This window comes from Deltaproteobacteria bacterium, assembly GCA_016931625.1.
Lineage (GTDB): Bacteria > Myxococcota > XYA12-FULL-58-9 > XYA12-FULL-58-9 > JAFGEK01 > JAFGEK01.
On the sequence record JAFGEK010000054.1, the window covers coordinates 1 to 48,447 of the forward strand.

Here is a 48,447-nt window from a genome sequence, read left to right on the forward strand (position 1 = left end):
ATTGGTGGGCGCAATAATCCAGTATAGTTAAAAAGATAGGTTGTTGCCGTAGCAATAATTACAGAAACAATCGTAGAAACAAGAATAACTCTAGCTATCATGGCCAATAAGCTATAACTATGCGGATCACGACGCAAGCCGCAAACGTAAGAAGTTATATAAAATCTTTAAAAAAATACAGCTAATTGCACTTTTTTACCTATCAAATAGGGGGTGTCCCTAACTCTATACCACTTTTTTTAACAAAAAGCGCCGAGTACTTCGTAAGCAAAAGTATAGTTTAAGCAGTAATTGACGGCACTCGCACGCTTATAAGTGTGAAGGTGTCAAGAGGAGGCTAATCTTGCTATCGAATACTATCCTATATCGTCGGCCTTTATGGCATCGTGCATCTGGCATTACTGCTTTGTTTATTGTCTTAGTTTTTATTCAAACTATGCGTATTTGTTTGGCAAATGCACAAACAAGCGCCAATTGTAGTTGCCCTAATGGCGGCACTCTTAGCGTGCAGACAGTTTATGTCCCTTATACTCTTGAGAATGGGCATGCAGGCGATACACTGCTGCACTCTGGCGCAACAGGAAGTATGGGTAGTGGTAATATAGTTCCACACATGCTGCGACTAATAGGCTTTAGCTATACGCATAGCATGCTAATTACTGCTGATGGGGCTAACGGCTTAAAACAAGAGGTTAGTCACTTTACCGCCCATGGTACCAAATTAGCGAGCTTATTTAGCAAAAAAGACCTTCGCCTTGATGCTGATAAACTTGCACATTTACCACCCGGCTTAGTTAAGCAAAACTTTGATAGCATCATTCGCGATTATGGACTAAATCTCTCTAACGCGCAGGTACTCATTGCTAGTGATCGCAACGCTGCCCAAAGTGCTGTGCAAGCTGCCCGTAAGTTGAGTGGGTCATATCGCATTCAAGCTTATACCGATCTCTCTTACATAAATCACGTTGGCCCTGGCACCCATTGTTCTGGCTTTGTCTACTGGGCTTGGCAACGTGGTGGCGGTGGAAGTATTTCACCAGTGCAATATTATCCTTCGTTTCGCGCAAATGCCGGCGATGTTTTATACCAGGGTGTTTATAATGCGATAATGTCAGAGGGGGTGCCAATATTACCTGATGCCTGGACCGCTAAACGAGTAGCTAACCAAATCGTTAACTGTTTTCTTGATCGTGCTTGCAATGCTACCGATGATGGTTGGCGGGCAGATCCACGAATAGGTTATACGGTAGCTCCCGATGATTTGCTGCCGCGTGCTGGTAATAGTGCTTATGCCTCGGTTGAACGTGTAGTTACTTCTGGAGGTTATTATGATGATCGTGACGTCTGCCAACTACCAGGAGGTGATTGGTATGAAGCTTCATGCACACCTACTCCTCCACCATCAGGTGGCAATGGCCACCGACCAGTTGCCTCAACACTAAATGTTAATAGTGATACCTCAGGCAATATCGTTTTCTCCTATACTTTATCTGATGCTGAAGGTGATCTCCTTAAAATAATCCCAGAGTATTCAGCTGACGGTGGTACCACCTGGAGCAATGCTACTGCTGGACCAGGAGGTGAACCCAAAACTGATCTACACTCTAGCGAAAGCGGAGTAACTCATACTTTTGTATGGGCATCGCATCTTCAAGGCATTGGGATAATGACGACCGCTACAAATGTAGCTTTCCGTATAACTCCATCTGATGGCCTTTTAGGAAAATCTGCAATCAGCAATACTTTCACTGTCGATAATACTGATAGACGCGTAGAATGCAGACCTGTTTATCAAACTAGTGGCTATTGTGGTGATTTTAAATGTGATCCTACTATATGCGAAACCATAATCAGCTGTAATCGCGACTGCGGCTATTGCGGTGATGGTATTTGCGGTGTTGATGAAACCGCTGACCCAGGGGGTAATTGCGCTAAAGATTGTGGAAAATGTGGTGATGGTATTTGTATGGCAAACGAAACCACCAATAATTGTGTGGCTGATTGCAGTAAAGGTTGTGGTGATAATATTTGTCGTCCTGAAGCTGGTGAGAATGAAGAAACCTGTCCGACAGACTGCAGTAATTGTGGTAATGGTGTACAAAACGAAGGTGAGACTTGTGCTAACTGCCCACAAGATGTGGCTAATACTCCGGTAATTATTGCGACACCATCAAAAGTAGTTGTCAATCAACCAATTTCTTTCACAACTGATACAACACTTATATCAGGTGTTCCTACTTGGGATTTTGGTGATGCAACTAATCAGTCAGGTGTTTCGGTAACGCATAATTACCGTGCCACCGGAAGCTATCATGTTGTACTTTCAGCCACTGAAAATAATTGTCAGGTCACTAAGACTTCTCTACCCTTTGTAATTGTAGTTACAAAAGGTGATGATTGCGGTGGCTTTTGCGGAGATGATGTTTGTTGCGACTATGATTATGAAGAAACACCACTCAATTGTCCGCAAGATTGTGTTTGTGGCAGCCACCAAGGCTATTGTGGTGATGGTGTATGTTGCAATATTGATGGCGAAGATTATTCAACCTGCCCGAGCGATTGCCCCATAGTATGTGATGTTTGTGGGAATGATTTCTGCGGTGAGTGTGAAAACGCCGAGAACTGTTCACAGGATTGTATAAATCAAATCATCTGTGGTGACCATGTATGTGATAGCAGTGAGGGCTGTGAAAATTGTCCTAGTGATTGCGGTAAATGTATAGAACCCTGTGGTGATGGCTATTGCACACCAGGCATAGAAGATTGTGGTACATGCACCCAAGATTGTGCATGCCGCAACGGTACTAAGTGTTCTAATCGGCAATGTATAACTTATTGCGGCAATAACACCTGCGATGAAAAAGAAACCTACAAAACCTGTCCGCAAGATTGTGCAGCACCACAAGATGAGTGCAGTAAAGATGATGACTGTGGGTCAGGAAAAGTTTGCGAGTTGAGTACCGGCTGCGATCATCCTCTAATATGTGTGTCAGGTTGCCATAACAAATCACAATGCCCAGATGGAAGCGAGTGTAAGCAACTTAATTGCATAACTTGTCCATGTGCTGGCATATGCACACCTGTTTCTCTTTCTTGCGGCGCTATGGGCGGAGACTTTTGCAGCAACACCGGCAAATGCCCGCAAGGGTATGATAATCTCGGCGCTTCATATGACTGCAGTCCTTGCTGCAAACAAGGTGATTCTTGCGGAGCCATGGGAGGAAATTACTGTAGTAACGACGGCAAGTGCCCAAGGGGATATGATGTTCTTGGTGTCACATATGACTGTACTCCTTGTTGCAAACAAGGACCATCGTGCGGCGCCATGGGCGGAGACTATTGCGGCAACGACCTTAAATGCCCAAAGGGATATATCAGTCTTGGCTCCTCATATGACTGTAATCCCTGTTGCAAGCAAGGCACCCTATAAACAAAGAGAGGCTATTATGCTGATAATTATTAACAGCTTAAAAAAAAGTTTTAAATCCACTCATCATAATGCAATTGTTGCTACATTAGCGCTAGTAATCGCAAATATATTCGGTTGTAGCAAAAATAATGATGTATCGGTTATGGAGCAGCGACCCTTAATCGCAAATATACAAACCGATCGTACTGAAGCTTGTATAGGTGATGACGTATTAGTAACGGTAATTGCGTTAGAACCCGACCCTCGCTTAGAAGTATATGTAGATGGTGCACTAGGCAATCCACGTGTGGTTACTGTTAGTAGTATAGGTGTACAAAAAGTTGGGGTAACCGTAAGTTTGGGCCCTAATGTTCGTGATTTTTCTAGTGTTGAATTTAAAGGAATTGATTGTGGCGAGCAATCAACACTTGATTTAAGTTATCGTTTTTCTACTGATCGCGCTGACACTGTTATCTTTAATGCCAGCGTTAACAAAATTGAACCCTCAGAAATATTATATTTATGGGATTTTGGTGAGGGCACGACAATAACGACAACAAGTGGTATGGTAGAAAAAAGCTATGCAATGCGTGATCAAAACAAGGCTATGACAACTTTCATAGCCTCAGTAACTGCAACAATAGCCACAGGGCAAAGTTTGCAAAAGCGTATTTCGGTAGCTTTAAAAAATTTAAGTTTCGCTGCAAGCGAAGATGCCATCGTTGTATTACCTGTCGAGCATGAACGCTTTGCTACCCAACAAGGCAATATTTTTTCAAGTCTAGTACAAATGAAAAATACGTTATCTTCGAGCGTTACTTTTAGCAATCTTGTTGCAATGGGGCGCAGTTGTGATGGTGAGCAGATGCCTCAAGTTACATTAGATCTTGCTAATAGCTTTGCAAGTCCACCATTAAAACTACTCGCTGGGCAAGTATGGTCTTCACAAATTTCACTTACACAATCTAACTTAGGAGATAACGTTTGTACGGCAAGATTGATTCTTAGTGGCGCTAGCGAAAGTGGCCAAAAAGTAAGAGCGGGATTTGCGCTTGATCTTAAAGTGCCGCAACTTAGTAGTCAGGTAACCGATACCCAAATCATTAGCAAGATTGAAGCTGCGCGCGAAATCCTAGGTCGCAAGAGAGTTACTATTGAAGAGCTTAACCGTCTTGAAGCTGAAGGTTTGCTGTAACCTAACTGATAGCTTGGGGGTATACCTAATAAAAAACGGGCCCATTTGGGCCCGTTTATACTTATCTAATCACTTTAATTGGGTTTAGCTTGGTATTAGTAATCCATACCACCCATACCACCCATACCGCCCATGCCACCCATACCAGCAGGAGCGCCAGCGCCCTTCTCATCTTTCTTGGGCTTCTCGGCAATCATACAGTCAGTTGTTAACATTAAAGAAGCAACTGATGCAGCATTTTGCAGGGCTATACGCACAACCTTAGTCGGATCAACAACACCCATGGCTAACATATCGCCATATTCTTCACTTTGAGCATTATACCCAAAATTGGCCTCTTTGGCTTCACGTACTTTTTGCAGCACAATAGAAGCATCAACACCGCCATTGTTAGAAATTTGGCGTAGCGGCTCTTCGATTGCACGCTTGATAATATTGATACCAAATTGTTGGTCATTACCTTCAACCTTGAGAGACTCAAGAGTTGGCAATGCTCGCAACAAAGCAACACCACCGCCAGGAACGATGCCTTCTTCAACAGCGGCACGGGTTGCATGTAATGCATCTTCAACGCGAGCTTTCTTCTCTTTCATTTCAGCTTCAGTAGCAGCGCCAACGCGAACTACCGCTACGCCACCTACTAATTTAGCAAGACGCTCTTGCAATTTCTCGCGGTCGTAATCGCTACTGGTCTCATCGATTTGAGTACGAATTTGAGCCACGCGACCTTCAATATCTTTCTTCTGGCCACGACCATCAACAATAGTGGTATTGTCTTTATCAACAACAATACGCTTGGCTTGGCCGAGATCTTTAACTGTAACATTCTCAAGCTTAATACCAAGATCATCGCTGATCATTTGACCACCGGTAAGAATGGCAATGTCTTGCAACATTGCTTTGCGGCGATCACCAAAGCCAGGAGCCTTACAAGCAGCAACATGCAAAGTGCCACGCAATTTATTAACTACAAGAGTAGCCAGCGCTTCACCTTCAATGTCTTCAGCAATGATAAATAATGGTTTGCTGGCACGAGCTACTGACTCAAGTAGTGGCAACAAATCCTTCATATTCGAGATTTTCTTCTCGTAAATAAGGATGTATGGATCATCGAGCACAACTTCCATGCGCTCTGCATCAGTTACGAAGTATGGCGAAAGATAGCCACGGTCGAATTGCATACCTTCGACAACTTCGAGCTCAGTTTCCATGCTCTTGGCTTCTTCAACCGTGATAACACCTTCTTTACCTACTTTTTCCATGGCTTCGGCTAAAATCTTGCCGATAGTCTCGTCACCGTTGGCGCTGATGGTGCCAACTTGAGCGATTTCTTTAGGATCTTTAGTGGCCTTAGAAATTTTCTTAAGATTCTCAGTGACAGTTGCAACTGCTTTATCAATACCACGCTTGAGATCCATTGGATTAGCGCCAGCCGCAAGAAGCTTAACGCCTTCACGATAGATAGCTTGCGCTAAAACAGTAGCAGTGGTGGTGCCGTCACCAGCGATATCAGAGGTCTTGCTAGCGACCTCTTTAACCATCTGCGCGCCCATGTTTTGAAAACGATTTTCAAGCTCGATTTCTTTAGCAACAGTGACACCATCTTTGGTCACCGTAGGTGAACCGAAGCTTTTTTCAATGATAACGTTACGACCCTTAGGACCAAGAGTTACTTTAACTGCTTCGGCTAAGGTGTTCATACCCGCGAGAATTGCTTCGCGAGCATTCTGATTAAATACGATTTCTTTAGCTGCCATGCTTATAATCCTTAAGTAGTTTTGCGGTTTTTTTAAAAATTAACCTTCGATGATCCCTAAAACCTCTTCCTCACGCAGGATGAGACTCTCGATACCATCAAGCTTAATTTCACTGCCAGAATATTTGCCAAACAGAACCCGATCACCCACCTTAACTTCAAGTGGAGTGACTTTACCATCATCACCGCGTTTGCCGTTACCAACAGCGAGAACTTCACCTTGTTGTGGTTTCTCTTTAGCGGTATCAGGAATTATTAGCCCACCTGCGGTACGCTCTTCACCTTCAATGCGTTTTATAAGAAGGCGATCATGAAGTGGACGAAATTTTTGTGCCATATAGTTTTCCTCCAGTTGTTAGTACGCTTGTCGCAAGCGCACCATCGTAAAAAAACTTGTTAATTGTGACTTTTAGATAACTTGCTCTACCTAAAATTTTTGTTTTTGCATCCACAATATCGGATGCTAATTAACTAACGACGCGGGCAATATAGTTTCACTATGGGCGTTGTCAAGATAGAGAAAAATATTTTTGTTAATTTGTACCACATTGAAAAATCGCATGTTTTCTTAATTAGTTAGCAAATACGGTTATACAGCTGCTAAAATATATGTTTAGCGAATGAAAGTAATTAGGGGGTATCCCTAAACATAAATGAAAAAATGCATACCTATAAAAACGAGAAGTCCATATATAACATTTGCAAACTTGGCTTTACCTCTCTACTATTGTCAATTTAAACAAGTAGGTGCCGGAGTCTAAATGCAAAAAACTCTTAAATTTCTATTAATTTGCGGATTTATTATAGGATTTCGGAGTATACCATTAGCTAGTGCAGCAGAAGTAACTGATGTTGCTGATGCAGCTCATAAATTACTCATTGGCAATAGCGAACAACAAATTCCAATAAGTATTTACCTTGATGATTCAATTGAATTTCTGATGGAAAACGGCATAATCAGCCGTGAAGTCATTGATCTTGAAGGACGAACTAGCGGCTGTAGCGCATCAAATCCATTCGGGTGCCAACCAGTTGATGAGTTGCGTTATACACGCAACACTTATACCTATAAATTGCACACTCAAATCGGCATTTATCAAGATCTCGCGATTACCTTAGGTTGGAGTTACATTATTGGTCAAACTACAAAATTTGGTTATGCGCCTGGGGTTACAGCGGCCACTAGTACTGTTAATAGTTCTGATACCAACATTGGCAGCAATTTTAATCACAAATATAAATCAAGTCATAAAGGTAGTGGCGCCCTTGAATTTGGGTTTCGCTATGCCCCGCTATCTGATGAACTTGATCAAAGCAAACCAATGTGGGTTTTAGCCTGCAATTGGGCAGCACCATGGTCGACTAAAACTAATACCATCAGCCGTGACCCCTCTACTAATGATCCAGGTCCGGTGGGTGATGGCATGCATTATTTAACTTTTAGTACCGCCTTATCAAAACGATTGGGCAATTTTGGCGAATTGAGTACCCGCCCAAATGCTAATCGCCGTGGTTATCTCGACCCTTACATAGAAATCGCCTATGTTTGGCCAATAGCTGGTAAAAATGCTCTGCCAGCTATTTCAAGCAGTAAGTTTGCAAAATCGCCTTCACAACAAATTAAATTTCATACTGGTTTTGAAATCATACCTTATGAAGATCTACGCAATAAACGCAAGCTTGCCATTGATTTAGGTTTAAAGAGTACTTACTTCACTAGGGGTCGTAATTATAGTTTGCTTACTGATCCATTAAAACGACTGACCTATACTGAACAATATTTATTTATTAGCGGTGTGGTTGGCATTTATGCACAAATTGCCTCTTTTGTAAGGCTAAAACTTAATGTGACTCTGGGATACCAAACACCGCATCTGCTAACTGGAGAACGCGAAGGACAAGACCGCAATAATGATGGTCGCATAACCACCCAAAATGAAGACCCTAATAGCCCAGATATTGCCAATCCTTACTTTTGTGGACCAGCGCAAGCTGCTACATGTGCTAACGGTGGTTTAGCCTATGATCAAATCGGTATGCGTTTTAAAGATGCGAATCATGTGGTATTTGGTGCTTCGACTTCGCTACTTTTAACTTTCTGACACTTTAAAAATATTTAGGACAATCAAATGCTGAATATCGGGATAATCGGCGGTAGTGGTCTATATCAGATTGAAGATGTAGCCAATGTACGTCAACTTAATCTTGAAACGCCATTTGGGAACACTTCTGATTCGTTAACTGTTGGAGAATTAAACGGCGCACAATTGATTTTCATTCCTCGCCATGGTCGTGGACACTCTTTGACCCCAAGCGAAGTTCCCTACCGTGCTAATATTTTTGCGCTGAAAAGCCTTGGAGTTAATTGGTTAATTTCAGTATCGGCAGTGGGTTCACTGCGTGAAGAATTGCCTCCAGGTACAATAGTACTACCGAATCAATATATCGATCGTACTTTAAACAGACAGCGAACCTTTTTTAGCAAGGGATTAGTTGCTCATGTATCCGTAGCTGACCCAACATGTCAAAATCTGCGTAAAGCAATAGTGAATGCGGCTAATAATGTTGGATCATCAATAAAAAGCGGTGCTACTTATGTTTGTATTGAGGGTCCGGCTTTTTCAACACGCGCTGAATCTAATCTGTATCGCTCATGGGGTGCTGACATAATAGGTATGACTAGCATACCTGAAATATATCTAGCGCGAGAAGCCGAAATACATTACGCCACTATTGCTATAGTTACTGACTATGATTGTTGGAAAGTCGGTACCGAAGCTGTGCAAGCTGATATAGTAATAGAAAACTTTAAAAAAAATGTAGATAACGTTAAGAAAATCCTATCTACAATAGTACCAGAAATTGAGGCTATAGATTCTATTAAAGAAGAATGTCGCTGTACTCAGGCTTTAGCGGGCGCCATTCTCACCGACCACACTCAAATCGATCCCCAAATAGGCGAAACCTTAGCGCCATTAGTTAAGAACTACCTATAATCTCTAAATAAAACAGCTTAATGAATTGTTATCGGACCAAATGGGAAATTCGAAATAGGTAATTCGCGCTGTGATGCAGGGAAACGCCATCGCTTCATAACTGTTGAAAAACAACTAGGTAGCGATGTGTTTAAAACGTTCGCAGGACCTTTCATTACTGGCCGCGCAACCGAACCATCAGGACGAATCACCCAATTAAGAGTAAAAACCACTTTACCTGGTTGGATTTCATTATTTGCGCGAGCATCTTTTAAGCATGGAGCAACCGTAGCGGCACTGCGCTTAACTGCAGACATAACATCTTGTTTGGTAAGCGATTCTTTAGCTGCTGGTTTGTTACTTGGTGTATCGATATCAGCTAGTGGATCTCTACTACCGGATTTAGGATTAGCTCGCGGTGTGGGGCGCGGCGAATCTTCATCATCATCTGCTCGTGTGGTTGTCTCATGTTTGCCAGCTCCACGAGGTTCGCGATTTTTATTGCGTCCTAGAACATTTTTGCGCCTGCCCTCACCTTTTGTGGATGCTTTGCCGTTTGCCTTGTCAGATGATGCTTCGGAATCATCATCATCTGCTGCTGGTTTCTTGGTATTATCTACGTTAGCCGCAACCGCTTTTGAACCTGCAGATTTTGTGTTGTCAGAAACTGCATTTGTTGCATTTGACTGAATAGGAGCCTGCACAATAACCTGTTTTGGCATATGCATTTGTTGCCATACTAAAAATCCAAGCAACCCAAGAATAGCCAAGCCAAAAAAACTAAATAGCGGAATCATCCACTTAGCGTGACTTGTATGCTTGGGTGTTACCGGTACGGACCACGAAGGCATTGGAGCGCCACCAAATGAGTCAACCCGTGGTGCAACAGCAGCAACGCTAGCTCTGCTACTGCTATTGCTCTTCGACGAAAATAACTCATTAGCCCCAAAGGAAGGCATATCCATTTCATATGGATTATTAGAAGCAGAAGCTACAGGCGCAGGGCTTGGTGGATTATTGGCAGCAACTAACTCTTCTTGAACTAAAGACGATAAAGCACTAGCCGCTGACGGTTTCCAACTAATTTCTTCATCAGAAGTTTCACCGCCAAAGGTAACACCTGAAGAAGGAACCATAATAGTGCCAGTACTGCTTGCCGTAGCTGTGTTGGCCGCAGCACTTGAGAAATTCGCACGAGCTTGAGATTTTGTATGCGGACGCTGGGTAATTAAATAAGTTAACTCAGGAATTTCGGTTAATGGAAGCCAATCAGCCATACCAGCTTTCCAGGCCAAACTTTCTTCATCAAGTTCTTCAGCATCCCAACGTTGCTCGACTTCAGCAAGATCAATCGGGCCGATTTGCGAATCATCGATGGCAATATACCATTCTTTCTCACCTGGAGATTGTTGCACTTGCGAAGGAGCCCGTACATTTGGAGATAGTGCACCTAGATCGAAATCACTACCTTCGCTTTGATAATTCTGTGAATTATCGTAAGATTGCGATGAAGCTGAAAAGTTAGCATTAGCTGAAAATCTCTGGCTATTATCAGTTGCTGCATAGGGAGAAGTTGACATACCAGAACTATTTGCAGCAGATTCAGCCGCAAGATCTGGCATTGATGGGGAGGTATCAAATGATGAGGCAGAGCTACCAAATCCAGCATTTTGAAAGCTTGAACTGCCAAAATCGTTACTTGTTGTACCACCAACAATTCCTGCATCCATACCAGCAGAGTCGGATCCAGCCCCTTCATTTGCCGATGTACCCGCAGCAGAAAAAACTGAACCAAACGGGTTGCTAGTATTACTGCTCGAATTAAAAGCAGGGTTTGATTCAGCACTAGCAGGCGTATTTGCAGTAGTTGCCGACATTTTTTGGGACGCAGCCGTAGAATGATCAGTGGCAGCGGGCTTATTATTAGGCGCTGGTGTCTCTTCACGAGCAGCAGGCTTCACAATAATGATATGGCTGCATTTTTTACATTTTACTTTAACACCACGAGCTCCGACCTTTTCGTCGGCGATCATGTATTGGGCATTACAGCTATCGCAGGAAAACTTCATTGTCGCTCTAGTCTTTTCGGGCAAATAAACATGCTTATATACAAATTATCGTACGGATCGTGTTACGTCAAATTACTAGAGGGTGGTTTTTTATTATTTAGCTGCCGCAGCCTTATTTTCGACAAGCGCGGCACCTATAACTTTACGAAGTTCAAGGTATGGCCGCGAGACCGAAAATAATAAAAGTTCTTTAATACGATCGCGAGTAGAGAGCGTTGCAGCACGACTAGCGCCTTCACCAATCCCACGAGCGGCCGCATATAAATCACCAGCTACAATAAATCCGGCTCTGGTAGCAGTATATTCAGATGCATCTAAGTATGTTTCAAGCGGAACTCCTTTAACGATTTCTGGATATGCTGCTTGAGCAACCGGTTGCATACGTTTAAGGATTGGGGCTGGCATCCGCTCAAAAAGTTGGGCCCAGCGGCCAACTTCTCTGGGATCGCTGTTATGCGGCAAAGAGCGGTTATATATTAAACACATACCCAATAATACTTCTCGTAATTGATCAGGTAAGAAAATACCGGCAAGAAATAGCTCCGGTCGAGCAAAAGCTAAATTTCTGCCAATATGAAATAATACGACCCGCTGTACAGCATCACGAAATACGTCATTATTTTCACCAGCTACTAAAGCTGGCGGTTGTGAATTTTCTAAATGCAATGGCTCGTTAGAAACAGGTCGTTTGAAAACATCAAAAACTGGTACACCAAGTACCTTCGCTGCATAGCGGGCTAAATTAGCAAAATATAAATCACTCTGACGTACGTCGATTTGATCTTTTTTGCGTAAACCTAAATCTTTAGCAGGTACAGTCACAAATTGCGCAGCACTGCGATAAATCCATGAAGCTAGTATACCAACTGGATTTTGTGTTTCTGGATGTAATAGAGACTTCCATTGATCTTCAATTAAACCTCGTGCTGCTTTAGGGGGAACGCCTTGAGCTAAGTAATCATGTACTTTACGTTCTTCTTCATCAGCTTCTTTTAAAAATACTAAAGCATGAGATAGACAGTACACCGCATCAAAATCACGTTCTGCATGATACAATTTGCGCAAGTTACGAATCGGTCCTACCGGATTTTCAATAGTAGGTAAAACCTCATGTTGCATATTGATCGCTTTGCTGCGGCTTTCTGGCTTCTGCGCATAAAGCTCGGCTAAAATCGCCAGATCTTCTTTCTTGCCAGGGTTAAGTTTTTGCAAAACTTCATAAGCCATTATCGCGCCATCGACATTTTTCAATACGCGATGATAAAGTTCCCCAAGGTTATGCCATAGAACTAAACGAACTTGCACTGAAAGTTCTTTGGCACGTGAAATCATAGCACGATAATTTGCCTCAAGCAGTGCCCACTCTTGACGCATAGATAATATCCGCTCGATAGCTTCAAACGCCTTAATATTGGTAGCTTGTGCATCAAGCGCAGCGTTATATTTTTGTACTGCCATTGGTTCATGACGCAATTCAGTTTCATAAATAAAACCAAGACGGAAATTTATCTCAGACTGTTTATTACTATCGTTAACAACACCTAGCCCTTGTTCTAACGCCTCTGCAGCTTTTTGCGCTTGTTGGGTGGCTAAATATATTTCGGCCAAACGTTCATATAGCTCAACACGTGGCTGATTTAAACGTCGCGCACGTTCAAGTGCCTCAATGGCACGCGACGTATCCATTAAATGCTGCGAAGCAATATCTCCTAGCTCCATTAACACCACAACACGCTCTGGTGCTGGTGCAACGTCAGCTAGTCTTGATAAGCGCTCACAAGCACTCTCCCAGTTTTGAATTTCTTTATCTAGTTTCGCTAGTGCAAAAAGCGATGGCCCATGGTCAGGGTCAATTTCAAGGGCGCGTTCAAATTGTTTATAAGCACGATCAGGTTGATTTTGCTTAAGGCAAATATCACCTATCTGCCACTGCACGTCGACTACTTCGCTTTCGGTTAATGAATCGCGATGATAATTAATAATCGATTGAAATACTTTTTGTGCTTCTTCCCATTGCTCTTTAACCAACAGCGAATGCCCAAGACCTTCAAGAGCCGGTAAGTATGTGGGGTCTGCTTCATAAGCTTGGCGATAATAAGTAAGAGCTATATCAGAATCACCCAAACGCTCACTAATATAACCAAGACGATGCGATTTTTGGCAATAATCCTTAGCATCTTGGCTCTTATCAAGTGACTGTACTACCATCGAATACAGCTCGCCTGCTTCTTGCCAATTTTCACTTCGAAAATAAATTTCAGCTAAAGCTTTTGCAGCGTCAATATGACCAGGGGTGGTCTCTAAAGCACGCTGAAAATAATGTACTGAGTTTTGTTCATCGTTGCGAATGTCATTAAAGAAATGAGCTGCTTCTACAAAAAGTTCTGTTTTGGTTTCGGTATCGCCAGCCGTTTCTGCTTCGGTAATCAGATAGTTGGCATAGCTGTCCCAATCTTCAATATTTTTAGCGATTTCTTTTAATGCACTTAAAGCTGGCGCGTAAGTCTGATCGATAGCAAGAGCACGCTCATAAACAGCTTTAGCAGCCGCATTATCCATGAGCATCTCTTCATTAATACGACCTATACGAGTTAAAACAGGCAAAGCTTCTGGTTCGCCACCAAGAATATCAGCTTCAGCTTGCAACATTTCAAGAGACTGAAACCAGTTGCCACTGCGTTCATATAGTTGCCCGAGAGCATGCAAAGCTGCGGTGCTTTGCGGATTAATTTCACGTGCGACGTTATAAATTTGTTCAGCCTTATCAACTCGAGCCAGATCTCGGTAATAAATCTCACCCATTTCAAGATAAAGCTCAGTGATTTCGTTTTGATCACTTAACAGTTTAATATGATGCTCAACGATTTCAATTAGACGATTGAATTCGCCTAATGTACGCAAGAGACGCTCAAGACTTTTTATTGAAGGAATATGGGTCGCATCAATCTGTAAAACTCTTTCGAAGCATTGACCTGCATCACGCGAAGAATCAAATTGGTTTTCGTAAATTGATGCGGTTTTGCTTAATAAACGTATTTTCTCTTCAGTATCTTGTACTGCTTGTAATTGTACTTCAAAAACACCAATAAGCTCACTCCAGCGTTCAAGCCCGGTATACAGTCGATCAAGAGCAGCAAGAGCTCCTTGATGAGCACCATCAAAATCAAGTACGCCACGATACCACTGAATAGCAGTCTCAGGATCACCAAGTTCAGATTCACACAACGAACCAACACGCATACGCAGATCCACGCTTTCAGCCGGATCCACGCTGAGTTCAACTTTACGTGTTAGCGTATGCGCTAATTCACCCCAACGATTTTCTTTTGCAAAAATTCGAGCCAACTCATCGAGCACTGCGATATCAGAACCATCAATTTCTAAAGCACGACTTAATGCACTAATCGCTTCATCGATCTCATTTATACGGTCTTCCCAAACACGAGCAATCTCAGTTAAAATACTCTTGCGTTGAACATCTTCACTTACAACTAGTAATTTTTGTTCAAGGGCTTGTATTTGTTTATCATAACGCTCTTGGGTGGCGCCTAGCTGTGCTAAAGTATCAAGCGCTTCAAGATCATTAGGCTGTATAATTAATATCTTATTTAGAGTTTCTTCAGCTAAAGGTACGTCTTGTAAGTGCTCCGCGTAAATACGGGCAATGCGACGCAAGGATGCAATCTTGACATCAGTATCAATGATGTTATCGATCTCGTCTTCTAATACAGCGACAAGTTCTTCTGCACCGCCGGTTTCGATACCAATACGTTCTAGAATTTGTGCTGCTTCAAGATCTAACGGATTTTCTTTGTAAACACGGCAACCACTAATAAAGGCAAGTTCACGCTCACCAAGCTTTTGCTCTTGAACATCACGAATTTCGGTAATTAACAGCAAACGCAAATCAGGTGCTGCATGGGGAACAAAAGATTCGTTTAAAACGACCAGCTTTCGCCAATCGTTAGTTACCCGATAAATCTCAGCTAAAGCTGTAAAAGCATCAAAATGCGAGGGTTGTACTTCTAAAATTGCTTCATAATCTATGCGAGCATCATTAGGTTTCTTAAGTTGATCACGTTTAATTGTCGCAGCTTCAAGGTAGCGTCCAATTTTAGCATCATTCTCGGTCTCAAGAGCGCCAGCTTTCTCAAATACGATTACTGCTTCATCAAATGCTTCAATAACAATTAGCATTTTTGCTAAGCGATCAAGCTGTTCGACTGTATGCGGCTCGGTTGCTCTAACTTCACGAGCTAGACGAATAGCTTCTTCACGACGATCAAGATGTTCACCTAAAGCACTAGCAAGATTAAGACGAACCTCTTTAGCTTCTGCTGGATCAACAAGCGGAATCAGCCGACGTGCAACATCGACGAATTCTTCCCACATTGCGCGTTCGCGATATAAACCCGATAGTGCCCGTAAAGCATCAATATTTTTAGTGTCATGCGATAATACTTCACGCCAACTTTTTAAAGCATCTTCACTGCGACCAAGTTTTTCACCTAAAATTACCCCTAAACGACGATGAATTTCACTCTTCTTGGTCGGATCTTTAACGAAAGTAAGTTGTCGACGGTAATGCTCGGCTAGCTCATCCCACATATCTTCGCTAGCAAGTAAAACATCAAGAGCCTGGTTAGCCGCTTGATGATTAATCTCAATTTCAACAACTTTAAGCCAATGCTCTATAGCACTGTGATTATCGCTTAGCTCCTCTGCGAAAAGTTGACCTGCTGCTACATGAATACGCAGTTGTTCTTCTTTATCTTTTAATACTTCTGCTTGTCGCGCTAAATTCTTAGCGAGTGAATCCCAATCTTGCACTTCGGCATAAAGCCGCTGCATTGATTTAAGAGTTAGTGGATGATCAGGATCAATCTCTAATATTTGCTTATGACACCGCAATGCTGCTTCGGCATCCATAAGCTTATCGCCCCAAACCCAAGCCAAGCGCTCTAGAAATTGACTTTTCTGTTTGGGTTCATCTGCCATATCAATACGTCGCTCAAGAATATCCGCCAACGCTGCCCACATTTGGTTCTTCTCAAGCAAACTATCTAAATGGCTTAGAGCTGTTTCATCACTTGGTTCGTATTGTAATGCTTGCTGCAAATAAGCGATGGCTCGGGCTGGATCATTAAGTCGCTCACCAGAAATCGCGCCTAAACGATGTAACAGATGCTGACGTAACTTAGGATCAGCAACGGTATCAAGGTCACGACTAAGCGTTGCAATGATTTCTTGCCAATAACCATATTTTTCAGCAATGGCTTCTAATTTTTCAAGCAAGCTAAAGTCAGCACGATTCTCGTTAAATGCATAGGCAATGGCCCGAAATGCCATATCGCCAGTTTTTAAGCGTTCGTCAAAAGTAAGCGAGAGTTCAAGATATATTTCTTGACGTTGTTCGGTTTCGGCGGTCTGTTGCAGCCGTGCTTGTAATATTTCGACATAACGTGGCCAGGCACCTCGCGATTTGTACACTTTTTCAAGTAGGGCAAGAGCCTCCATAACTCCTTGCCCAGCCCTTGCTTGCAAATATTGCACTGTCGAGGCATGCTCAGATGATTCATTTAATACTTCGCCAAAAATCGTTATGGCATCTTCGCGATTATCAAACTGTTCATCGGCAATACGACCACGGCGATACATCAATTCTAAACGCCGCTCACGCCACTCTTTACTGCGTTTGTCGCTTAAGCGCTGAATTTCACCTTTGTAAAAATCATCAAGATCAGCCCAATTTAATAATTGCGCTAATAGACGTTCAATCTGCTCAAAGGCGTAAGTATCATCAGGAGTAATGCTAAGAACCGCCTTGTAAGTTTCAACCGCAGCACTGGCATCTTGTAGCTTTTGTGTTTGAATTGAAGCAATTTCGGCAAGAAACTCGCGTTTGCGCTCAAGACCCGCACAAAGCAATAAACGCCGCTGCAAAATTTCAACTAATTCAGACCAAGCTTCAGTAGCTCGGAAAATACTTTCAAGGCCAGCAAGCGCCTTTTCATCGCGAGACTCTATATTGAGAATAGCTTGATATTCTCCGACTGCCCCTGCCGTATCATTTAATTTTTCGTGTAAAATTGCTGCAGCCCGACGATGAAACTGCAGTGCTAGTTTGGCATCTGCTTTTTGTGCCTCTTCAATATAGGCATCAGCTAGCGGACGCATCTCGTTAATTTCGCCGGCGAGCTTTTCGATCCACATGCGCACGCCCATATCACCGGGATCAAGAGACAAAGAGCGTCGCGCCATTGCAAAAGCGTAATTTTTCTGACTCAAGCGATTTTCATAAATATCACCAATGCGTCGCAGCAAGCCTTTGCGCTGGGAAAGATCATCAATACCATCAACTCGTTGTTCTAAAACCCAAGCAAGTTTGCCATGGTCTTGTTTAGCAATGTAAATAGGTTCTAATACTTGAGCAATTTCGGTTTTATTTTCTGCATGCTCAATTAAAGCTTCAAGACCAGCGATTGCCGCGGGATGTTCTCGTTTCTTTAATAATACGGCGCGATAGTTTTTAAATGCTTCAGTAGGTTGATCCAATTCAATAGCGACCTGAGCACGCTTGAGATAATCATCGACTATTTCAGGACTAGCAGCGCCTACCTCGATTAGCTTATCAAGTATTTGTGCCCTCTCTTCATGCTGCCCCATACTTCCTAAAACACCTTCAAGTGCACGTAGACCCCGTAAATCACGCGGATCAACTTCATTTAAGGCACGGTACATATCAGCAGCATGAGATTTATCAGATAATACCTGATCATAAAGTTGTCCTAATTCAAGATAGATTGCCTTTTTACGATCACGCTGATCTGGTGGTAATTTTTGCGTGATCGCTGATAAAACATCAGCAAGGTCCAAAGGACGCTCCTGGGTACGTAAAATTCTCTCCAATGCCTCTAGCGAAGGCAAATCATCAGGAAGCGACCCACCGCCTGCAGCTCGATAATGCTCAATAGCTTCTTCACCGCGACCAACTTTATCAAGAACTTGTGCAAGTTTACGCCTAATAGGTCGTTGACTTTCTGGATCTGCGACAACACCTAAAGCTGCAGTATAAGTAGTAACTAAACGATCATAAGCGTTTGTCTTATCGATGAGTTTTTCATATTTACTACGCAATTCAGGGTTAAGCGGCGCATCAGTAAATGCACGCTCTAAATCAGTAACAGCGCCAGCAATATCATTAAGCTTTTCAGCCTTAATAGTTGCCATTTCAATTAGAGCATCAACTCGCTCTTCTGGTTTTGCAAAAGTATCAAGACGGCTAGCCTGTAAAGTAATCAGCTCTTGCCAACGACTGGCTTCTCTGTAGCCAGTTATAAGCATTGCTACGGTTTGATCAGCTAAAACAGGATCAGTAGCAACAGCTGGATAAATTTCTGCTAACAACTGTATTGCAGCTTGATGTGCTGGTTCTTGGGTAACTACACTTTGTATAGCGCTAATTGCTGATGCTATATCACCTAGCTCTTTTGCTGATAACTCTGAAAACGAAATTACCCGGGTACGTCTCTCAGGCCCATCAGGCAACAAATTGATTTCACGATGTATAGCTTGTGCCGCTTCTTTGGGCATGCCTGCTTTTTGATACATCGCAGCCAAACGTTGCCAAACTAAACGTTGTCCTGGTGCTAATTCAGCCACACGATTAAGTTCAGCGATGGCTGAATGGGTATCACCAAGCTTTTCGCCCAAAACTTCAGCAAGTTGCCCTACCAATGCCGCACGCGAGGTATCATCTACGGCAGCATCAATTTTAGTGCGTAGATGCTCTGCTAATGCCAAAGGATCCGGCGATGATTCATAAAGACGGTCCAACTCAGCCATTGCTTCAGGGTCATTCTGATGAGTGGCGAGAAGGTTCTTCCAAGCAATAATGGCATCTGCGTAGCTATTCATGGTTTTGTCAAATAGGCGGGCAAGCGTCCGCCAAAATTGGCTGCGCGCAGCAGCCGGCAACGCTTCGGCGACCTGTTCGCTCGCCTCGCGAATTTTAGATACCGGCAAGCCAGTCTTAAATAGACTAGTCAAGCCATCACAAGCAGACTTAGCTGCCAAATCACTTGAGCCCTCAGCTGCACCGAGAGCACGTAAAAAATCAACTGTGGCACCAACAGTATCACCTTCACGGGCTGATAGCGATCCTGCTCGCAAAAGCACGTGAATTCGCTGTTCTCCTTCTAGAACGCTAGTTGCTGCGCGATATGCACGGACTAATGCTTTAATATCGCCCAAGCTTACACTTAGTCGTTCTAGCTGGGATTGTACTTCATTATTGGCCGGATTGGCTTGAAATGAACGCAATAGTGCCAAAAAAGCATCTGCTGGTCTTTTTAACTTTGCTTCATAGGTATTAGCTAAATCTGCCAGCAAAACACCACATTCAGTAGGGTCTGTTGCCTTTTGTATTTGAATTTCTAACATCTGAGCAACAAGATCAAAACGACCTGCGGCTTGAAAATGCGGTGCCAAACGTTTAGCCGCACTTAGTACTTGCGATGAGTGATTTAGTAAACGCTCACTAGCTGCTAAAGCTTCTTTATGACCGGGTTGAGCATCAATAACATCAAGGTAGCGTTCAAGAGCTAAATCAACCTGTTTTTGTTTTTCATAAAGACCTGCTAACTCAAGAACCAAAGGAACTCGCTCGGTATCTGCAGGTAAATGTTTGATTTTATGAGATAGCATCTCAGCTACTTCGGCCACTCGATTATCACGTCGGTACAGCAATAATAGCCCATCAATAGCTGTTATATCACTCGGTGATATTTTTAAAATTTGGCGATATACGTCAGCTGCACGCATATGGTCGTGAACATTATCAATCAACTCTGTTGCCAAACGTTGCAGCAACTTAACTCGTTCTGTATCAGTATTTGCCGCACGAGCTTGTTCTTCGTACAAAGCGACGCGATCACCAGATGCTGCTGCTGCTTCAAGCAAACGTTCAACAGCTAAGGTAGCGCGTGCATCATTGTTATCAAGAGCAAGAATACGACGATGAACTCTCAACGCTTGTAATGGTGCTGCGTGTGCCCCTTCATAAATTGCTGCTAACGAATGTAATGCTTGTATCTTATCTTCTGTGGTTTCTATTTTTTCATAACCCGACTCTAATATCTGCACTAATGAAGCTAATAAATTATTACGAGCCGCCATTTCTTCAAGACGTTCTCGCAATTTTGCATCAGGTTTATAACGATATAACTCACCAAGTGTCTCGATGGCTTGGGTCGGATTATTTAAAGGGCCGGCAAATAAATCACCTAGTTCAGCAAGAGTAGCAAGCCGGTCATCTTGATTGATACCAGAAAGCTTAGCTTTTAAAGTACGGGCGAGTGCGGGATAATCTTTGGCCTGACGATACACACCTTCAAGAGCAATTGCAGCAGCTTGATTCTGCGGATCAAGATTTAAAATAGCCTCGTAATGCGGACGAGCTTGTTCACGCTTATCAAGTTCTTCTTCGAGTATGCGGCAACAAGCATAATGAGCCGCCACTTTATCAGCAGCTTGGGTAGCTCGTTCTGCCCACTGCGATAGTACTTGCAGGGCTTCTTTCCATAGTTTTCGTTCACGAAAATATTCAGCAATAGCGTTAGCCGCTACTTTATTGCCGGGATCAAGCTGCAAAACTCGACTATAGATACGCGCCGCGGCATCAGCATTATCAAGTCGCACTGCATGATGCAGTGCAGCTTTTAAATAGAGATCAATCGCTATTTGCGGCTCACGCGTATATGCGGCCATCATTTCAAGTTTTAATGACAATTCATCATAGCGATTAGCTGTACCGTAAATTTCTTCAAGCAAGCGCAAAGCAACTTGATGTCCAGGTACGCAAGCAAGTGAGCGATCAAGGCTTGCTAATGCGGCATCTTCTTGTTTGCCATAAATTAGCTGAATTTCAGCAACGCTAACCCAAGCTGATGCGGCAGATTCTTTATCAGAAGATTCAAGCTGTTTAGCTCGTTGACTAATTTCATCTACGCGCCTTGACCAATTAGAACGAAAAGCATCAAGCTCGGTTTGTACTTGTTTGGCCCGGTCATCATCACCACGTTCACCTAAAACAATTTCAATAGCTACTCGAGCATGGCGATGTAATTTGGGACGGTCGAGTAATAATTCAGCGACAGTTATTAAGCGATCAAGAAGATCTGATGTTGGACCGGTTATTGCTAATTCTTTTAGTAGACTTTCTTGAGTTTGCTCTAAACGACCTTGAGCTTGGTAAATAGTTGCACTTACACGATAAATTTCAGCATAGTTATTATCGCTACGTTCAGCTTGGCGTAAGGTTGATAATGCTTTATCAAGACGTTCTAAGCGATCGCGATAAATAATCGCAGCTTCAACTAAGCCAACAGCTTTTTCATGTGGATCAGCAGTATTTGCTAATTCTTTTTCAAAAATTTCTAACGCGGATTCATGCTTTCCATAAGCAAGATAAATTTCACGCAGCATACGCAAGGAATCTATATCGGCTGCATTTAATTCAATGGCTCGCTTTAAATACATCTCAGCACGCTGCACTGAAGATATTTCTTCAAGACATATTTTTGCGGCTTTACGAAATAAATTGATTGAAATGTTTGGCGCTGCTCGCAGTGCGTTATCTTCGTAGACACGCACGAGTTCTTCCCAACGACCTTGAGAAGTATAAACCTCTTCAACGGTGTCAAGCGCAGCTTCATCCGCTGGCGTAACCGCTAATTGGTCAAGATACGGTTGCAGATCGGTCATTTTGTACCGATATCCTTAAATACTGTAGCAACAATCTTACCCCAAGGCTTACCCCAAGGCTCACCCCATAGTGTCAATGCCAAAAATGTTACTTTATAAAAACTTTTAATTTGCACCAACCAAGATATTAGCATCCTTTAAGACCTCGTTTTACAACCCATCCTAGTTAATACACATTTAATGTTTCGGACCCATTAAATCACAGATCCGTAGAGTACACGTTATCGCGACCTTGCTTACTGTGCAAAAAATCGAATACTCTTCTTACGGAAACGATCGTGAAATAGCCTCAAAAATCGGTAAATACACCAAAACCAAGATCTATTAGCTGCTAAATCGGTCGTGTGAAATTAAGATTGTATTTGTTAAGCGCTAATTGCTTTGCCGCTTGGTGTAGTGCACTATTGCAAAAATGTCGGTCTGGTTTCGTCTATTTTTTGGCCTCATCGCAGCAACACTTGGATATGGCTGTGACCTGGTACCCCTTAAAATTCTCGCTATTAACGACTTTCATGGGCAAATTTCACAAGGAAAAATTGTGCAGGATCGACCGGTGGGAGGAGCTGCGGTTTTATCCGCTTATCTTAAAGCAGCAATGGCAAATAAAAAACAACAAACAATAATAATTTCAGCAGGTGATCTTGTTGGCGCCTCTCCAGCTAGTTCAGCGTTACTCCAAGACGAGCCTGCAATAACCTTTTTCAACTCTTTTGCTAATGAATTCTGTCAATTTCCCAGTCAATTAACGACAACCAATACCCCATCAACTTTACAATTGTTTTACGGTAATCATTTTGTGAGTGTATTTGATCAGCGTTGTAATTTATTGGCCGTTCCAGGAAATCATGAATTTGATGACGGTCAAAGCGAACTTTTGCGTCTTTTTGCCGGTGGTAACCACAAAAATGGCCCCTTTTTAGAAAACCCTTGGCGTGGGGCTCGCTTTCCTATGATTGCAGCTAATATTCATCTAACTGATGGCCGCTCGTTATTTAAGCCATTCGTTATAAAAAACGTCGCCGGAGAGAAAATCGCCTTCATTGGTGCGGTTACCAGAGATACACCTAATATAGTTACCTCTGAAAGTGTGGCCGGCTTAAAGTTTAGTAGCGAAAGCAAAGCAATTAATGCCCAGGTACAAAAACTGCAAGAAATGGATATTCACGCTATAGTTGCAGTGATTCATGAAGGTGGCACTGGATCTGCAGCATATGAAAGCCAAACCCAAAATAAACCTGCGCATCTTTCACGTTTTTTTGTAAATTTAGTCAATCAATTAGATGCTGATGTTGATGTGGTCATTTCAGCGCATTCTCATAATTTTACTAATACCTTATTAAAAAATGCTGGCGGTCATGAGGTTTTAGTGACTCAAGCTTTCTCTTCAGGCAAAGCCTTTGCAGACATCGATATTGCAATCGACCCAAACTCACACGATATTGTAAAAAAAACCGCGCGCATTGTAACTACTTGGGGTGATGCTGGGCCTGGTCTTACTCCAGATGTAAAAATGGCTGAATTTGTTAAAATTGCTGAAGCTAAAGTCGCCCCAATTGCCAATAAAATTATTGCTACCACAAACAAAAAAATATCTCGCAAAGCCAATCAAGCAGGTGAATCGATACTTGGCGACATGATAGCAGAAGCTCATCGTCAAGCCATGCAAGCTAATTTTGGCATCACCAACGTAGGCGGTTTACGGTCTGATATTCCAAACGCTTGTAATACAAAACCTTGCAATATCACCTGGAATGATTGCTTCACTGCACAACCGTTCTCAAATACGGTAACCACTATGACTCTTACCGGCCAACAAATATATGACTTACTCGAACAACAATGGCTTAATCAGAGTTCTCCAAGATTGCTGCAGATAGCAGGCTTTAGCTATTCTTGGAGTCAGCAGGCCGCAAAAGGAAAAAAGGTTGTGCCAAATTCTATCAAGGCCTTGGATGGTACACCAATAAACAAATCTGCAACTTATTCAGTTGCAGTAAATAGTTTTCTTGGTGCAGGAAGTGACGCTTTTACGGTATTCAAAAAAGGAAAAATCATTAAAATAGGTATATTAGATCTTGATGCTTTAATTAAATTTTTAGCCAACCAGCCTCAACCCATTAAACCTAAAAATGCAAAAAGAATAATTAAAATTCCTTAAATATTTATTTTTATAGCTTTTTTTATTTTTTTGACTAAAATATTAATAAAAAAGAAATGATCTTTAAAATATGCTAAGAATTTAATCTATTAACATCACTTTTCAGATTTATGATATTTCATTTTTATCGTAAATTTATCAGTTACACTAAAATAAGTTATAAAAATAACATTAAGTGCCTTTGGTGCAAAATAGCGGCGTCGCAGAGCCAAAAGAACACGGTGCCTAGATGCTGCAATCTGAATTAGAGCGTGAGTATCGCTTTCTTGAAGAACGAGTAAATCGAGTACTACGTGCCACCCGCCGCATAAATAAACTTCTTGTTTATGACCATAATCCTAAAGATTTATTACTTAACCTTTGCAACATATTAGTTGAAACAGGTGCATATCATGCAGCCTGGATAATAGTTAGCAACGACAATAGCCAACCACTACAATGGGCGCAATCAGGTTGGAATGAAACTTTCACCCCTATACACCAGTTTTTATCTTCTGGGAAATGGCCCCTTTGTTACGACTGCACTACAAATTCAAATAGCGAGTTTTCCTTTAATTCTAATATTGCCTGCCATGACTGTCCGCTGTCACAAAAAAATACAGGACATCAAGCAGTAATTGTTAGGTTAATGTATAGAGAAAAATTTTTAGGCTTACTATCTGTTTCTATACCTGAAAATAATCCTTTTTCTGATCGTGAAGCTACATTATACAATGAAGTTACTGATGACATAGTTTCTATTCTTTGGAGTATTAAATTAGAAAATAAACAAAAAGAGGCTGAAACTAGACTGCGGATTTTTGCCGAAGCACTTGCGGCATCATCTGATGGAATAGGTGTGGCTACACCTGAGGGAAAGCATTGGTATCAGAATCAAGCGTTAACTGACCTATTAGGTGATATCGGAGAATCTCCGCCACAAACGGTATATCTCGAACCGCAAGTTGGGCATGAAGTTTTTGCAGCTATAATGGCCGGAAATACCTGGACTGGTGAAGTACGCATGAAAGGCCGTACCATTGATGTGGTTAATGTTTGGTTACGTGCTTATCCATTAAAAGACGAACATGGCAAAATTATTGCATTAGTTGGTGTACATTCTGACATAACCGAACGCAAACTTTTGCAAGCACGCGTGGCGCAAACAGACCGCTTGGCAACTATGGGTATGTTAGCCGCAGGTGTCGCACATGAAATAAATAACCCTTTAACCTATGTAATATTTAATCTTGAAACTATTAATCGAGATATACATAAACTAATCGCATGCTGCAAAAAATATATGCCCCATATTCACTCGCAATTTTCACTAGATGACTCGAATTTAAATCAAGATTTGAGTATTGACTTAGAAAGCTTTCATTCACGCCTTAAAGATGCCCTAACTGGTTCTCATCGTATCGCTGATATTGTTAAAAGTCTTCGCATCTTTTCGCGAGCTAAAAAATATAACCTTAATCCAATATCTATATCTGATATTTTAGATACTGCCGCGAATATGACCACTAATGAAATGAAATACCGATGCAAATTAATTAAGTCGTATCAAGAAGTTCCTCAGTTAATTGCTGATGAAGGCAAACTATCTCAAGTATTTATAAATTTATTAATTAATGCAGCGCAGGCGATCGAAGAAGGTAATGCAGCAAACAATGAAATACAAATAAGCACTTGGCATACAAACGAAAAGATTTTTGTTGAAATAAAAGATACTGGAAAAGGCATTAATCTTGAAGAGCAAAAACTACTATTTGTTCCATTCTATACTACAAAACCAATTGGTGAAGGCACAGGTTTAGGGCTAACTATTGCCCAACATATACTTAATGAAATTAATGGAACTATTGAAGTACATAGTACTCCAGGAAAAGGCTCCCAGTTTATTGTAAGTATTCCAATAAACAACGCAACTATTTATATGGAACAAGAACAACAACAAACGATAGTATTACCTAAAATACTTGGACGAATATTGGTAATTGACGACGAAGCTCCTATTCGTGGCATTATTAAGCGATTACTAAAAGACCATATTGTCATTGAAGCTGATTCTGGTTTACAAGGTCAACATATACTAGAAAGCGACCAAAATTTTGATATTATTATCTGCGACCTAATGATGCCTGCGGTATCCGGCGTTGAAATCCATGGCTGGCTTTCTTCACATTACCCAAAGCTTGCAGAAAAAATTGTTTTTATAACGGGTGGTGCTTATTTATCAGAAGCACAAAAATATCTAAGCCAATTATCCAACCTGAGGATTGAAAAACCTTTTGATGCCATAACCTTTAAACTGGTAATCGAAAAGCAGCTAAGTATGTCTCATAATCAAAATTAGCGGCAATAAATACTTGTACATTTTTTGGGATCGCTTTACATCAAACTACATGCTTTATCCAAAATCGCATTTACTCTATGAACGAGCTTGTAAAGTTATCCCTGGCGGCGTAAATTCACCGGTGCGATCTTTTAATGGCGTTGGTGGCAAACCTGTTTTTATGGTACGCGGTGAAGGAGCTTATCTATTCGATGCAGATAATAATCAATATATTGATTATGTTTGTTCATGGGGCCCCTTAATTCTTGGACATGCACCATCTGTTGTAATAGCTGCTATCGACGAAGCCACACAAAATGGTACAAGTTTAGGTTGGGCTACTGAACGTGAAATTGAACTTGCCGAACGTATGGTAAAAATTCTACCTGCTGTTGAAAAAATACGCTTTGTTAACTCTGGCACCGAAGCCACCATGAGCGCTTTACGCGTAGCACGTGGTTATACTAACCGTGAAAAAATAGTTAAATTCTCTGGTTGTTATCATGGTCATGCTGATAGCTTATTATCTGCTTCGGCAGGATCAGGTGTCGCTACTTTAGGTATTCCCGGAAGTGCCGGTGTTACTATTGGTGCAGTAAAAGATACTATCACCCTAGCCTACAACGATCTTGACCAAGTTGAAGATACTTTTCGCCAATATGGTGAAACTATTGCGGCGGTAATTATCGAACCTATTGCTGCAAATATGGGTTTAGTAATTCCCTTGCCAGGGTATCTTCAGGGTTTAAGACAATTATGTGATCACTATGGTATTTTGCTAATTTTTGATGAAGTCATAACTGGTTTTAGATTAGCTAAAGGCGGCGCCCAAGCATACTTTAATATAAAACCAGATCTTTCAACTTTTGGTAAAATAATTGGTGGTGGCCTACCCGTGGGAGCTTATGGCGGTAGAAGTGATATCCTCGATAAAGTGGCGCCTTTGGGACCAGTTTACCAAGCTGGTACTCTATCAGGGAATCCACTGGCTATGGCGGCTGGGATTGCTGTACTCGATGCTATTGAACAAAAAGATTTTTATGAAAACCTGGCTAAAAATACGGCAGAATTAGTTAACGATCTAAATAATGTTTTTCAGGCATCAGGAAATTTTGCCTATGCCTATAATATTGCTTCAATATTTGGCATTTGGTGCAAACCTTACGCAAAAACACCACCTCGCAATTATGAAGAAGTTCGCTCAGCAAATTCAAAATGGTATGCCAATTTATTTTTTGCGCTACTTGAGCAAGGTGTGGCTTTAGCGCCTAGTGCTTTTGAAGTAGCTTTTGTATCTTTTGCTCATCAAACGCAACACTTTAAAAATACTGTTATAGCATTTGCAAATGCAGTAACTGATCTGTCAAACCATGTATAATTGCTAATCCGTGTTGGTGACAAATCGCAGGTATAATTTTCTGAGCACGTGGGCCGCAAGTAGTGAATTTCGTGAGGATCGACGGGAGACATTAAGAGACACCCCCTAAATAAATGCAACTTGTACTGCACAACGTAAGCCAAACAGCCGACTTAAAGTGTACAAAGTCTTAAATGGATATATCGAGATGCTTTTGCGATAAAAAACTCTCGATAAAAAATGTATCACTTAAGGTCAGTACTTTTTTTGGTTGCTTAGCAGTGCGAGTTAATAAAAGGAGATCCTCCGTGGCCTTCGGTCCTGTATCTTATGAATTCACCGCCGATAATGCTCCTCAACAATGGCGAGTGCGTAGGTTTAATTTTCGTGAAAAATTATCTGGCATTTATCATTGCCATATTGATTTAGTTGCCAGTGAGCTTGAGGCTGATATCGATAGTTTACTTGGCAGTTCTGCATCGATCACCTTAGCACGTATTACCGGAGTAGAACGTCACGTTCGCGGAATCATAGCAAAAGTACGCAACGCGGGCGCGCTGCGTGGCCATGTATTGGTGCAAATTGAATTAGTTCCTGCTTTATTTGCATTATCACAAACATCAAATTCACGCATATTTCAAGCTATGAAAGCCCCGGATATTCTTGAACAGGTATTATCGCAAGCATTACAACCTTATCAACGCTCAGTAAAACTTGACTTGCAAAGATCTGACTATGCTGAACGCGAATATTGTGTTCAATATAATGAAAAAGACCTCGATTTCGTACACCGCATTATGCAAGAAGAAGGCATCTATTACTACTTTGATCAAAGTAGCGAACAAGAAGAATTAGTTTTAACCGACAGTAATGATAAATTGTTAGAATGTATTTCGGTAACCGGGTCTTCTATTGATCTCATACCCGCTGATGCCGGAGCCCCAGAAAAAGAAGTTGTGCAATCTTTTTACGCCGGTACACAATTACATTCGACGAGTATTATTCTGCACGAATATGATTGGAAACAACCAGCCCAACCAGCTCATCATGAGGCTAGTGCTCAAGATAATGCTCAGCATGATCGAATTATATATGATAGTGAGCCACATATTTGTGTTAGTGAAAGTGGTAATGATGGCGCTATACGTAAACAAGTACGTCAAGAGGAATTTGCTGCCTTAGGAAAAACCGGCACTGGAAAAGGTATTTTAATTGGATTTTTCGCAGGTAGCTCATTTGAACTGGTAGGACATACTCAAAGTGAACTTGACTGCAAGTATATCTTAGTTGAAGTCGAACACTACGGAACAGTACCTGATAACTGGGATGGCGAGAGCAACAGCGAAACCGAATATTACAACACTTTCACTGTGATTCCGGCTGATGTCCCATTTAGACCTGCCCACGATACGATACGTCCGACAGTAGGAATGCTAACTGCCACTGTCGTTGGCCCTTCTGGTGAAGAAATTCACACAGATAAAGATGGCCGCATCAAAGTGCAGTTCCATTGGGATCAAGATGGGCAAAACGATGAAAATAGCTCGTGCTGGATCCGAGTTGCGCAAATATGGGCTGGTTCAGGTTTCGGTATGCTTTTCATTCCACGTATGGGAATGGAAGTAGTCGTTCAATTTGTTGAAGGTCACCCTGACCGTCCTCTTGTCACTGGTTGTGTCTATAATGGTCGCAATGCTCCACCAATTAAATTACCCGATGACAAAACAAAAAGTGGTTTAGTTACTCGTAGTTCATTAGAAGGTACTGACGGCAACGAACTTATTTTTGAAGATGCTAAAGATAACGAAGAAATTTATCTACAAGCTCAACGCGATTGGAATATCTTAGTTAAAAATAACCAAGACGAAACTGTTCGAGGCGATAGCTCAAGAACTGTCGAAGGTAATGATGATAATACCATCAAGGGCAATCACACTGAAAGAATAAAAGGTAATGACAATTGCCAAGTTGATAAAGATCGTACCATCAAGATTAAAGGTAATTATACTGCAACTATCAATAAAGACTCAAAAATTATTATCGATGGTAAGTCTACAACAAGCGTTGAAAAAGACTATACATTATCAGTTAGCGGTAAAGCGAATGAGACAGTAGATAAAGATTACACGCTAAGTATAAGCGGTGATGCTAAAACCACAGTTGATAAAGAATATAAACTGCAAGTAACCAAAGATGCCAGTTGGAGTGTTGATGGTAAAAGCAAAGTTCAAATTAAAGATGACAGCGAAACCAAACTTGAAAAGAACATGAAACTCGCTGTAACAAAAGAAGCTCAAATATCAGTAGATAAGAATATGCAAGTAAAGGTCAGTAAAGAGATGACCCTTAAAGCAGATAAAACACTTACGCTTAAATGCGGTAGCGCCAGTATAATTCTAAAAAAAGACGGTAAAATAACGATCAAAGGTTCTGATATTAATGTTAAAGGCTCTGGTAAAGTTAAGGTTAAAGGTTCAAAGATCGGAAATAATTAATTTAATGTTTGTTATATTTTAGAACGTCCAAGTAAATGTAGTTGATACTCCGTCGGGGGCAATCGAAACGCTAGTAGTTGGATTATTAAGCCAAAACAGATCTACTGCAAATAATGATGCTGATATAACTGCTGTAGCGCCACCAATAATTGCTAATGTTCTAGCTAAATCATTTTTCCTTTCATAATCTTTTGTTTTTTTAGCAGCTATCGGCTGAGGTGTATTTCTATTATTTGCTTTGTCATAATCTTTCATACCATCTAAATAATAGTAGAGGCTAGTTCCAAACAAACCAAGAGTGACGGCCCCAGCACCAATACCGACGTATGATAAAATATGGCTATTTCCCTCTAGGTTAGTAGTTGGTGTGGTTGTCGCATTAGTCGGAGCGATAACATTGCCAGCGTTAGTAGTTGAAGATGCTGTAGATGACGTTGATGCATTAGATGCGTCTTGGGTAGTTTCAGTTGCCTGAGACGTTGATGAACTCTGTGTTTGGTTAGCATTTGAATCTGATGTTTTTTCTGTTGGTAATGGTATTAATGGTACCAACTCAAGATCATCAGTTGATGCACTAGCAATTGCAGTCTCTGGTTTAAAGAAATCTGGTAATATCGCAGCCAAAGCTTTATCAACACCCTTGAGGCTATTTATCTCAACTGTAGCTTGATTTTCTAAACGACCACTTGAAGCTACTACTTTTAGTTTACATTGATTTCGATTTGCCTTTAGTTGTTTAACGCTAATTAAAACAACGGCATCAACCTTTAAAGTGCCCGCAAGACGCGCTAGGCAAGCTACTTCAGCATTGCAACGCTCGACTGCTGGTGTACCCTTGAGTTTCTCCGCCACCACCACAGCCGGCACTGGCGTCGCTGCTTTACTTTTTATCTCGTGTTCTATTCTTTTTTCTATAGCACGTTTGATTTCTTTTGATACTGCGCCATGTGAGGTTGTAGGAAGTACGGCAATTTGTCGACTTGATGTATTTTTGGCATTTTTATCTAATGCTGAAACTGTCGCAGTGTAATTGAATAACTGAGACAAGTTGTTTGCAGCAAATGCGTAAACACCAAAAAATAATACTGTTGTGGTGGCAACTGCAGTAACGATTGAGGTGTAATTTATGCGTAACATGATGCAGCACTCTATCGATAAAATCCAAGTCCGGGAAGCCTAAAAAAGGCGTTTTTTTAATGAAATGCCTATTGAAGGTTTGGATTATGGTTTATCAGTTGGAAAGTTAAAGGGTTTTCGTGACGATTGAGAATTATCGTCTTTTTGAGTTTTTATAACCGTCATTGCTGTTGCAAGTATCGAAGCGACATCACTAATGTTTGACGGGATAATTAAACTGTTATTGGTCTTAGCTAAATTACCAAACTCACTAATATACTGCTCAGCAACCCTTAGTTGCACTGCTTCTATCCCTCCAGGATCGCCAATCGAGGCTGCCACGGTACGAAGGCCTTCGGCTGTTGCTCGTGCTACGGCCAAAATAGCATTGGCTTTACCCTCGGCTTCGTTAATTTGTTGTTGTTTTTTCGCTTCTGAAGCTTTTATAACTCGTTGCTTTTGACCTTCAGCTTCGTTAATTGCAGCGTCGCGATCACCTTCTGATTGCAATACTACTGCACGTTTCTCACGCTCGGCGCGCATTTGTTTTTCCATTGCGGCTAACACATCTATCGGCGGCGTAATATTTTTAATTTCATAGCGTAATACTTTAATGCCCCAGGACTCAGAGGCTTTATCAAGCTCAAAGACAACTAAACTGTTTATATTAGAGCGTTCTTCAAAAGTTTTATCGAGATCTATTTTACCAATTTCACTACGTAAAGTGGTCTGAGCTAATTGTGTTATCGCAAAAATATAGTCGGCAATTCCATATGACGCTAACTGTGGGTCAAGGACTTTTAAATAAATAATGCCGTCAATTCTAACTTGCACATTATCTTTAGTAATGCAGATCTGCTCAGGAATATCGAGGGCTTGTTCTTTAAGTAGGTGTCGATAGCGAATTACATCTAAAAATGGAAAAAGCAAATGAAAACCGGCACCTAAAGTGCCTAGGTATTTGCCAAGTCGTTCAACTACATAAGCATGCTGTTGTGGTACTACAACAGCAATTCTATACAGAACAAACAATAAAAAAACGGCGATAACGATACCGACAAAAACGCCTTGAGTAGTAGTCATCAATAGCTCCAAAGTTTAAATTTATTCAGTTTTTACCCACACGGTTAACCCATCAATAGATTCAACCTGGCATGTAGTTCCAACTACTATCCTGTCATTTGCTTTGCTGCGTGCGCTCCAGCTTGAACCTCGTAATTCAATACGGCCAATACCATTTACTGGAATATCTTCAATTACTAGAGCGATTTCGCCGGCAAAACTATTAACCGTATTGTTGCTATTATTTAGCAACTTTAATCGTTGTTGTAGGGGTTTGCGCAAAAATAGCAAGGTTATGATAGCAACAGCTGAAAAAATAAGCCATTGAATCCATAATGAATTGATTACGCCGATTCCGGTAATTACTCCCATACATATCGCTGCAATACCAAAGAAAAATGCAACAAAACTGCCTGGTAAAAACAACTCGGCTGCAAGAAATACTACTCCGAGTATTATCCACCACCACCATTGCATAGAAAACCTCGAATGAAAGTTCGCGTGAAATGCTAGCACGTGAAGCTATTAAAATGCCAGTGTAAGTATAATATAAAAAATAAGCTAACGTTTTTATAAATACAGGCAAACCGAGCAATTCTAGATCAGGGGAGGTCCCTAGTACTCGCTAACATAATAAAAATATTAAAAAATCGAACTAGTTGGGAATAATTTTAGCATTAAATTGGTTTGACTCCGTGATGTAAACTAACTATTTGTCGGCTTTAAGCAAATCGTGGTTCATATCGGTGGTGAGCAGCGTGTAAGCTCATACTTAAACCACAGGTTGACTACCGACGCAAATTAATAAACTCGCGTACGGATTAGTTGAATCATTAGTAAATAGACTGACTTGATTATCAATAGCTTGCTAACAACAGTTGTATGATTAAAGTTTAGGAAGAGTTAAAAATGAGTTCAGCAATAAGTGAATTACAACAACAAATAATAAACCATACCGATACTATCAGTAGTTTAAGAGCAGAGATTTCTAAAATAATTGTTGGGCAGCAGTATTTGATTGACCGAATTTTGCTTGGACTTATTGCTGATGGTCATATTCTTATTGAAGGTATCCCAGGTCTAGCTAAAACTACTGCAGTTAAAGCAGTAGCCGAAGCGGTTCAAGCGCGATTTGCACGAGTGCAATTTACTCCAGACTTGCTTCCTGCTGACTTGATCGGCACTGAAATTTATCGACCAACAAGTGGTGAATTTACTGTAAAAAAAGGACCAATTTTCACTAACCTACTTCTTGCTGACGAAATAAATCGTGCGCCAGCAAAAGTGCAAAGTGCATTACTTGAAGCCATGCAAGAGCGGCAAGTTACTATTGGTGAAACAACGCACGCTCTACCAGATCCATTTTTAGTGCTCGCTACACAAAACCCGATTGAACAAGAAGGAACTTACCCTTTACCTGAAGCGCAGGTTGACCGTTTTATGCTGAAATTAGCGGTGCGTTACCCTAATAAAGATGAAGAAAAAGAAATTATGCGGCGTATGTCACATCGTAACAAGCCACAACTCACACCGGTTGTTACCCCTGCAGAAATAAAACTAGTACAAGAAATTGCAGATTCGATATATATTGATGCTCGAGTTGAAGATTATATCGTTGATATTGTATTTGCTTCGCGTGAACCGGCAAAATTCAAACTTGATCATATAGAAAAACTAATTGAATATGGCGCATCTCCTCGTGCAACTATCTGTTTAGCTCAAACAGCTAAAGTATTAGCATTTTTAAGTGGACGCGCGTTTGTTACCCCACAAGAGGTAAAAACTATTGGACCTGATGTGCTTCGTCACCGCATTATCGTTTCTTATGAAGCTGAGGCTCGTGAACTCACTTCTGACAATATTATAAATGAAATATTCAACACTGTAGATGTTCCTTAAGTTTTTTAAAGAACACTATTAAAACCATAATTATTAGACAATGACCGAAGAAGTATTACCATTAAGTCCTGAGTTATTTGCGCAAATTCGAGCAATTCAGATACGTACACAAAGATTAGTAACTGAAACTTGGGCAGGTAATTATGAAAGTGCCTTCCGCGGACAGGGCATAGAATTTGCCGATGTCCGTGCTTATCAACCTGGCGATGAAATTCGAAGTATTGATTGGAAAGTTACTGCGCGTACAGGTTTACCGTTTGTTAAAGAACATAAAGAAGAGCGTGAACTTACGGTAATGTTAACAGTTGACGTAAGCTCGTCTGGTAATTTCGGTAGTGTTGAAAAACATAAACGTGAGATTGCTGCTGAAATATCGGCAGTGCTCGCTTACAGTGCCATTAAAAGCAATGATAAAGTGGGCTTAGTGATATTTAGCGACCATATTGAACACTTTATCCCTCCTAAAAAAGGTCGTGCGCATTTGTGGCGAGTTATTCGCGATATTCTCACTTATCAACCATCGCATAGCGGTACCTCACTAAAAACTGTTATTGATTTTTTAGGCCATGTAATTAAACGGCGTGCTGTTATTTTTTTAGTGTCAGACTTTCTTGATAATGATTTTATGTTACCTTTGCAGCTATTGGCGCAACGTCATGACATTACCGCAATCAACATTAGCGACCCACGAGAGTTAAGTCTACCCAAAATTGGTTTAGTAGAATTTGAAGATCTCGAAAGTGGACAGCGCATAATAGTTGATACAAATGACCAGATTGCCATGAAGCATTTAGCAACCTCTCAACAACAGCGAGTCAAAAATTTAAGTGAGTCTTTGCGCGCCGCCGGTGTTGGTGAAATAAAAATTTCTACTGATATTTCTTATATTACACCGATTATAAACTATTTTCACCAAAGGGAGCATCGTTACCATGCCAAACGCCGCTCTTGATATACGTGACATTAAACCGCTAGTCGCGATTCCTTCTGATCTACCGATAACAATAATTATTATTGCTATTGCAACATTACTATTGGCTGGGGTCATTATTTGGTGGTGGCTCCACAAACGACAAAAGCTACAAAGTTTTAATAAAATTAAAACGGTTGCTCCTATTGAACCCCCTGAGATTATTGCGAGATCGGCTCTTAAAGATTTAGATGAAAAACTAAAAAATTCTATTATTTCTATACAACAATATTTTTATGGTATCTCATTAATATTGCGCACTTATTTTGAAGCTGTTTTTAAATTAAACACAACCGATCTTACTACTTATGAGATATCTATTAAGATAGAAAATAGCGCTATAGCAAAAGAGCATCGTCAAGATTTTTTATCTATACTTTCTATGGCTGATGCAGTTAAATTCGCCAAAGCCCCGGCTACCGATAAAGAATGCTCCAATATCTTAAGACTCGCACAAGCCTTTATTACCATGACTTCCACGACAATTTCGCCTACAACTGATTTATCTCAAAGCGCTGAAAAATAATCTATTTGAATGGTGTGATTAATGGTTTTCTCGCACATTTGGTTATTTTGGATACTTGTTCCGCTTTGGGTTATTTTAAGCACCATTTGGCTGCTGTTTCGTCTTTTTGAATCTCGCGGGAAACTGCAGCGTTCTGCGGCACTGGCTTATTCGAATATCGCTAAATTTAATTATATTAAATCTACTTGGAGATATAAACTTAGCTTTTACATTAAGACACTTCGCCTCCTAACTCTTTTGGTTTTAATGCTAGCAATGGCACGGCCGCAAAGCGTGCTAGGTATTCGACCCGCTAGCACGTTAGGTATTGATATCATTTTAACAGTCGATACTTCTGGCAGCATGAAGGCTCTTGATCTCGATAGTGATCGCCCGATTTATAATCGGCGCACTCGCTTACAAGTGGTTAAAGACGTGGTTGCACAATTTATTAAAAAGCGCAACCAAGATCAAATTGGCTTAGTGGTCTTTGGCGTCGAAGCATTTTTGCAATGCCCGTTAACTCTTGATCATCATATATTGACTGTACTTTTAGACCGTATGCAAAATGGTATGGCTGGTGAAGCTACTGCCATTGGCTCAGGCATTGGCGCTGCAGTAAATCGTCTAAAAAAGTCAAAGGCAAAAAGCCGCGTAATGGTTTTACTAACCGACGGTATAAATAATGCCGGTCCACTTTCACCTATGCTTGCCGCTGAAATTGCGAAAACTTTCGATGTTAAAATCTATACCATAGGTGTTGGCACACGTGGTGAGGCGCCATTCATTGTGGAACAGCCATTTTTTGGTAAATCTATAGTATATGATGAGGTTAGTATTGACGAAGATGCTTTACGTGAAGTCGCCAATATTACCGGAGGCGAATATTTCCGTGCAGAAAACACTAAAAGTCTTGAAAATATTTATAAGCAAATCGATAAATTAGAAAAAAGCCAATCTGATACACCTGCAATTATTGATTATGATGAGCACGCTCCTGTATTTATCGGGATAGCTTTAGCGATGCTTATATTTGAGATACTCATATTGGGTACATGGCTTAGGAGATTGCCATGACAAATAAAAGCAATAAAAAAACAAATCTTAGAATTTTTTTAAAAATTGGCAATTTCATATTAATGGCTTGTTACAGCAGTGGTTGTAACTTACGCATTGGTGCACCAAATTATTTATGGTTGGCGTGGCTAATACCATTACTTGCAATATTTTTCTTCTATAGTATTGAAAAACGACAAAAGCTTGCCCGACGATTGATATCTACTCAATTGTTAGCTCGTACAACAATCGGCTTTAGCCATAGCCGTCTATGGTTAAAAGCATCGCTTTTGCTTTTTGCTACTGCTGCATTGGTAGTTGCTATGACATTACCTAAGTATGGCTTTACTTGGCAAGAAGTTAAGTGTCGTGGAGTTGATTTAGTAATCGCCTTAGATGTTTCTTTAAGCATGCAAGCAACTGATGATAACGCTAGTGGTAATACTTCTCGACTTGTACGCGCTAAAAGAAAAATTCACGATCTTGTGCAAATGCTTGATGGTGATCGAATTTCTTTAGTTGCCTTTGCCGGATCTGCTTTTGTTGCCTGCCCTTTAACTGTAGATTACGGTACCTTTTTAACATTTGTTGATGAAATGGAGCCAGAAGTTATCACTGCCAAAGGTACTAGTTTGGGTGATGCTATTCGCACCTCTCTTACAGCCTTTTCTGCTGGTGCTGGTGAGTCACAAGCAATTATATTCTTTAGCGACGGCGAACAAAACAGTGGTGATGCAAATCAAGCTGCGACAGAAGCACAAAAACAAGGCATACGAATTTATACTATTGGAATAGGGAGTAATGAAGGCGCACCAATTCCAACTACTGATGGTCATTTTAAACGCGATAAAAATGGTGACTTAGTGTTGTCAAAAATTGATGAAAGTGGTCTAAAAGAAATTGCTCTCCACACCGGCGGTACCTATATCCACGCTGTTACTAGCAATAGCGATCTTGAAACTGTTTACCGCAAAGGGATTAAGGGTTCTTTAGCAAGTCGAGATATTAATGGTCGTCGTCGTCAAAATTGGCATGAGCGATATCAATGGCTTACTGGTTTAGCTTTGCTATTGCTTAGTGCAGAGTTGCTTATAGCTGAGAAGAGGAAAAATAAAAATGCCTAGAATAATTCTTGTTATTACTTTGTTAATTACTACCGTGCCTTTTTGGGAAATGGCAACTGCCGCATCAAATTCATCGACCTCATCATCTACTTCTAATAAAATTTTTACTGACCCATTTAAAGCCTATGATGCTGGTGATTACGAGCAAGCCCTGCAACTGTTTCTTGATGCCGAGGTGAAACATCCAAATGATTCTCGTATCGCCTATGATATTGGCAATGCTAATTATCGTCGTGGTGATTTTAAAGCAGCAACAAAGGCCTACCAACGCGCCTTAGCTAGTAAAGATGCTAAATTGCGCACTAAGGCAAATTACAATCTTGGCAATGCTTATTTACGCGCACAACAATTTAAAGAGGCAATAAAAGCTTATGAAGATACGCTTAAACTTGCACCTAAAGATAAAGACACACAACATAATCTTGAAATTGCTCGCCGCTTATTAGAAATGCAGCAACAGCAGCAGCAGCAACAACAACAACAACAACAACAACAGTCTGACCCAAAAAACAACGAGCAACAATCTAAATTAGAAAATCAAGAAGAAAAAAACCAGCAACAAAGCCAACAATCATCGTCAGACTCAGTAAATAATTCTGCCAAGCAAGAGCAACAATCGGCTGCTACGGCAAACAATGAACAAAAAAAATTAGAACAAAACGAGAAGCCAAACACAAATTCTGCAGCAGCATCTGCAGCAAATGACAAAAAACAAGATAAGCTGCAAAAAAATCCTGCAACTTCCATGGATAGCAAAAAAGAAAATAATAATAAAAAACTTAGTCCTCAAGCAGCCGAACAACTATTACAGCAAATCGGTAATACCGGCCCGCGAATTCCACGTAATCAGCGTGGTGGCAAATCAACAACGCCGGCTAAGGACTGGTGAACATGCTCGGATACAAGATCATTATACTCATTTTATTAGTAACACTGATACATTCTACTACTGCGGCAGCTGCATCTATTAACGCACAACTTGATCGCTCTGAGTATACTATTGAAGATGAAATTTTATTAACCGTAACTATCGAAGGTAGTTCTACTAGTAAACCGCAAATTCCAAAACTTGATGCATTCTCTGTATCTGCTAGCGGACAGAGTTCTCAATATCAAATCATCAATGGTAGAACTTCATCTAGTGTAATCTACAATTATACTCTTATCCCTAAACGTAAAGGTACTTTTACTATTGCTAATATTAGCGCAACGATTGATGGTAAAAAATATCAAGCACCTGCAATAAAGGTCTTGATCACCAATACTTCTAAAGACTCACAACAAAATGGTCAGCCAGCATTTATTACCACCACAATTTCTAATCCAAAACCCTATGTTGGTGAACAGATTGTTTATACATTTCGTTTCTATCGTCGTGTTCCAATATATGACGCTAAATTACAGCTACCTGACTTTGAACAACTTTCGCCAGAATCACTCGGAGATGGCATTGAACGTCAAGAGCAATACCAGGGTCATATGTATAAAGTTACTGAAATAAAAAAAGCTCTTTTCGCACCCCAGGCTGGTGATTACACAATTGCAGCGGCTGCTTTAAATATTGAAATACCAGATAATCGCAACCGACGAAGAACTGGCCCTTTTGATGACTTTGATAGTACTTTTTCTTTTGGCGGCGGTTTATTAAATCGCACTCGTACTCGTGCAAAAACACTGCGCAGCGCCCCAATTTATTTGCACGCACGAGTATTACCAAAACCACCACCGAATTTTTCAGGTTTAGTCGGTAGCTTTTCTATTCAAACAGAGCTTAGCAAATCAGAGTTAAAAGTTGGTGACTCCACTACATTTAAAATTAGTGTTGTTGGCAAAGGCAATGTGCGTCACATGTCTGAACCAAAAATACCTGAACTTGAAAATTTTAAAGTCTATGATGATAAGCCTGACACTAAAATACAAATTGAAAATGATAATGTTACTGGTCAAACTAATTTTCGTAAAGCCTTAGTACCAATAAAAGCAGGTGATTATACTATTCCTTCAGTTAGTGTTTCATATTTTAATAGTAGTGAGAATAAATACATAACAATTTCAAGCCAACCGCTAGTAGTTAAAGTTTTACCAGGCACCACCAATGAAACCCTGCATGTTGTAGGGGAAGCAATGCCTTTTTCTGTATCAAAACAAGCTATCGAAATAATCGCTGATGATATTTTGCCTATTCACTCTCGCTCGGCACTTTGGACAAAACCTGAACGTAAATTTTGCTATCGTTTGGCAGTAGTTGCAGCAATAATACCACCGCTATTTTTCATTACCATTATGTTACTTGGACTTCATAAAGAAAAACTTCAGCGTGACCCCAGTTTGCAACGTCGTCGCTTAGCTAAACGTAATGCTCGTGCAATTCTTAAAACTGTACGTATCTTAAATAACACCAATGACACTAAATCAATTAACGCAATGCTTGAGCGGGCAATTAAAACTTATATTTGTGATAAACTCAATATTTCTGGTGGCGCTCTGACTGCTGATGAAATTAAAACCCGAATGCTTGAAAAAAACATCTCTATCGAAACAATTAATCACACTTACAATCAAATAATCGCGTTTGAAACCTCTACCTACAGCAATCAACAACTTGACCCTTCAGATTATACTGAACGGATAAACTCATGTGAAAAACTATTAACCAAGCTAGAGCAAAACATATAAGGCAATCGATATGAGTATTTTAAAATATTTTTCTATTTTTATGATTTTAATGTTTAGCAATACTATTGCGAATGCTAATGGGCTTGAATCGGATCATGATTTACTTTGGGCTGAGGCAAACACCGCTTATCGTAATGGGCAATATGATGTAGCGGCAAACAAATATCATGCTTTGCTTAGACAAAGCAGCGACGACGGGCAAGTATACTATAATCTTGGCAATAGTGAAATGCGCCTAGGCCATTTAGCACAAGCTATTGCAGCATATAGAGCTGCTAAAGTACGTCTACCTCGTGATGAAGATGTTGCGGCAAATCTAAGGCTTGCACGGGCACGCGTAAAAGATGCAGTACAGCCCCCAATTCCATCAACAACACGTAAAACGCTTTTCTTTTGGCATTACAGCTTATCAATCAATGAACTTATTACTACGATCATAATTGCAAATGCCTTTTTTTGGTTTACCTTATTAGCTCTATTTCTTCGACGGCGACGATTGATAACTTGGTATACTATTACTCTAGCTATCATTCTACTAACACTTGTAACATCTTATATAATACGTTCATCTTCACCAACTACTATTGCCGTAGTGCAATTAGCAAAACTCGATGTCTATTCAGGCCCTAATACTAATACAGTATTACGCTTTCGTCTTCATGAAGGAACTGAAGCGATAGTTACAGGTGCTGAAGAAAAATGGGTGTGCCTTGAATTAAGTGATGGCAAACAAGGATGGGTGCCAAGTGAAAGTGTAATTAAAGTAGTTTTATAGCTACCAATAATGATGCACTAGCGCTCGGATTTTTCTTTTATAAATTTCGTGAATAGATTGCATCACTGCGTCACTTAACGAGGGCATGTCGGCAGCAGCAACATTTTCTTCAGCCTGGGTTGCTCGTTTTGCCCCTGGTATTGCACAAGTTACTGCATCATTCATTAAGATCCAACGCAGAGCCATCTGCGCCATGGTTACCCCTGATGGCACTAGCTGACGCAACTCATCTACTGCTTCAAGCCCCGTTGCAAAATCAACGCCAGAAAAAGTCTCGCCTCGATCAAAAGCCGCACCTTGACGATTAAAAGCGCGATGGTCATCAGCAGCAAAAGTGCTCTGTTTAGTCATTTTGCCACCAAGCAACCCCGATGATAAAGGCAGGCGCGTTAAAATGCCGACCTTGCGACGTTTAGCTTCTTTAAAAAATAGTTCAGCAGGTCGCTGTCTAAATATATTATATATAATTTGTACAGTTTGCACATTTGGGTATTCAATAGCCTTCAGCGCTTCTTCAACTTTTTCAACGCTCACCCCATAATATTTAATTTTTCCAGCTTGCACTAAATCATCAAGCACCCCAAAAACCTCGGGACGATAATAAACCTCTGTAGGTGGACAATGTAGTTGCAACAAATCAAGCGCTTCTGTATTAAGGTTTTTTAAACTACGCTCGACAAACGCGGTGAGATTTTCACGATTGTAACCATCAGCCACATGGGGATTAAGTCGCCGCCCGGCTTTAGTAGCAACATGAATCTCTTCTGAACGCTCGCGACGCAATTTTGCAACTAAACGCTCACTGCGACCGTCGCCATATACATCAGCGGTATCAATAAAATTAACCCCTTTATCTATTGCTTTATGCAGCGCCGCCAAAGAATCGTTGTCACTTACCTCACCCCAAGTACCACCAATTGCCCAAGCGCCGAAGCTAATTGCAGATACTTGCCACCCTGTACGTCCGAGTTCACGATAAAACATGTATATTCTCCATTAGCAGTTTTCACCGTTATTGCGCGGATATTTTCAAAATTGGAATTTAAGTTAGCTCTTACTGCAATATAGTGCAAGCATAGGTATGGGTATCTCCAAGATTCGCTGTTGCTTTCTTGTTATTTTGCAAAAACTAGGGAGAAAAACTAGAGGGGTGCCCCTAATCTACCCTTAAAGGGCTTATAATTTATTTTGCGTTTCGCAATAATCAACCTGGTAACGATCTACTATACAGGTGGCAATTTCTTGTTTACTCCATCCTAACTTTTTATGCAGACGTAGGCGTAGCATTAAACCACGTTCAGTAAGACCGTTGGTCGTTTTAATATAACCTTCTTGATCAAAAATAAAATTACCTAGTGAATATGCGATTAAGCCATTTTTATATTCCGCAACAGGTTGCACAACATGTGGATGATGCCCTATTACAAAATTAACGCCATTATGCACTAGCCAATGTGCCAACTGTTGTTGTGCAGTATTTGGTATATTTGCATACTCATCGCCCCAATGAATCGTTGCCACTACAAAATCATTTACTGCAGCTATTTTTTGCAGAGATTTAGCAAATGATGGTTGCATTATTTTAATAATATTTTGTTTTGTAGTTGGTAAAAGCATTCCACTAATTATCGCAACTTTTAAGCCATTACGATTTATTTGTATAGGCAGTCCATCAAAACCTTGTACTGGGCTGCCTATAGTTAAAATGCCTACGCTATTAAGTAATTTTTGTGAATAATCAACCGCAAACGGCGAACAATGATTATTGGCCAAATTTAACACATCAAACCCTAAGTATAACAAAGCAATTAACTGTCGGTTAGGTGCAAAAAAAGTTAACGGCTCTATTGTTTGTGTTTCATCACCACTAAAACAAGCCTCCAAATTACCAATTGCTAAGTCGGCCTGGTGCAATGAAGACAATACTCGCTCAAATGCCTTTTTATAACCGTATCGATCAAGGCGTCTGCCAACCTCTCGCCCCAGCATTATATCACCAACAAAGCAAAGTAAATAACCAGCTAATAATAATTACCCGTGTTGTCACTACATACCAGCATAGTATAACGAGACTTCTTTAGCTTTATCTTCGCTAATAAAATTATTTACCCAAGCAGGACGCTGCGGTCTTTTACGCAATTGTTCACGCCATATTTGGTCATTGAGACGCTCCCCTAATATCATTTCATAATAAGACATAACCCCACCGCGACCAATGCGTGGCTTACCCTCGATTGAAAAAATTACGTAAATAGGATGTACATAACCAGTAGCAACATGCAAATAGCTGCCCGGTCCAGTGAATATATCAGCTATAAGCTGCGCATTATTCTCGTTAAGCAACATATCTTCTGGATTATTTTTACCAACAAGAATTGTTTCTTTCCAAAAATGTTCTAAATCACCACCAATAAACTCTATAAGTTGATACTCTTCTTTTGATAACATTTGACCATTTAATTCTTTATGAGAAATTTCTGCTAAAGAGGCGACAAGCTTTTCTAGTCGCACCATTGGTTTGTTAGTGTTCAATGGCATCAGTTGCCTTTTTGCAAGCCCAGCGCGTATTGATTTTAAAAGTTGGTACACTCGTTGATATAACTCGAATTCTGGGATCACATAACCACGCGTATCAATTTCAATTTCGGTATCTTCATAATCTGGCCCTCCCATTTCTGCCACCCCTTGTTTTGCATAAAGTACAGTGTCGTGTTTTAACTCTGTATAACTAGCAAGGTAAGTATTAAGACGTAAAAATGGATACGCTTTGCCCCGCATAAAATTAGGGTAGCTATTTGGCACTGGCGTTAATAATGAATTTAAAGAATATAACCAATCAGAGTAGACTTCTTTAACTCGTCGATCGTTAATTTCTTTTGGCATCCTTTTTTTAAGCATCTGTTGCTGACTTAGATAAATTTGCTGTCTGTAATAAGGCATTACCAACTGATAAAAAAATTAAATTATCACCAGCAGCAATTGCAAAAGGTGTATTGGCAGTAGCAAGATATTGTTCTTTTGTTTGGGTGATTAATACTGTCAAAATTTCTTGCAACTTAAGAATAAATACTTCTTGCTCTGCCGTCGCCAATAAATAATCGAAAAACAAATGAAGATTATGCAAAACCACATCAGGGGTCACCACACTTGGTATCGCTTTAATAAACTTACGATATATAACCTCAGCTTCTCCTTGGGCTTCGCTTTCTTCTAGCTGAATCGGACGATAGCGATTATTCTCATATAGTTGAAAAAATTCAAAAAAGCCCTGATTACCATCAACAGCAAATTCTTTCTCTAATAACGCCGTCTTCACCTTAGAAGTTTGAAACAATTTTTCAAAATATTTTAGCTCAACAATTTTTTCGTTATTCGCAGGATTCGTATTGGCACTCTCATCGCCTATGAGCCCTTTAGTATTTTCTTCTTGGGCTTGCACATTAGCTGCAGTATCATTTGCAATGGCATTGTTTCTTTTTTGCTCTGTGTTTCTAGCTTGAGATTGTTGTTCACTTTTTTGGCAACTGGACAGCAAAAAAATGCTTGCACACATTGTCATCAATATGCGCTTGAACGATAAAGTCATAATCAAATCCCTTTCACTCTCATATTTTGATAATGTCATCAAATTGTCACCTCTTTGTCACGTCCAGCTTGAACACTTTTGGCAACAAGACCACTTTGTTGATGACTTAAGTCAACCAATTTGGCCATCAGGTGATGCGCAAATATTACCGTTTTGGTGTGGCGCGTTTGACCATAATATTGCTAGCCGTCAGCGTTGGGATACTGTGTTATATTGGCTTGATGAACAAGGTCTCAATACCCCGCTACCTTGCTGCTATGGAGTTTTGGGACAATACAATCGTCGTATGCATTTGCTTAATTGGCTAAACCCATGGCAGCAAAATACTGTGTGGACATGCTTGGGTTTACATTTTCTTGAAGTGTTGCGTGATTTCTCTCACCCACGTTTTATTATTGAACTTGAACGCTATCGCCTTCTGGTAGAGCAATTAGGTTGCTTTCCAGAAGTTTTGAACCCTAAAAATTCACAGCTTTATGAAGGAGCTTTGATATTATCTGAAGATTCAATGCTTTGGGCTGCGAATCTTTGGAGCATGCTTAATAAAAGCCAAGTATAATCAAAGTTAACGTAGATTTAAGACGATCAATAACAGATATTATCTGCATGCACTAAAAGGAAAAATATATGCCAGAAAAGAACACTAAATTTCGTGATATGCTTAAAGACGATTTGAATGATTTTGTGAATTCCCAAAAAAATCGCTTTGCTCATAACGACAGTCTGATTATTGATCTGCATTGCCATGATTATAATAGCAATGTACCTGATGAATTATTGGGACGGATACTGCACTGGCCTGAGACTTGGGTAACGACTGACGAAGTCCGTCAAGTTTTAACTAAAAACGATGCTACAGCTATTACTATCACTAATCACAATAACGCTCGTTCATGCTTTGATTTACTTGAACGAGGCATAGATGTCTTAGTTGGCGCAGAATTTACTTGCACGGTGCCGGATTTTGAAGTTCACGTGCATGTACTAACCTATGGTTTCTCGCCAACTCAAGAAGAACGTTTAAACAAATTAAGGTCAAATATATATAAGTTTTTAGATTATACCTGTGAGCAAAATATAGTTACAACATTAGCTCATCCCCTATATTTTTATAGCACTAAAAAGGTTCCCACCTTACCGTTGCTTGAGAAGCTAACTTTATTATTTGATAATTTTGAGGTACTTAACGGCCAACGCGATACTTGGCAAAATCTATTGGTTATAGCTTGGTTACAAAGCCTCAGCGAGTTGCGAATTGCTCAAATGTCAAAACGCGCTGGTATTGCTGCCAACACATATTCTAAATACCCGATTCATAAAATCATGACTGGGGGATCTGATGATCATATGGCGCTATTTGTTGGAACCACCGCCAATAAAGTTTACATCCCTGAACTTGAAAAACGCCTTAAAAAAGAGCCGCGCTCAGCGTTAGTATTAGAAGCTCTACGCCAAGGTAATGTCGCTCCATTTGGTTCATACACTGCCGAAGAAAAATTAGCGGCCTCTTTTCTTGATTACTTTTGTCAGATTGTTAAAAATGCTCAAGACCCGGGACTTGTTCGTATGCTTTTGCATCAAGGCTCAGCAAAACAAAAAATATGGGCTTTTCTTATCGCCAACGCTATCTTTGAGTTACGCCAACATCGCTATACCTCACGTTTTATCGATGCCGCGCACGAAGCTTTGCATGGCACTGGTCCTGGTTTTTTACAAAAGTATGCATTCGCCAAAGACTATCGACCATTAGTTAAAGAACTTGATCTACTTGCCACAACTTATAATGAAAATCCTCAGGCGATGGATGAGCAAATTCGTAATTCAGTCCCAGCAATATTTCATGAACTAATTAACATAATTGCTGGACGAATTAAAACTAAAGTCGAACATTACGAAAAACAGAAACACGATAATTCTAAGGTGGCGCTGCAAGAATTCATTGAGCGCTTGGAATTACCAGCAAACTTGCGTTCATTATTAGGAGATGCGTCAAATAGTAGTCATCATGGAATCAATGATATTGACTTGCGTGCAATTACCCAAGGTTTACCATTCCCAGCGCTTGCCGCAGCGGTTATTGGCGGTAGCACCTATACTAGCACTAAAGTCCTTTTTGCTAATCGACCACTATTAGACGAATTTTCAAGTACCATTGGTCGTTATCGTCATCCCCGACGTGTACTTTGGCTTACTGATACTTTTGCTGATCAAAATGGTGTCGCTAGTTCGTTACGTCTATTGCATGCCGAAACAGTTAGTCGAAAGTTGCCGATTGACTTTGTAGTTTGCCATAATTCATTAACCGCAGATAAACATCTGCACGTATTAAACTCAGTAGTTGAATTACCTTTGCCATATTATGAACAACAACCGCTGCGACTTTTTGACATTATGGAGTTGCAGAAAATTTTTTTAAATGGTGGTTACGACCGCGTGGTTTGTTCTACTGAAGGTATAATGGGGCTTGCGGCATTATTTCTTAAGCACGCCTTTTCAGTACCAACGTTTTTTTATGTACATACTGACTGGATGACTTTTGCAAAAACTACCTTAAAATTAGATATCCATAATACTGATCGGGTACGGCGAATGTTTCGTGCTTTTTACCGCAACTTTGACGGACTGTTATTATTAAATTCTGATCAACTTAATTGGTTTGCCTCAGATAGCATGGGCATAGAACTTGCGCGTCTACGTCAGACGGCTCATTGGGCAAATCCTTGCTTTAATAACAAGCGTACGGTTTTACGCTCGCAAATAATACCCGAACTCAATGAACATGATCGGGTTATTCTTTTTGTTGGCAGAGTGAGTGATGAGAAAGGCGTAAGCGAATTACCTGCACTCATAAAAAGTTTACGCGCACAAGAACCGAACACCCGTTTGGTTATTGTTGGCAGCGGCCCGGCTGAAACTAAATTAAAAACCGCTATAAAAGAGGCATTATTTTTATCGTGGGTCGATGCTGATAAACTTGCAGATATCTACAAAATAGCTGATGTTCTGGTATTGCCTTCACGCTTTGATACTTTTGGCTGTGTGGTGGTTGAAGCGTTGGCTTCTGGATTACCTGTAGTTGCTTATAAAACCATGGGTCCCAAAGATATTATTAAAGATGGAGTATGTGGCTATACTGTTGAGCATCAGGAAGAATTTGCACCAGCAGTTTTACGTATTTTAAAA

29 protein-coding genes are annotated in these 48,447 nt (G+C 40.6%); 18 read left to right on the plus strand and 11 right to left on the minus strand.

The window, feature by feature from the left end:
* Positions 1–343 precede the first annotated feature (343 nt).
* Together JW841_04615 and JW841_04620 are read left to right on the plus strand one after the other, a co-directional pair.
* Positions 344–3,430: a PKD domain-containing protein gene (locus JW841_04615; GenBank protein MBN1960207.1), complete on the plus strand. Its 3,087-nt coding sequence runs from the start codon at positions 344–346 to the stop codon at positions 3,428–3,430.
* Between the two features lie 16 nt (positions 3,431–3,446).
* Positions 3,447–4,604, plus strand: a complete 1,158-nt coding sequence (locus tag JW841_04620) for a hypothetical protein (protein ID MBN1960208.1) — start codon at positions 3,447–3,449, stop codon at positions 4,602–4,604.
* A gap of 95 nt (positions 4,605–4,699) precedes the next feature.
* On the opposite strand, the gene groL is transcribed toward JW841_04620, so the two are convergent.
* Both groL and JW841_04630 read right to left on the minus strand, forming a co-directional pair.
* Positions 4,700–6,361 (minus strand): chaperonin GroEL, encoded by a 1,662-nt coding sequence (gene groL / locus JW841_04625; GenBank protein ID MBN1960209.1) that lies wholly within the window; start codon positions 6,359–6,361, stop codon positions 4,700–4,702.
* A 39-nt stretch (positions 6,362–6,400) separates the two neighbouring features.
* Positions 6,401–6,697, minus strand: a complete 297-nt coding sequence (locus JW841_04630) for a co-chaperone GroES (protein MBN1960210.1) — start codon at positions 6,695–6,697, stop codon at positions 6,401–6,403.
* Between the two features lie 424 nt (positions 6,698–7,121).
* On the opposite strand from JW841_04630, the gene JW841_04635 reads away from it, so the two are divergent.
* Both JW841_04635 and mtnP read left to right on the plus strand, forming a co-directional pair.
* Entirely contained in the window at positions 7,122–8,462 is a 1,341-nt protein-coding gene (locus JW841_04635) for a hypothetical protein (GenBank protein MBN1960211.1), read from the plus strand.
* A gap of 27 nt (positions 8,463–8,489) precedes the next feature.
* Positions 8,490–9,356 (plus strand): S-methyl-5'-thioadenosine phosphorylase, encoded by an 867-nt coding sequence (gene mtnP / locus JW841_04640; GenBank protein ID MBN1960212.1) that lies wholly within the window; start codon positions 8,490–8,492, stop codon positions 9,354–9,356.
* 17 nt (positions 9,357–9,373) lie between these two features.
* Here the strand turns inward: mtnP and JW841_04645 are convergent, their stop codons facing one another.
* Together JW841_04645 and JW841_04650 are read right to left on the minus strand one after the other, a co-directional pair.
* Positions 9,374–11,404, minus strand: coding sequence for a zinc-ribbon domain-containing protein (locus JW841_04645; GenBank protein MBN1960213.1), 2,031 nt, complete (start codon positions 11,402–11,404; stop codon positions 9,374–9,376).
* 93 nt (positions 11,405–11,497) lie between these two features.
* Entirely contained in the window at positions 11,498–22,168 is a 10,671-nt protein-coding gene (locus tag JW841_04650) for a hypothetical protein (protein MBN1960214.1), read from the minus strand.
* A gap of 412 nt (positions 22,169–22,580) precedes the next feature.
* On the opposite strand from JW841_04650, the gene JW841_04655 reads away from it, so the two are divergent.
* The 4 genes from JW841_04655 (at position 22,581) to tssI (ending at position 30,495) form a co-directional block, all read left to right on the plus strand.
* A complete protein-coding gene (locus JW841_04655; protein MBN1960215.1) occupies positions 22,581–24,326 on the plus strand; it encodes a 5'-nucleotidase C-terminal domain-containing protein in 1,746 nt (581 codons plus the stop codon).
* Between the two features lie 229 nt (positions 24,327–24,555).
* Positions 24,556–26,664, plus strand: a complete 2,109-nt coding sequence (locus JW841_04660; protein MBN1960216.1) for a response regulator — start codon at positions 24,556–24,558, stop codon at positions 26,662–26,664.
* A 49-nt stretch (positions 26,665–26,713) separates the two neighbouring features.
* Positions 26,714–28,021 carry a glutamate-1-semialdehyde 2,1-aminomutase gene (gene hemL / locus JW841_04665; GenBank protein MBN1960217.1) on the plus strand — a complete coding sequence of 436 codons (1,308 nt, stop codon included), beginning with the start codon at positions 26,714–26,716 and terminating at the stop codon, positions 28,019–28,021.
* Positions 28,022–28,308: 287 nt separating this feature from the next.
* Positions 28,309–30,495, plus strand: coding sequence for a type VI secretion system tip protein VgrG (gene tssI / locus JW841_04670; protein ID MBN1960218.1), 2,187 nt, complete (start codon positions 28,309–28,311; stop codon positions 30,493–30,495).
* A gap of 18 nt (positions 30,496–30,513) precedes the next feature.
* Here the strand turns inward: tssI and JW841_04675 are convergent, their stop codons facing one another.
* The 3 genes from JW841_04675 to JW841_04685 form a co-directional block, all read right to left on the minus strand.
* Positions 30,514–31,632 carry a hypothetical protein gene (locus JW841_04675; protein ID MBN1960219.1) on the minus strand — a complete coding sequence of 373 codons (1,119 nt, stop codon included), beginning with the start codon at positions 31,630–31,632 and terminating at the stop codon, positions 30,514–30,516.
* Positions 31,633–31,716: 84 nt separating this feature from the next.
* Positions 31,717–32,694: a paraslipin gene (locus tag JW841_04680; GenBank protein ID MBN1960220.1), complete on the minus strand. Its 978-nt coding sequence runs from the start codon at positions 32,692–32,694 to the stop codon at positions 31,717–31,719.
* Positions 32,695–32,715: 21 nt separating this feature from the next.
* On the minus strand, positions 32,716–33,150 hold the full coding sequence (locus JW841_04685) for an NfeD family protein (GenBank protein ID MBN1960221.1): 435 nt from the start codon (positions 33,148–33,150) through the stop codon (positions 32,716–32,718).
* Between the two features lie 432 nt (positions 33,151–33,582).
* Here JW841_04685 and JW841_04690 point away from each other — a divergent pair, with 432 nt between their 5' ends.
* The 8 genes from JW841_04690 to JW841_04725 all read left to right on the plus strand — a co-directional run bounded on the left by JW841_04690 (position 33,583) and on the right by JW841_04725 (position 41,678).
* Positions 33,583–34,572: a MoxR family ATPase gene (locus tag JW841_04690; GenBank protein MBN1960222.1), complete on the plus strand. Its 990-nt coding sequence runs from the start codon at positions 33,583–33,585 to the stop codon at positions 34,570–34,572.
* Between the two features lie 40 nt (positions 34,573–34,612).
* Positions 34,613–35,524, plus strand: a complete 912-nt coding sequence (locus tag JW841_04695; GenBank protein MBN1960223.1) for a DUF58 domain-containing protein — start codon at positions 34,613–34,615, stop codon at positions 35,522–35,524.
* Positions 35,505–36,068 (plus strand): hypothetical protein, encoded by a 564-nt coding sequence (locus tag JW841_04700; protein ID MBN1960224.1) that lies wholly within the window; start codon positions 35,505–35,507, stop codon positions 36,066–36,068. Before JW841_04695 ends, JW841_04700 begins: the two co-directional genes overlap by 20 nt.
* 255 nt (positions 36,069–36,323) lie before the next feature.
* The gene (locus JW841_04705; protein MBN1960225.1) at positions 36,324–37,124 is read left to right on the plus strand and encodes a VWA domain-containing protein; all 801 of its coding nucleotides are present in this window, start codon (positions 36,324–36,326) and stop codon (positions 37,122–37,124) included.
* Entirely contained in the window at positions 37,121–38,227 is a 1,107-nt protein-coding gene (locus JW841_04710; GenBank protein ID MBN1960226.1) for a VWA domain-containing protein, read from the plus strand. The genes JW841_04705 and JW841_04710 overlap by 4 nt, the downstream gene beginning before the upstream one ends.
* The gene (locus JW841_04715) at positions 38,220–39,116 is read left to right on the plus strand and encodes a tetratricopeptide repeat protein (protein ID MBN1960227.1); all 897 of its coding nucleotides are present in this window, start codon (positions 38,220–38,222) and stop codon (positions 39,114–39,116) included. Before JW841_04710 ends, JW841_04715 begins: the two co-directional genes overlap by 8 nt.
* 2 nt (positions 39,117–39,118) lie before the next feature.
* Positions 39,119–40,903, plus strand: a complete 1,785-nt coding sequence (locus JW841_04720; GenBank protein ID MBN1960228.1) for a protein BatD — start codon at positions 39,119–39,121, stop codon at positions 40,901–40,903.
* 10 nt (positions 40,904–40,913) lie between these two features.
* A complete protein-coding gene (locus tag JW841_04725; protein ID MBN1960229.1) occupies positions 40,914–41,678 on the plus strand; it encodes a tetratricopeptide repeat protein in 765 nt (254 codons plus the stop codon).
* Here the strand turns inward: JW841_04725 and JW841_04730 are convergent, their stop codons facing one another.
* The 4 genes from JW841_04730 to JW841_04745 all read right to left on the minus strand — a co-directional run bounded on the left by JW841_04730 (position 41,679) and on the right by JW841_04745 (position 45,303).
* Positions 41,679–42,662: an aldo/keto reductase gene (locus tag JW841_04730; GenBank protein ID MBN1960230.1), complete on the minus strand. Its 984-nt coding sequence runs from the start codon at positions 42,660–42,662 to the stop codon at positions 41,679–41,681.
* A gap of 192 nt (positions 42,663–42,854) precedes the next feature.
* Positions 42,855–43,667, minus strand: coding sequence for a CapA family protein (locus tag JW841_04735; GenBank protein ID MBN1960231.1), 813 nt, complete (start codon positions 43,665–43,667; stop codon positions 42,855–42,857).
* Positions 43,668–43,724: 57 nt separating this feature from the next.
* Positions 43,725–44,618 (minus strand): DUF3160 domain-containing protein, encoded by an 894-nt coding sequence (locus tag JW841_04740; GenBank protein MBN1960232.1) that lies wholly within the window; start codon positions 44,616–44,618, stop codon positions 43,725–43,727.
* Positions 44,569–45,303: a DUF3160 domain-containing protein gene (locus JW841_04745; GenBank protein MBN1960233.1), complete on the minus strand. Its 735-nt coding sequence runs from the start codon at positions 45,301–45,303 to the stop codon at positions 44,569–44,571. Before JW841_04745 ends, JW841_04740 begins: the two co-directional genes overlap by 50 nt.
* Positions 45,304–45,307: 4 nt before the next feature.
* Here JW841_04745 and JW841_04750 point away from each other — a divergent pair, with 4 nt between their 5' ends.
* Positions 45,308–45,823, plus strand: a complete 516-nt coding sequence (locus tag JW841_04750) for a hypothetical protein (GenBank protein ID MBN1960234.1) — start codon at positions 45,308–45,310, stop codon at positions 45,821–45,823.
* A 68-nt stretch (positions 45,824–45,891) separates the two neighbouring features.
* The coding region (locus JW841_04755) for a glycosyltransferase (GenBank protein MBN1960235.1) at positions 45,892–48,447 on the plus strand (2,556 nt) is incomplete at its 3' end.

Bases quoted from the DNA above. Each gene is read 5' to 3' on its own strand.
- JW841_04745 (MBN1960233.1), bottom strand. From the start codon at position 45,303: ATGACATTATCAAAATATGAGAGTGAAAGGGATTTGATTATGACTTTA.
- JW841_04655 (MBN1960215.1), top strand. From the start codon at position 22,581: ATGTCGGTCTGGTTTCGTCTATTTTTTGGCCTCATCGCAGCAACACTT.
- JW841_04700 (MBN1960224.1), top strand. From the start codon at position 35,505: ATGCCAAACGCCGCTCTTGATATACGTGACATTAAACCGCTAGTCGCG.
- JW841_04730 (MBN1960230.1), bottom strand. From the start codon at position 42,662: ATGTTTTATCGTGAACTCGGACGTACAGGGTGGCAAGTATCTGCAATT.
- JW841_04630 (MBN1960210.1), bottom strand. From the start codon at position 6,697: ATGGCACAAAAATTTCGTCCACTTCATGATCGCCTTCTTATAAAACGC.
- JW841_04635 (MBN1960211.1), top strand. From the start codon at position 7,122: ATGCAAAAAACTCTTAAATTTCTATTAATTTGCGGATTTATTATAGGA.
- JW841_04675 (MBN1960219.1), bottom strand. From the start codon at position 31,632: ATGTTACGCATAAATTACACCTCAATCGTTACTGCAGTTGCCACCACA.
- JW841_04685 (MBN1960221.1), bottom strand. From the start codon at position 33,150: ATGCAATGGTGGTGGTGGATAATACTCGGAGTAGTATTTCTTGCAGCC.
- JW841_04735 (MBN1960231.1), bottom strand. From the start codon at position 43,667: ATGCTGGGGCGAGAGGTTGGCAGACGCCTTGATCGATACGGTTATAAA.
- JW841_04720 (MBN1960228.1), top strand. From the start codon at position 39,119: ATGCTCGGATACAAGATCATTATACTCATTTTATTAGTAACACTGATA.
- JW841_04710 (MBN1960226.1), top strand. From the start codon at position 37,121: ATGACAAATAAAAGCAATAAAAAAACAAATCTTAGAATTTTTTTAAAA.
- JW841_04660 (MBN1960216.1), top strand. From the start codon at position 24,556: ATGCTGCAATCTGAATTAGAGCGTGAGTATCGCTTTCTTGAAGAACGA.
- JW841_04690 (MBN1960222.1), top strand. From the start codon at position 33,583: ATGAGTTCAGCAATAAGTGAATTACAACAACAAATAATAAACCATACC.
- JW841_04695 (MBN1960223.1), top strand. From the start codon at position 34,613: ATGACCGAAGAAGTATTACCATTAAGTCCTGAGTTATTTGCGCAAATT.
- JW841_04645 (MBN1960213.1), bottom strand. From the start codon at position 11,404: ATGAAGTTTTCCTGCGATAGCTGTAATGCCCAATACATGATCGCCGAC.
- JW841_04620 (MBN1960208.1), top strand. From the start codon at position 3,447: ATGCTGATAATTATTAACAGCTTAAAAAAAAGTTTTAAATCCACTCAT.
- mtnP (MBN1960212.1), top strand. From the start codon at position 8,490: ATGCTGAATATCGGGATAATCGGCGGTAGTGGTCTATATCAGATTGAA.
- JW841_04715 (MBN1960227.1), top strand. From the start codon at position 38,220: ATGCCTAGAATAATTCTTGTTATTACTTTGTTAATTACTACCGTGCCT.
- JW841_04740 (MBN1960232.1), bottom strand. From the start codon at position 44,618: ATGCCTTATTACAGACAGCAAATTTATCTAAGTCAGCAACAGATGCTT.
- groL (MBN1960209.1), bottom strand. From the start codon at position 6,361: ATGGCAGCTAAAGAAATCGTATTTAATCAGAATGCTCGCGAAGCAATT.
- JW841_04680 (MBN1960220.1), bottom strand. From the start codon at position 32,694: ATGACTACTACTCAAGGCGTTTTTGTCGGTATCGTTATCGCCGTTTTT.
- JW841_04725 (MBN1960229.1), top strand. From the start codon at position 40,914: ATGAGTATTTTAAAATATTTTTCTATTTTTATGATTTTAATGTTTAGC.
- JW841_04650 (MBN1960214.1), bottom strand. From the start codon at position 22,168: ATGACCGATCTGCAACCGTATCTTGACCAATTAGCGGTTACGCCAGCG.
- hemL (MBN1960217.1), top strand. From the start codon at position 26,714: ATGCTTTATCCAAAATCGCATTTACTCTATGAACGAGCTTGTAAAGTT.
- JW841_04705 (MBN1960225.1), top strand. From the start codon at position 36,324: ATGGCACGGCCGCAAAGCGTGCTAGGTATTCGACCCGCTAGCACGTTA.